Source organism: Actinosynnema sp. NPDC059797 (assembly GCF_042732085.1).
In the GTDB taxonomy this organism is placed as follows: domain Bacteria; phylum Actinomycetota; class Actinomycetes; order Mycobacteriales; family Pseudonocardiaceae; genus Actinosynnema.
In genome coordinates this window covers 1-54,846 of sequence record NZ_JBHWIE010000017.1, presented here as the reverse complement: position 1 = coordinate 54,846, position 54,846 = coordinate 1, and the positions used below count along the sequence as shown (strand labels likewise).

Below are 54,846 nucleotides of genomic sequence, written 5' to 3'. Positions count from 1 at the left end.
ACGTACGGATTGAGCGGAACATACGTACCTACCTGGCCGAAGTCACGCCTGAGATCGGCTTTATGGGCGAGGAGGAAGGATCTAGCAGCCAAGCTGTCGACAGCGAGCACTTCTGGGCGCTTGACCCGATCGATGGCACCTCGAACTTTGTGCACGGCGTGCCACTCTGCGGTGTGTCCCTCGGGCTCATGCAAGGTGACCGCGCGGTGGTGGCTGCGATCGTTCTCCCTTACCTGGATCTGCACTACTTCGCTGCTTACGGGCAAGGCGCGTACGTCAACGGGACGAAAATCCAAGCCAGCGAAACCGCCGAACTGTCGAAGGCCATGGTCGCCATCGGCGATTATGCAGTTGGCGAAGACGCAGAGCGTGAAAACGGTCAACGTATCGCGCTTACGGCAGCACTAGCCGCCAAGGTTGAACGCATCCGCATGTTTGGATCGGCAGCGCACGACTTGGTGTGGCTTGCGGAAGGCCGCATCGATGGTGTCCTAATTTTGTCCAATAAAACTTACGATATCGCTGCAGGCGTTTTGATTGCTCGCGAAGCAGGAGCTTCGGTAAGTGACAGCGATGGCAGTGAGCACACCTCAACCTCGTTGCACACAATCGCCGCTACGCCAAATATCGTCCAATCTCTGCTTGATGTTGTCCAGTCAAGCGTTAAGTAATCCACACGTCTAAATACAGAATGAGACATGTATGCAGGTGCACACTAGTGGAGAACAACGCTAATCTGCCCTATAAAAAGAGTCGATAGTTCTCCTTACTTTGTGCTGGCTCGCCTGGAGCGCAATTAGCCGAGCATTCTCTTCCCTTAATGCCTCGTCGATCTCGACTAGGGTGTTCAACTCGGCAGCCCCACCAACTCTTTGCGCCTTCTTTTTTTCAGATGACAACTCGAGGAGTCGCACTTCTTCCCGCTTTAGTCTCCTTTCGAGATCTCTGATATCCGCGATTACAGCGCTTGCCGAACCTGCTTCACGTTTAGCACCCAATCGCTCGTGAGCAGACTTCAGTTTCGTTACCAATACGTCACGGAGAGCTTTAGAGCGATCATATTCGTCAACAAGCTCTTCTTCGTCGGAGAAAACGTTAGAATTTTGCGCCGCTTTGTATGTGAGCTGATCGATGCGGTTTACAGTGATGGCAATCTCACGCTGAATATCGCGTTCGGCATCTTCAAGATTAATTATCCTCTCCAAAACGTCGTCGTTCGACAAGTCCGAACGCTCATTAACATCTTTACTGGTCTCGCGCACTTCATCGACGACTTCTGACGAGAGAGTGCCCTCTGTGAGGGAGGATAGCTTTTCCAGAAAGTTCTCAGGAGAATACATGTAGAACAGCCTTTGAGTTTCCTTATAAAACTCTTCTCTGAGCTCTGGACGGGGACCCAACGTCTGTCGTCCTACTGCCTCATTTCTAACAATCCACCACCAGTCCTCTTTGGCGTCATCTGTAATAAAAAGGACATCGGAGTTGCCCTTCTTTGAATAATCGATAATCTGACGCCAGATCAAGTAGTCGCCATACTTGCGATCCCCCTCCTTGTTGCGGTCCATGTAACCGGGTGGTGTATTAGAATCGTATCTTCCATCAGCCATGGAGCGTATTTCTTGCATTTCGGTGTCCGAGTAAGGACTGCCAACATTGTTGCCGTACAGAATGGCCAGACGTTCTACGATAGGGTCTTGCCGAACGGTGATACCGTAGGATTGCGCGCGCTTCTCGCGTTGCGCTCGTAGTTCATCGCGAGCTTGGCCCACAGCTTTCGTCAATTTACTCTCAAGATCCTCTACAGAGATAAAGGCATTTCTTCGAAGTGGCCCCAACTTTCCTTTGATAGAGTTTGTAATATCGTCAAGGATTTTCTCTATAGAATCTTCCACTCCAAGCTGTTCAGATATCCTTTCCACTCGGTTGGCATGAAACTCTACGCCAACCCTGTGAGGCATCCACAATCTATCTTTAACTTGTTCGAGTGCGCCAAAAAATTCCTCCCGCGCTTTAGGGGAGTATCGATACAAATTCAATAATGCATTCGTGTCGAGTATTACAATGCCTTCAGCCCAAAGTCGGTCTAGCTCGCTGTCGGTCAGACGATAGTGGCCGTAGAAGGCGTCTCTCATCATGCGATCTTATGCCGAACTTCGCTCTAAAGCATCAAGGCGCGCCGCCTGCGGCGTCGCGCGGCAAGGGTCCAATGCACGTTGGCACCGACTCCCCCGCATCACGGCACGCCGGGCTCCCGCTTCGCTCCGCCCGTCGGCCGTGCGCGGAGTCGGTGCACGTGGCCGGAGGGCGGCGCACCAGCACGAGGGCCAGAACCGTAAGCAGCTCGGGAGCGACACCGGTCGGGACGATCGCGCGGTCACGCGGCTCGGTCGGGCTGGGTACGGCGATCGACTGCCGCGACGGCTGCGCCGTCTTGCCATCGAGAAGGTCAACCGGCGACAAGCACCAGGCCCGAGACGCACGACGGGCGCTGTCCTTGACGCGTCATCCGCATCAAGGGTAGCGCCCGTGTAGTGATCAATTTTCAGGCCGTCACCAGGCCGTACAACGTCGGGCGATCACGAGAACCGCCGAGAACTAACGAGAGAGTTCGCGCTGGTCAGGGACGTATGACGTCCGAAGAGGATTGGTCAGCCAGAACAGCACTCAGAAGATCTCGTTCTGGTAGGCGGCGAACTGACCGGTCATCTCGTACCCCATCCTCGCTCGGGCCGTCCACGTCGTCGGTCTGCGGGTCATGCTCGTGCCCCTCCGCGCCGCCCGCAAGTAATCGGTTGCCCCGCGCCCCGCCCCGGTTAGGCTCCGGCCGATGGCCGAGAACGCGCTGACCGCGATGGGACAAGCCTGGGAAGACCAGGCGCGGAACTGGATCGACTGGGTGCGCAGGCCCGGGTTCGACTCGTACTGGCGCTACCGCGACGCGTTCTTCGAGCTGGTGCCGGACGCCGGGCGGGCGACGCTCGACCTCGGCTGCGGCGAGGGCCGCGTGTCCCGCGACCTGGTCGGGCGGGGGCACCTGGTCACCGGCATCGACGCCTCGCCCACGCTCCTGGAGGCGGCGCGACAGGCCCACCCCGAGGGGCGGTACCTGGCGGCCGACTCGGCGGACCTCCCCTTCCCCGACCACAGCTTCGACCTGGTCATCGCCTACAACGTGCTGATGGACGTCGACGACCTGCCGGGCACCGTCGCCGAGGTCGGCCGGGTGCTCGAACCGGGCGGCCGGCTCTGCCTGTCGATCACCCACCCGATCACGAACACCGGCAGCCGCCGGGACGGGGTGTTCGTCCTCGACCGGCCGTACTTCGGGCGCCACCGCTTCGAGGAGGAGGTGGAGCGGGACGGGATGCGGATGCGGTTCTCGGGGTGGAACCACCCGCTGAGCGCCTACACCGGGGCCATGGAGGACGCCGGTCTGCTCGTCGAGGCCCTCCGGGAGCCCCGGGTCGGCGAGGACCCCGTCCCGTGGCACCTGTGGATCAGGGCGGTGCGCCCGCGTTCGTGACGGCTCGCGGAGGGGGCACGCGGAGGGGGCACGCGCCGGCGACGCGTGCCCCCGCGCTCACTTCCGCTCCTGCAGCACGATCGCCACCGGCGCCGCCGTCAGCACCGTCGACGCCGTGCCGGCCACCAGGCCGATCAGCAGCGCCGTGGCGAAGTCGGCCAGCGAGCCGTCGCCCAGGAACAGCAGGGCGGCCAGCACGAACAGCACGCCGATGCCCGTGTTGACGGTCCGCGGCAGGGTCTGGAGCACCGCCGAGCTCATCACCTCGGTGAACCGCCCGCCGGCGCGGCGCAGCTCGCGCACCCGGTCGAACACCACCACCGAGTCGTTGACCGAGTAGCCGATGACGGTCAGCAGGGCGGCCAGGAACACCGCGTCCGCCGTCTTCCCCAGCCACGCGAACGCGCCCACCAGCACGACCACGTCGGCCACCAGCGCGACCACCGTGGCCAGCCCGAGCCGCCAGTCGAAGCGGTAGGCCAGGTAGCCGAGCTGCGCCGCCACGGCGACGGCCAGGGCGACGAGCGCGTTGCGCCGCAGCTCGTCGCCCAGGCTGGGGCCGATCAGCTCGTTGCTGAGCTGCTCCGCGCCGCCGGTCGCCCGGTCGACCGCCTCGCCGACCCGCACCGCGGCGGCCGAGTCGATCGGGCCGGTGCGGACGGACAGGCCGTCGCCGGAGGTGACCACGACCGCGTCGCCGAAGCCGGCCGACGCGAGTTCCGCGCGCACGCGCCCCACGTCCGCCGACGCCGCGGTGAACTCCATCGCCCGGCCGCCGGTGAACTCGACGCCCAGCTCCAGGCCCCGGGCGACCAGGCCGGCCAGCGCCACCAGGAGCACCCCGGCGGCGGCGAACAGCCAGCGGCGGGGGTTCCGGTACAGCCGGAGGCCGCGCGCGGTCAGCCACGTGCGGACCCGGCCGAGCGAGTGCAGGCCGCTCCACCGCGGCTTCCGCTCCAGCAGCGGCATCGCCAGGTCCAGCAGCACGCGGGTCAGCACTAGGGCGCTGAACAGCGACGCCAGCACGCCGACGGACAGCGTGACGCCGAATCCCTTGACCGGGCCGGTGGCCAGCCAGAACAGCAGGCCGGCGGCGAGCAGGGTGGTGACGTTCGAGTCGGCCACCGCGCTCAGCGCGCCGCGGAAGCCCTGGTCCACCGACCGCGGCAGGCGCTTGCGCCGCGCGAACTCCTCCCGCGAGCGCTCGAACACCAGCACGTTGGCGTCCACCGCCATGCCGATCGCCAGCACGAAACCGGCCAGGCCGGGCAGGGTGAGCGTCGCGCCGATCGCCAGCAGCGCCGCGTACGACAGGGCCGCGTAGCCGACCAGTGCGAGCACCGCCACCAGGCCGGCCAGCCGGTAGGCGAACACCAGGAACAGGCCGGTCAGGGCGACGCCGATGACCGCCGCCCGCGCGCTGGCCTCGATCGCCTCCGCGCCGAGCGTCGGCCCGACGGTCCGCTGCTCGACGACCTCCACCGGCACCGGCAGCGCGCCGGACCTGATCACCAGGGCCAGCTCCTCGGCCTCGGCCTGGGAGAACTGGCCGGTGATCTGGGTGCTGCCGCCGATCATGCCGGTGCCGCACGGCACCGTTGCGTCGATCTGCGGCGCGGACACCACCTCGTCGTCGAGCACGAACGCGACCCGCCGCTTCGGGTCGCCGGGCGGCGAGCACGCCGCCTCGGCCGTGACGCGCTGCCAGGCGGACGGCGCGTCACCCCGGAAGTCGACGCCGACGACGTAGCCGACGCCCTGCGCGTTGGGCGTGGCGCGGGCGCCGTCGATGCCCTCGCCGGTGAGCACGACCTCGCCGAGGGCGACCGAGTCGCCGGCGGGCGTGGGCACGTCGCCCGGTCCCGTGACGGGCCGGACCTGGAGCTGGGCGGTGCGGCCGAGCACCTCGATGGCCTCGGTCGGGTCTTGGAGGCCGGGCAGTTCGACCACGATCCGGTGATCTCCGGAGCGGGCCAGGACGGGTTCGGTGACGCCGAGCTCGTCGACGCGGCGGCGCAGCACCTCCATCGCCCGGTCGGTGGCGTCGGAGGTGGCCTCGGCCGGTGTCTCCAACACGATCTGGGTCCCGCCGCGCAGGTCGAGGCCGAGGCGCGGTTGGACGGTGAGCAGGGTGAACGCGGACGCGGCGAGCACACCGAGGGACAGCAGCCCTCGGACGAGCAGTGCCCGCCGCGCGCTGGGGCGCGGCATGGGTGGGAGACCTCCGGGTGAGGTGAACGGGTGGGTTCAGCTACCGGGGGTCGTGGGCGGGGCGCGTTCGCCGAGGGGCGCCTGGCCGGTCCGCTCGGGACGGCGGTGGGTGGGGTCGACGACGTCGGCGCGCACGGCGGGCGCGGGCGTGGCGTGCACGGGCGGCTGGACGCCGTCCAGCGGCTGCCCGAGGTGGCCCGCCTGCTGCACCGGGTGCGTCGGGGTGCCGCGGGTGGTGGCGCCGGCGGGCTGGGTGCCCTCCACGGTGGAGGACACGGCGACCGCGTCGGAGACGGGCTGGGTGGGGTGGGCGACGACGACGAAGCCGGCGATCAACGCCAGCACCGCGAACAGCACGCGCCGGGTCATCCGCCCTCCTTCCCCGCGGCCCAGGCTACCGGCCGCCACCCAGGACGACGACGGCTCCGCCGACCAGCGCGCAGAGCCAGGCGAGCACCAGGGGCTGCGTCGTGCCCGCCCCGAGCAGGAGCGCGACCGACCACCCGGACAGCACCACCAGGGCCGGCCCGAACGCCGCCACCACGACGGCGACCAGCGGCCGGCTGCGGGGCAGCCGGAGCAGCGCGCGACGGGTCCCGCCGCGGGCGGCCAGCAGCGGCCGCGCCACCACGGCGAGGCAGGCCGCGACCAGCGCGGCGGAGAACCACCCGAGCGTCGGCGTCGGCCGGGGCAGCGCCGCGAGCATCAGCACCGGCCCGCCCGCGACCAGCAGCGCGGCCAGCCGGGACAGCGCGGGCCACGCCAGGGCGTGCGCGGCGACCAGGGCGTCGGCGGACGGCGCGGTCACGGGCGCGCCGCCGCGCTTGCGGCGCACCGTGGCGAGGTTGGCGCGCACGTCGTCGGCGTCGGGGTCGAGCCGCAGGGCGGTGCGGTAGGCGCGTTCGGCCGTGCCCCAGTCGCGCAGGCGCAGGGCGGCGTCGCCGAGCACCTGGTAGGCGCGAGCCTCGGTGGGCGCCAGCCTGGTCGCCTCGCGGGCCACCTCGACCGCCTCCCGGCCACCCCCGCCCGCGTCATCCCCGCCCGCGTCACGGCCGCCCGCGTCGGCGGCGAGGGCCTCGGCGAGCACGACCTGGCACCGCCAGTCGCCGGGCCGGCGGCGCACGCACTCACGCGCGGCGACCAGCGCCTCGGCGTGGCGGCCCAGCTCGGTCAGCGCCAGGGAGGTCAGCCGCTGCGCCCACGCCGGGTCGCCACCCAGCACCAGGGCGCGCTTCGCCGCGTCGAGCGCCGGGTCGGGTTCGCCCGCGTCGAGGTGCGCCGCGGCGAGCCGGCACCACGCCTCGGCGTGCAGCGGGTTCGCGGCGAGGGCCGGGCGGAGCAGCTCGATCGCCTGGTGCGGCAGGCCGCGCGCGGCGAGGTCGGCGGCCCGCAGGACGACCGCGGCGATCGACTCGGACATGGTCGAGAGTGTCGCAGCGTTCGACCGCCCTGCCTACGTGCGCCCGCGCCCTCCCGCGCGGGGGTGGCGGGCTCCCCCGTACCCGGCCCGCCACCCCCGCGGTGACGGGGCTGCCCCCTGCTCAGTCCCGTCACCAGGTCCACAAGTCCGATCGCACCATCGTCCTTGTCAAGAAGTTCTCGACTCAGAACATACGGTCAGTCCCGTTCCGAGTCAATACGTTCTTGTTCAAGAATATCTCGTGACCGGGCGTATGATCCCTGACATGGACCTCGTCGCCCAAGCCGCCTGCGCCAAGCAGGTCAGCCTGAACTGGCTGCTGCACCGCGCGGCGCAGAAGCTGGGCGCGGCCATGCGGGAGGCGGCCACCCGGCACGGCCTCACCGCGCGCGGGCAACTGGTGCTCACCGCGCTGTGCCAGGAGGACTTCCGGCGCACGCAGCTCGCCCTCGGCCAGGAGCTGGCCCTGGACAAGACCACGCTCACCGCCGAGCTGGACCGGCTGGAGCGGGCCGGCCTGGTCGTGCGCGAGCCCGACCCGCACGACCGGCGGGTGCGCGTGCCGGTGATCACCGACCGGGGCCGCGCCGTGCAGGGCGAGGTGGAACGGCTGCACCAGCAGGTCGAGCGCGAGTTCACCTCGGGGCTGGAACCGGCCCAGTGCCGCGACCTGCAGGTGATCCTGGAGCGCCTGATCGCCTCCTGCGAGGGCCCGGACAGCGGCTCCTGCCTCTAGCCCGGACCGTCACGCTCCGTGTCGGCGAGCTGTCAATTTCCACCTTCGAGTGACCCGGGCGACGGCCACGTGCGAGGCTATGACCGGCTCGGCAGGTTGCCGGCGGTTTTTCCGTCACGGCGCCAACCCCCACGCGTCCCCCTACCGCGGGCGCTCGGGTTGGTCCGAGCGCGCGTGTCGAGACAGCTGGAGGTCAGGGGCCCGTGGGCACACCCAAGGAGTGGCAGATCACCTGCCGGGACATCGCGTCCCGTCGTCGTGACATGACCGTTTTCGTCAGCCAGGGCCACGTGGTGGTGACCGTGCCGCCGGGCGAGGCCGCGGTGCTGACGCCACTGGAGGTTGGACGCCTGCGCGCGGCCCTGCGCGACGCCGTGGTGGACGCGTCCGGCGCGCCGGACAGCTGAACGCGCGCGTCCCGAATTTCCCCGGCCCTCTTCCTACTCGCGGGTAGGTAATGCCAGTATCGGGTCCGTGGGCACCTACTCCGTCACCCTGACCCCGTCCGCCCTCCCCGCCGTGCGAGCGGTCCGGTGAAGCGGGTCGTGGGCGCGCTGCGCGCGTTGGCGACGCTGGTGCGCACCGGCGTGGTGCGGCCGATGGCGCCGGGCCGGCTGCTCGGCGTGCTGGACGCCTACCTGCGCTGGGACCTCACCCTGGCGTTCGGCTACGCGACCGGCGCGGCCAGGCACCCCGACCGGCCCGCGATCGTGGACGACGCGGGCGAGCTGACCTTCGCGCAGGTCGACGAGCGCACCACCCGCCTCGCGCACGGCCTGCGCGACCTGGGCGTCGGCGCCGGCTCGAAGGTCGCCGTGCTGTGCCGCAACCACCGCGGGTTCGTGGAGACCGTGGTCGCCTGCGTGAAGGTCGGCGCGCACGCCGTGCTGCTGAACACCGGCCTGAGCGCGGGCCAGGTCGCGACCGTGCTGCGGGAGCAGGACGTGTCCGTGGTCGTCGCCGACACCGAGTTCCGCGACCTGCTGGCCCACGCGCCGCGCAAGGTCCGCCGGGTCATGGCCTGGGTCGAGGGCGCCACGAAGAGCCGCACGCTGGAGCAGCTGATCGCGGGCTCCCCCGCCACGCCACTGCCCTCCCGGCCGCCGCGCGGCAGGCTGGTCGTGCTGACCTCCGGCACCACCGGCGCGCCCAAGGGCGCCAAGCGGCCCGAGCCGGCGAGCCTCGTGCCCGCCGCCGCGCTGCTGTCGCGCATCCCGCTCAAGGCGGGCGACCGGTTCTGCGTGCCCGCGCCGCTGTTCCACACCTGGGGCCTGGCGGCGTTCCAGCTCGCCCTCGTGCTGGGCGCGACCCTGGTGCTGCGGCGCCGGTTCGACCCCGCGCTCGTGCTCGCCGACGCCCGCGACCACCGCTGCGACGCGCTGTTCGCCGTCCCCGTCATGCTCCAGCGCGCCCTGGAGGCGCCCGACCGGCCGCACCTGCCGGACCTGCGGGTCATCGCCTCCAGCGGCTCGGCGCTGCCGCCGCCGGTCGCCCGCCGCTGCCTGGCCGAGTTCGGCCCGGTCCTCTACAACCTCTACGGCTCCACCGAGGTGTCGTGGGTGAGCATCGCCCGGCCCGACGAGCTGGCCCGGCACCCCGACACGGCGGGCCGCCCGCCGCACGGCACCCGGCTGGCGATCCTCGACGAGCGGGGCGAACCCGTGCCGCCCGGCGCGACCGGCCGCATCTTCGTCGCCAACGACATGCTGTTCGACGGCTACACCGACGGCGGCGGCAAGGAGGTCCGCGACGGCCTGATGGCGACCGGCGACGTGGGCCGCCGCGACGCCGACGGCCTGCTGTTCGTGGCGGGCCGGGACGACGAGATGATCGTCTCCGGCGGCGAGAACGTCTACCCGCGCGAGGTCGAGGACCTGCTGGCCGCCCTGCCCGGCGTGCGCGAGGTGGCCGTGGTCGGCGTGCCGGACGAGCGGTTCGGCCAGCGGCTGGCCGCCTACGTGGTGCGCGAGGAGCCGGGCGCGCTGGACGAGGACGCGGTGCGCGACCACGTCCGCGACAACCTGGCGAAGTTCTCCGTGCCCCGCGAGGTGGTGTTCCTCGACGCGCTGCCGCGCAACGCCACCGGGAAGGTGCTCAAGCGCGAACTGGGGTGACGCGGCGGCCGGGGACCGCCGGACCTGACCGAGTCACCTCGGGACCGCCCGCTCGTTGTGCGACGGAGGTGGGGCGTCCGCGACGATCAAGGCGCCCGCTTCGCGGGTGTCGGCCGGTTGACGTGAGACGGAAGTGGGTGGTGACCAGCGTGACCCCGGTGTGCCATGCTCCGCTTGGACGCTTCCCCCGCGTTCACCGCGGACCTCGTCCGGCTGCCTACCCTGCCGACAAGCCGCTGCGATCGAACGGAGTTCGATGATGTTCGTGCACCCCCTGCGCAGAACCCTGGCCGCGCTGGCCGTGCTCGCCGGCCTCACCGCGTTCGTCGGTGCGCCCGCGGCGACCGCCGCCGAGGAAGGGACCTTCACGGCCCGCGTCTTCCAGGCGCCGTACGCGCCCCAGCCCTGACGCGCGCTCAAGGCCGGGCTCGCGCACGCGCGGGCCCGGCCTTGAGGCACAGTGGGTCAGGTGAGCAGCGAAGTCCTGCGCCTGCGCGCGCCGCGGCACCAGGTGAGCCGCAAGTCGATCACCCTGTGGACCCTGCACGCCCTCATCGGATGGGCGGTGCTGCTCGTGCCGCAGCTGGTCGTGCTGATCTTCGTCCGGTCGCCGTGGCAGCTGACCGCCGCGGTGGCGACCCTGGTGCTCGGCACCGCGCACACCGTGGTCATGCCGCGCTGGCGCTACCGGGTCCACCGCTGGGAGGCCACCCCCGACGCGGTCTACACGCTGGCCGGCTGGCTGAACCAGGAGTGGCGCATCGCGCCCGTCTCGCGCATCCAGACCGTGGACACCAAGCGCGGTCCGCTCCAGCAGCTGCTCGGCCTGTCCACGGTGACCGTCACCACCGCGTCGGCCGCGGGCCCGGTGCACATCGAGGGCCTGGACCACGCCGACGCCGTGCGGCTGGCCGACGAGCTGACCACGACCACCCAGGCCACGCCGGGTGATGCCACGTGACCCCGGCCGGGCTGCCCGCGGACCTGCCCGCCGCGCCCGAGTACGTCGAGCCGGTCGTCGACTGGCACCGGCTGGACGTGCGCATGATCGTCGTGCGGCCGCTCAACGAGCTGGTGGGCCTCGTGCCGGTGTTCGTCGGCCTGCTGGTGCTGGGCCGCGGCGAGGCGTGGCGGCTGGCGACCAGCGCCGGCGTGGTCGTGGCGATCGTGCTGTTCGGCCTGCTGCGCTGGGTCACCACGCGGTACCGGATCACCACCGAGCAGGTGGAGCTGCGCACCGGGCTGCTGGTGCGCAAGCACCTGGCGGTGCCGCGCGACCGCGTCCGCACCGTGGACCTCACCGCGAAGCTCGGGCACCGGCTGTTCGGCCTGTCCGCGATCCGGGTCGGCACCGGGCAGCGCGACCAGCCCGGTGAGGACGGCCTGACGCTGGACGCGGTGTCGTCGGCCGAGGCGGAGCGGCTGCGGGTGCTGCTGCTGACCACCGCGCGGTCCGACGCGCCCGCCGCGGGCGCGGACGCGGGCGCCGACGCGGACGAGCGGCCCGGCGAGGTGCTGTCCGAATGGGACACCCGCTGGCTGCGGTACGCGCCGCTGACGCTGTCGGGCCTGGTGGCAGCCGGCGCGCTGTTCGGCTTCGTGGTGAACTTCACGCGCGAGCTGGACCTGGAGGTGCTCGGCCCGCTGACCGACGCCGCGCACTGGGTGGTGGACCGGCCGCTGTGGCTGACCGCCGCGCTGTTCACCGGCGTGGTGCTGGTGGTCGCGGTGGTGGGCTCGGTGCTGGTGTACGTGGTGCAGTTCTGGGGCTACCGGCTGACCAGGGAGCCCGACGACACGGTCCGGGTCCGGCGCGGCCTGCTCACCACGCGCTCGGTTTCCGTTGCGGAGCAACGACTCCGCGGCGTCGAGCTGGTGGAGCCGCTGCTGCTGCGGGCGGGTCGGGGCGCGCACGCGAAGGCGGTGACGACCGGTCTGGGCCGCAAGGGCGAGAGCAACCTGCTGCTGCCCGCCGCGCCGGTGGCCGAGGCGCACCGGGTGGCCGCGGCGGTGCTGCGCCCGGGTCCCCCGCCGACGCTGGCGCCGCTGCGCCGCCACCCCGCGGCCGCGCTGCGCCGCCGGCTGGTGCGCGCCGTGGTGCCGCTGCTGGTGGTGGCGGCCGGGCTGGCGTGGTGGGCGCCGCCCTGGACGTGGCAGGTGGTGCTGGCGCTGGTGCCGTTCTCGGCGGCGCTGGGCTGGGACCGCTACCGCGCCCTGGGCCACGCGCTGACCGACCGCTACCTGGTGGCGCGTGGCGGCTCCGTGATCCGGGAGACCGCGGCGCTCCAGCGCACCGGCATCATCGGCTGGCGCGTGTCCCGCTCGTTCTTCCAGCGCCGCGCGGGCCTGGTCACCGTCACCGCCACGACCGCCGCCGGCGACGGCGCGTACTCCGTGGTGGACGTGGCCGAGGCCGACGGCCTGGCGCTGGCCGACGCGGCGGTGCCCGACCTGCTGCGGCCGTTCCTGGAGCGGTCCGATCAGACCGCCGAGCGGAACGTGGTGCGGTAGACGCTGGGCGGCACGCCGAGGGCCGCGCTCATCTGCTGCCGCAGCGCGGTGGCCGTGCCGAAGCCCGCGTGCCTGGCCACCAGGTCGACGGTCAGGTCCGTGGTCTCCAGCAGGTGGCGCGCCCGCTCGACGCGCTGCTGGTACAGCCACTTGACGGCGCTCATCCCGGTCTCCTCGTGGAACCGGCGGGTGAACGTGCGCACGCTCATCCGGGCGTGGTCGGCCAGCACCTTCAGGCTCAGCGGCTCGTCCAGGTGCTCCAGCGCCCACGCGCGGGTGGGCGCGGTGGAGGTGTCGCCCTGCTCGGGCACGGGGCGGACGATGTACTGGGACTGCCCGCCGGCCCGCCACGGCGGCACGACGCAGCGGCGCGCGGCCATGTTCGCGATGCGGCTGCCGTGGTCGTTGCGCACCACGTGCAGGCACAGGTCGATGCCCGCGCCGACGCCCGCCGAGGTCAGCACGTCGCCCTCGTCGACGAACAGCACGTCCGGGTCGAGGTCCACGGCCGGGAACAGGCGGCGGAAGTTCTCGGCGTGGCCCCAGTGCGTGGTGGCGCGGCGGCCGTCCAGCAGGCCCGCGGCGGCCAGCGCGAACGCGCCCGTGCAGATGGACACGATCCGCGCGCCCCGGGCCGCCGCCGCGCGCAGGGCGTCGCGCACGGGCGCTTCGAGGACGCCGCGCTCCAGCAGCTCGGGCTGGTGCACGCCGGCCACGACGACCGTGTCCGCCTCGGCCAGCACCTCCAGGCCGTGGTCCGGGGTGACGGTGAACCCGGCCGAGCTGCGGACCGGCCGGCCGCCGGGCGTGCACACCCGGACCCGGTAGAACCGCCGCTCGTCCTCGTCCCGCGCCGCGTTGAAGATCTGCGGCGGGGTGCCCAGGTCGAACCCCACGACTTCGTCCAGCGCCAGCACGGCGACCAGGTGGCGACGATCCATGGCCAGATCCTTGCACATATTGGCTATCGGGCCACTGTTCGATCTTCACCCCGCCCTGGAGGCTTCGTCGCGTGATGCGAAGCAAGCAGAACTGGGCATGGGTGGTCGCGGGCGTGGCGTTCACCGCGCTCGTCGGCGCGGCCGCGTTCCGGGCGGCGCCGGGCGCGCTGGTCGAACCCCTCCGGCGGGAGTTCGGCTGGTCCACCGGCACCATCGGGTTCGCCGTGTCGGTCAACCTCGTGCTGTACGGCCTGACCGCGCCGTTCGCCGCCGCCCTGATGGAGCGCTTCGGCGTGCGCCGCGTGGTGGCGGTCGCGCTGGCGCTGGTCTCCGTCGGCAGCGGCCTGACCGTCTTCATGACCACGACCTGGCAGCTCGTGCTGCTCTGGGGCGTGCTGGTGGGCCTGGGCACGGGCTCGATGGCGCTGTCGTTCGTCGCCGTCCTCACCGGCCGGTGGTTCGTCAAGCACCGCGGCCTGGTCACCGGCGTGCTCACGGCGGGCGGCGCGACCGGCCAACTGGTGTTCCTGCCCGCGGTGGCCGCGCTGGCGGAGTCCTCGGGCTGGCGCTCGGCGTCGGTGCTGGTGTCGGTCGCGGCGCTGGCCGTGGTGCCGCTGGTGCTGCTGTTCCTGCGCGAGCACCCCGCCGACGTGGGCACGACGCCGTACGGCGGCACCGCGGTGGCGCCCGCGCCGCCCGCCGCGCCCGGCAGCGCCCGCCGGGCCCTGGGCGCGCTGCGCGACGCCGCCCGCACCGGCCCGTTCTGGTACCTGGCCGCGGGTTTCGCCATCTGCGGCGCCACCACCAACGGCCTGGTCGGCACGCACTTCATCCCCGCCGCCCACGACCACGGCATGCCCACCACCACCGCCGCGGGGCTGCTCGCCCTGGTCGGGATCTTCGACATCGCCGGCACCGTGCTGTCCGGCTGGCTGACCGACCACGTCGACCCGCGGGTGCTGCTGGCCGTGTACTACGCGCTGCGCGGCGCGTCGCTGCTGGTGCTGCCGCAGCTGTTCCAGGACTCCGTGCACCCGTCGATGCTGGTGTTCATCATCTTCTACGGCCTCGATTGGGTGGCGACCGTGCCGCCGACGGTCGCCCTGTGCCGCGAGGTGTTCGGCCCGGCCGCCCCGATCGTGTTCGGCTGGGTCTTCGCCTCGCACCAGCTCGGCGCCGCCGTCGCCGCCACGGCGGCGGGCCTGGCCCGGGACCACTTCGGCGACTACGCGCCCGCCTGGTACGCCGCCGGGCTGCTCAGCGCCACCGCCGCGGTCCTGTCGACCAGGGTGCGGTCCCGGCGGCGTGATGAGATCGGTAACGACCTCGTGCCGGAGCCGGCGGGTGCGCGGGTGCCGGGCGACTAGGCTTGCGCTGGTGATGGATCGCCTGGTGTGGATCGACTGCGAGATGACCGGACTCGACCTCGGCAAGGACGCCCTGATCGAGATCGCGGCGCTGGTGACCGACGCGGAGCTGAACGTGCTCGGCGAGGGGGTCGACGTGGTGATCCACGCCGACGACACCGCGCTCGACTCGATGCCGGACGTCGTGGTGCAGATGCACGCCAGGTCGGGGCTCACCGAGGAGGTGCGCCGGTCCACCGTGACGCTGGCCGACGCCGAGGCGCGGGTGCTGGCCTACATCAAGGAGTGGGTGCCCGACCCGCGCACCGCGCCGCTCGCGGGCAACTCCATCGCCACCGACCGCGGGTTCATCGCCCGCGACATGCCGGAGCTGGACGCCCACCTGCACTACCGGATGGTCGACGTGTCGTCGATCAAGGAGCTGTGCCGGCGCTGGTACCCGCGCATCTACTACGCGCAGCCGGGGAAGGGCCTCGCGCACCGAGCGCTCGCCGACGTGCGCGAGTCGATCCGCGAGCTGGCGTACTACCGGCGCACCGCGTTCGTGCCGCAACCGGGCCCGACCTCGGAGCAGGCGCAGGCCGTCGCCGGTGAGCTGCTGGCCGCCGACCGCGTGGAATAGGGTCGATTTCAGACCCGGCGGCATGGCACTGTATGCTTCATGCCGCCGGGTCAACCGGTCTTGGTGGGTGTAGCTCAGCTGGCAGAGCACTGGGTTGTGATCCCAGGTGTCGCGGGTTCAAGTCCCGTCACTCACCCCAAGCGGAACGCCCCCCGACTCCGGTCGGGGGGCGTCTTCTTTTGCGCGTCCGCAGGCGTTTCTCCGGGGAGGTTGTCGTGAGCGCCACACTCGTGGCCAAGGGCCTGGCCGCCGGGCACGGCGACCGCGTGCTGTTCTCCGGGCTGGACCTCGTCGTCGCGCCCGGCGACGTGATCGGCCTGGTCGGGGTGAACGGCGCGGGGAAGTCGACGCTCCTCCGCACCCTGGCCGGGCTGCTGCCCGCCGAGGAGGGTGTGATCCGCCTCTCACCCACGACGGCGACCGTGGGGCACCTGCCGCAGGAACCCGAACGCCGCCCCGGCGAGACGGTGCGCGGGTTCCTGGCCCGACGCACGGGCGTGGCGGCCGCGCAGGCCGAGCTGGACCGGGCCACCGAGGCGCTGGCCGCCGGCGCCGACGAGGGCTACTCCGAGGCGCTGGAGCGGTGGCTCGCGCTCGGCGGCGCCGACCTGGACGAGCGGTCCGAGGAGGTGGCGGCCGACCTCGGCCTGGACGTGTCGCTGGACCAGCCGATGACCTCGCTGTCCGGCGGGCAGGCGGCGCGGGCGGGCATGGCGTCGCTGCTGCTGAGCCGGTACGACGTGTTCCTGCTCGACGAGCCGACCAACGACCTGGACCTGGACGGCCTGGAGCGGCTGGAGCGGTTCGTGTCCGGGCTGCGGGCGGGGACCGTGCTGGTGTCGCACGACCGGGAGTTCCTGGCGCGCACCGTGACCCGGGTCGTCGAGCTGGACCTGGCGCAGCAGCAGGTGCGCTCCTACGGCGGCGGCTACGAGTCGTACCTGGAGGAGCGGGAGATCGCCCGCCGGCACGCCCGCGAGGACTACGAGGAGTACGCCGGCACGCGCGCTTCGCTGGAGGAGCGCGCCCGGTCGCAGCGGGCGTGGATGGAGAAGGGCGTCAAGAACGCCCGGCGCAAGGCGTCCGACAACGACAAGATCGGCCGCAAGTTCCGCAGCGAGGCGACCGAGAAGCAGGCGGCCAAGGCCCGGCAGACGGAGCGGCTGATCGAGCGGCTGGAGGTCGTCGAGGAGCCCCGCAAGGAGTGGGAGCTGCGGATGGAGATCGCCGCGGCGCCGCGCTCGGGCGACGTGGTGGCCGTGCTGCGGTCGGCCGTGGTGCGGCGCGGCGGCTTCGCGCTGGGCCCGGTGGACCTCCAGGTGGACTGGGCCGACCGGGTCGCGATCACCGGGGCGAACGGCTCGGGCAAGTCGACGCTGCTGGCCGCGCTGCTCGGGCGGGTGCCGCTGGAGTCGGGGTCGTCCTCGCTCGGCTCGGGCGTGGTGGTCGGCGAGATCGACCAGGCGCGCGGCCTGTTCCTGGGCGGGGAGGCGCTGGCGGACGCGTTCGAGGCGGCCGTGCCGGCGATGACGCCCGCGGACGTGCGGACGCTGCTGGCCAAGTTCGGGCTGAAGGCGGCGCACGTGCTGCGGCCCGCCGCGTCGCTGTCACCCGGCGAGCGGACGCGGGCGGCGCTGGCGCTGCTCCAGGCGCGCGGCGTGAACCTGCTGGTGCTCGACGAGCCGACCAACCACCTCGACCTGCCCGCGATCGAGCAGCTGGAGTCGGCGCTGGAGACCTACACGGGGACGTTGCTGCTGGTCACCCACGACCGGCGGATGCTGGACGCGGTGCGCACGACCCGCCGCCTGGAGGTGGCGGCGGGTCGCGTGACCGATCGCTAGCGGTTGCCCTTCACCCACTGGTCCCACGGGATCTGCCAGTCGCCGAAGCCGTCCCACGGCTGGAGCACCGGGCCGCCGGAGTTGGTGACGATCACGATGTCACCCTGCTTGGAGTTGTCGAACACCCACTTGGCGTTCTCGGGCGAGAGGTTCAGGCAGCCGTGGCTGACGTTGCGGTGCCCCTGGTCGCCCACCGACCACGGCGCGCTGTGGAAGAAGATGCCGCTGTTGGACATGCGGAACGCCCAGTCCACCGGGGTGACGTAGCCGCCGGCCTCCAGCGACAGGCCGTAGGTGCGGGAGTCCATCACCATGTGGGCGTGCTTCTCGGTGAGCACGTAGGTGCCCGTGGGGGTGGGGTTCTGGGCGTCGCCCATGGAGGTCGGCATGGTGCGCACGACCTGGCCGTTGACCTTCGTGACGACCTGGTGCGAGGCGCCGTCGGCCTCGTGGACGACCGCGTCGCCGATGGTGGTGGTGACGTGGCGGTCCTCTTCGCCGTAGATGCCGCCGCCGACGTGCTTGCCGTAGATCTTCGCGTCGATGGTGACCTTCGTGCCGGGGGTCCAGTAGTTCTGCGGCCGCCAGTGCACGGTCTTCTCGTCGAACCAGTAGAAGGCGCCCTCGACCTTGGGCTCCGTGGTGATGGAGATCATCGCCTCGGCCGCGGCCTTGTCGGCGATCGGCTCGTCGAAGTAGAAGGCCAGCGGCTGGCCGACGCCCACCGTGGAGCCGTCCAGCGGGTTGATGGAGAGGTAGGTCAGGGTGCGCGGCTTGACGGTGGTGAACGACGAGGTCCTGGTGACCGACTGCCCGTCGGCGCCCACGCCCGTCACCGCGAGGGTGTAGGTCTTGTCGTAGCCGAGCGGCTCGCTGTTGGTCCACTGGAGACCGTCGGGCGACACCTGCCCGGCGACGGCCTTGCCCTCGGGGTTGGTCAGCGCGACCTCGGTGATCTTGCCGTCCGTCGCCGTCGCCACCACGGGGACGCCGGGCGGCACGTCCACGGCCGCGTCGGCGGGCCCGGTGCTCAACGTCACGGGCTTGGGCGGCGGCGTCGACGAGGTGGAGGTCTCCTTGGGCCCGGAGGCCCCCGACGAGGCCGACCCCGACGAACACCCTGTGACCAACGTCGCAACCAGCCCGATCGCGACGACTCCCCAGGCCCCCCGCTTGCGGTACATCCACACCCTCCGCTCATCCCCGGCAGCCACATCAGCCCGTAACAGCAGGACTTCGGCTTCCCCTGACAAGGTGACGCCTGGAGGGTTGACGGTGTTGCCCAGGATGCCGGATCGTTATCAGGGCGAAGTTCCCCCTGGACGAGGGCGCGCACACCTGCCCTGACCAGGCGATTGGGAGCCGCGCCGAGCGCTGTGCTAATGTTCTCCACGTCGGACGGAGCAAGACGGTCCGAGCGCCGCTAGCTCAACTGGCAGAGCAGCTGACTCTTAATCAGCGGGTTCGGGGTTCGAGTCCCTGGCGGCGCACAACACGCGAAGAGGGCCACCACTGGTGGCCCTCTTTATTTTGCGTCAGAGCACGCGTCGAGCAGAGCGGGCCTACTTCCCGGCGTGCTCAATCCCGCAAACGACTCGCTCGCGGTTCCCGTCGAGCGCGTTCGCAACTGCGGCTTCCGACCACGCGCTGCGAAGAAAGGGTGGACGGACCACCGACCGCCCCCAGAGAGGGCTGCGCACGTCCATACTCGGGTGCTGTCGACCGGCGAGAGGACGTGGACGGGATGGGTTCCGACGGTCCACGGCAGGACAACCGGTTCACCGCGGGAGCGCTCAACGAGGTGACGAGCGTCAACGGCAGCGTGGTGCAGACCGGATCGGTCACCGGCGGCGTTCATCTGCACCACGGGCGCGACGTCCGAATGCCGTCGACACCGCACCAGCTCCCGCCGCCGAACGGCCACTTCGTCGCCAGGGACGCCGAGTGCGCGAGGTTGGCGGACCTGGCCGCTCAGGCGTCGGTGGACGCACCGGTGCTCGTCGTGATCAGCGGCCCCAGCGGTGTCGGCAAGACCACGCTCGCGATAAACGCGCTGCAACGTCGCGGCGATATCTTCCCCAACGGGCAACTGTATGCGAATCTACGCCCATACGGCAATGACAAGGACGTAGACCCCGGCGAGGTGCTCGGACAGTTCTTGAGAGCACTCGGCATACCTCCCGAGAAAATTCCCGTTGAACTCAGCGAACAGCAATCGCTTTTTCGCACCGTCACCTCGCAGCGTTCGCTCCTCACCGTGCTCGACAACGCGTCCTCCGCCGGCCAGGTTCAGGCGCTGATGCCTTCCGGCGCCGGCATGACGGTGGCGACCAGCAGATCCCGCTTGGGCGCCCTGGCCGCGGCAGGCGGCCACTTCATCAACCTGGCTCCGCTCGATGAGGAGGGTTCGCTCGCCCTGCTCAGGAAGGCACTCGGCCCCGAACGGGTGGCCCGCGAGCCCCGGTCGGCGGCGGAACTGGCCGAACTCTGCCACGGCATGCCGCTCGCGCTGTGCGGCGCCTCGGCACGCCTCAGCAGCCGGCCCGAGCGTTCGATCGCCAAGGAGGTGTCCGAACTCCGCGACGAGCACCAGCGCCTGAGCAGGCTGTCGGTCGATCCCACGCTCTCGGTGCGGGCGTCTTTCGACCTTTCGTACCGCGAACAACCGCCGCCGGGAAGAAAGATCTACCGGTTGCTGAGCCTCCACCCCGGAACCCATTTCACTCCGGAGCTCGCGAGCGCCGCAGCCAGGTTCTCCCCCGAACAAACCGACAGGGCGCTCACATCACTGGTCAACGCGAACCTGCTCGAAAGCAGGGGTGACGACACGTACCGGTTCAACGACCTCATCAGGATCCACGCACGCGAGTGCTGTGAACGACGGATGAGAGAAGAGGACCGAACTGCCGCCTTCGAGCGCATCGTGGAGTGGTACGTGCACGCCGCCCGGGCCGCCGATCGCGCCATCACCCCTTACCGACCGACGACCCGCTACGCCGACCGTCACGATGTGGGCGCGCGCAGGACCTTCGACAGCCGGAAGGCCGCGCTGACCTGGCTGGACGAGGAACGCGGCAACCTGATGGCCGTCACGAGGAGTGCGCACTCCCGCGCCATGCCCGAAGCCACCTGGCACCTCTGCGACGCCCTGTGGTCGTTCTTCCTCTACCGCAGGCACTACCGCGATCGCCTGGAGATCGACTCGATGGGCGTCGAGAGCGCACGGGCATGGGGAAACCGCAGGGCGGAAGCGGACATGCTGAAACGCCGCGGCCGGCTCTTCGGCCTGATGGGCAGGTTCACCGGTGCTGTCGAGGACCTGGAGGAGGCGGTGTCGATCAACAGGTCGATCGGGAACCCCCGGGGCGAGGCCGACTCCCTAGCCGACCTCGGCCGGGTCCACCACGACCGGGGTCGGGCGGACGATGCCCGACGATGCCTGGAGCAGGCGCTCCGGCTCCACCTGGAGCGGGATCACTCCCGGGACGCAGCCGTCGTCCAGATCCACCTCGGTCTTGTGCTGCTCGACGACAACCGGCACGAGCGGGCGCTGGAAGAGCTGCGACAGGCGCACGCCACGATGCAGCGGCACTTCGACGCGGACCCGTACAACTACGCGAGGTCGTTGATCGCCCTCGGAAGGGTGTACGTCGGCACCGGCCTCTACGACGAGGCGCTCGACCACTTGACAGAAGGACTCCAGGTCATGCGGCAGTTCGGATCGGAGTACCGGCTCGCCGAGGTGTGGAGCTTGCTGGGGCAGGTCGCCGAGGCCAGGGGGCGGAGAACGGAGGCGGAAACGCACTACCGCGGAGCGCTGCAGATGTACCTGACGCTCGACGCGCGTGAGGCGCGTAGCGTGGAACAACGTCTTCACCGCCTCAGGGAGCTGGGAGGAACGACCGGTTGATCCCCGAAGGATGGCTTCGCGTCCCCATCGGACGTGATGCCCAGCGCTGGGTCACCCGCCGCCAGGAACGCACCGCCTTGGTCGTCGCGCATTCGGTCACCGCCCTGCAACGGCTGTTGGACGTGACCGCGCTGTTCGCCTCCGACCAGCGGGTGCAAACCGTGTTCACGCAAGCTCCCGCCGTGTTCACCGCAGGGGTGCGGCCGCTGCTGGAAAGCTTGCGGGTGGTCGTCATCCCCTGGCAGCAGGCGGTCGAGACGCGGTTCGACGTCGCGCTCGCATCCGGGTACACGGGCCTGGCCGACCTCCAAGCCCCGATCGTGACGCTGCCGCACGGAGCGGGCTACAACAAGTACGTGACCCGCGCATCGCGCGAAACCCGGTCCGCCCCCCTCGCGGTGTACGGCTTGAGCGAGCAGCACCTGGTCCGAGACGGACGCGTGGTCCCGAACACCCTGGTGCTGTCCCACGAGGCCGAGATCGACATGCTGAAGGAGCACTGCCCAGTGGCCCTGCCCACAGCGGTCGTAGCGGGTGACCCCTGTTTCGACCGCCTCGCACCGGGTGTCGCGCAGCGCGTCGAGTACCGACGCCGACTCGGTGTCGAAGACGGGCAGGAACTCCTGGTGGTGAGTTCGACCTGGGGTCCCGACTCGCTCTACGGCGCTTCGGGGCACGTGCTCGACCTGGCCGTGCGGGAGGCTTCGGCCAACGGCACCGCCGTCGTGCTGCTGCTGCACCCGAACGTCTGGTTCGGACACAGCCCTTGGCAGGTCGAGGCATGGTGCAGGCCATACCGCGAGGCGGGGTTGCACCTGGTGCCGCCGTTCGCGGATTGGCGTTCCCACCTGCTCTGCGCCGACCGGTTCATCGGTGACCACGGCTCGGTCTCGCTGTACGCCGCGGCTCTGGGGATCCCGCAGCTCCGCACCGAGTTCCCGCCGGAGGCGTTGGCGCCCGGTTCCGCGATGGAGATCCTGCACCGCACGGTTCCCGTCGTGCGGCCGGACGACCCGTTGAGCGAGCAATTCGCCGAGGTCGTCCGGGAGCGGTCGCCCCGGACGTCCGCCGTCGAGTTCATCACATCACGGCCCGGGGCGTCGGCGGCGGTGCTCCGAACGGTCATCTACGGGCACATGGCGCTCGACGAGCCGGACGGGCCGGCCCGGTTCGACCCTGTTCCCGCGCCGGCCGGCTGCTTCGCCCGCTGAACCGCCGCCATGCGGAACTCGTGTGCTGGGAAGCGGAAGCCACAAGCCGGTCGACCGGGGGCCTGGTACGAGGCTCGGCGCGTGGTGCGCAGGCGGTCGTCCGGGCGCGGGTGACCTCCCTACCGGGGCGGTCGGCCGCGCTGCTGCTCCGGATCTCGTACGAGCTGCCCGGACCCGCCCGCCCCGGTGCCGCGTCGTGCCGCCGGTGGCGGAGCCGCGCTGTCAGCCGAACGCCAGCGCGATCCGGCGGCGGGCCAGCAGCCTGGTCCGCCGCACGTCGCCGCCCACGTCCACGGCGCTGCGGTCCAGCCGGTCGTAGGACTTGGCCAGCAGCCAGTGGGCTGCGTCCGCGGCGATCAGGGTCAGCGGGGCGTGGCGGGCCAGCCGGTCGCGCGCCGTGGTCACGTCGCGCGTGACGAACGCCTTGCGCACCACCCCGCCGGCCAGCTCGTCGATCAGGAACACCATCGCGTGCGCGTTCTCCGCGAACCGGTACGCGCAGGTCAGGATCAGGTACCCGGCGTCGATCGAGCGGTCGCAGACCCACGCGTCGCCGACCTCCAGGGCCGGCCCGACGGGCGGCACGGCGTTGGCCGCCCACTCGCGCGGGCGCCCGGTCAGCACGGCGGCGAGCACGCGCAGCAGGGCGTGGTTGCGCCGGCTGGGCAGGGACACGGCGTGCTCGATCAGGCCCGCCCAGAACTCCTCGTCCGGCCTCGCGTCGGCGACCGCGCGGCTGACCACCAGCTCCAGCTCCAGCGGGTCGTCCAGGTCGGGGAGCGCGCGGCAGCGGCGCAGGACCGCCCGCTGCACCGGGGTCGGCCGCGTCCCCTGTGGACGGTGCACGACCGTCGCCTTCCTGCTCACGGCGCGAGGCTGGCACGACCGGGGCACTCGGGCGAGCAACGCGCACCGCGTGCGGCGACACCACACCCGAAAGGGGACAATCTGCGGTCGTGGACGACCTGCGCGGAGCGCTGTGGCGGGCCGCGACCAACCGTCGCGCCCGGTTGCCGCGCACCTCCTCCCTGCCCGCGACCGAGGTGGACGAGGCGGTGCGGGCGGTGCTCGGGCGCGCCTTCGAGCACCTGTGGGAGCACGGGTGGCTGCCTTACGACGTGTACGAGGTGGTCCGGCGGGAGGTGGACGAGCGCGCGCTGTCGTTCCTCGTCGACTCGCTCGCGCTGGAGGCCGCGCGGTACCCGGTGCTGCACCCGACGTGGCGGGAGCAGCTCGCGGAGATCGGCGCGGAGGTCTGGTGGGACGCCGGTGCGCCGCTGGTGGACGAGTGGGCGCGCAGGCACATCGAGCTGCGCGACGACGCCGTGGCCGCCGCCGTGGCGGTGCTGGGCGTGCTGGTGGGGCTGCCGGCCCTGCCGGTGATCGTGCCGAGGCCGGGCACGCCGCTGGCCGACCTCGACCACCACAACGTGGACCCCAAGGTGCTCAACCGGGTGCGCGGGCTGCTGGCCAAGGCCGAGTCGACGCCGTTCCCCGAGGAGGCCGAGGCGCTGTCGGCCAAGGCCCAGGAGCTGGTCACGCGGCACGCGCTGGAGCGGATGCCGGTCGAGGCGCCCACCACGACCTCGCGCAGGCTGTGGCTGGACAAGCGGTACTTCGACGGGAAGGCGCAGGTCGTGCACGTGGTGGCGGAGGCCAACCGGTGCCGCGCCGTGGTGTACGACCTGGGGTTCGTGGCGCTGGTCGGCGAGGAGCTGGACCTGGAGATCGTCGAGCTGCTGTCGGCGTCGCTGCTGGTGCAGGCGACGCGGGCGATGGTGGCCGCCGGCGAGCGGGCGGGCAAGGCGTCGGAGGAGCGGTCCCTGGCGTTCCGCAAGTCGTTCCTGCTGTCTTACGCGCACCGGATCGGGGAGCGGCTGCGCGCGGCCAACGAGGTGCCCGACGACGATCGGCTGCTGCCCGTGCTGGCGGAGCGGAAGAAGGCGGTGGACGAGTACTTCGGCGCGATGTTCACCCGCACCGTGGCGAAGACCACGTCCGTGCGCAGCGCCGCGGGCTGGGACGCGGGCCGCTCGGCCGCCGACCGGGCGAACCTGTCGCTGGGCTGATCCCCCGGCCTGCCCGAGCTGCGGTTCCCCGGGACTGTCGGTGCCCGTCCCTACCCTCTGCGTCATGACGACGGCACTGGACGTGCGCAGGGTGTTCAACGTGACGCAGGAGACGAGGTTGCGCTTCAACGGCTGGTACCGCGGGCGGGGCCGGGTGGTGGAGCAGGTGATGGCGCACGAGTCCGCCGCGGTCCTGCGGGTGACCGCCGACGAGGTCGAGGCCGCCTGCCGCAGCGCGCCCGCGCCCGGCGCCGCGGACTCGCCGGGCGTCCGGGACTGGCGGCCGGACTTCCCTTTCACCGTCGTGGCCCACCACGTCGTCGAGGCGCTGGGCCGATTACCCGACTGGCCGGCGTTCCGCGGTTTCTGCGAGGCGGACGAGCGGGCGCGGGCGATGCTGTGGACACCGGCGCGGGAGGTCATCGCCGAGGTGGGCGCCGAGGCGCGGGCCGCGCTGCGCGACCGCGTCGTGCGCGACTACCTGGCGTTCCTGCGCGACGCCTACGTGCTGGCGGTGCTGCGCGGGCACGGGCTGGACGTGCGCGTGCACCCGTTGGCGGCGGTCGTGTTCGAGGTCGACGCCTGGGTGGACCGGCTGGTGCTCAACCCGCGCGGCGGCCCGCAGCGGTCGGCCGACCTGCTGGCGCGCGCGATGCCGCCGTTCTTCTTCGCCGACCTCCGGATCACCCGGTCCGCCGACGTGGGCCCGGTGTCCCTGCCGGCGCGCGACCAGCTCGACCGGGCGGCGCGGAGGCTGCGGGACGGGTCGGGCCCGGGGTGAGCCATCATGGCCGGGTGCCGAAGCTGGAGACGACGGACGACGTCCGCGCCCGGATGAGCAAGCAGCGCTCGCGCGACACGGAGATCGAGGTGGCGCTGCGGCGCGAGCTGCACCGGCTCGGCCTGCGGTACCGGGTGCACCGGCGGCCGGTGCGCGCGGTGCGGCGCGAGGCCGACGTGGTGTTCGGGCCGGCCAAGGTCGCGGTGTTCGTCGACGGCTGCTTCTGGCACGGGTGCCCGGAGCACGGCACGTGGCCCAAGCGCAACGGCGAGTTCTGGCGCGCCAAGATCGAGGGCAACCGGGCCCGGGACGCCAACACCGACCGCGTGCTGGACGAGGCGGGCTGGCTCGCGGTGCGGGTGTGGGAGCACGAGGACCCGGTCGTGGCGGCGAGTCGGGTGCGGGACGCGGTGCTGGGCCGGCGGCGTCGGCTAGCCTGAGCCCCGTGCTGTCCATGATCGACCTGTTCGCCGGCTGTGGTGGCATGACCTCCGGCTTCGCGGCGGCGGGCGGCTACGCGCCGGTCATGGCGGTCGAGTGGGACCTGCACGCGGCGGCGACGTACGCGGCGAACTTCGGCGAGGACCACATCCGCTGGACCGACATCGCGTCCGTGCCGGACGGCGCGATCCCCCGGGCCGACGTGATCGTGGGCGGGCCGCCGTGCCAGGGGTTCTCCAACCTGGGCTCCCGGGACGTCAACGACCCGCGCAACTCGCTGTGGCGCGAGTACCTGCGGTTCGTGCGGCGGGCCGAGCCCTCGGTGTTCGTGATCGAGAACGTCGACCGGTTCCTGTCCTCCACCGAGTTCGCGCTGCTCCAGGCCGAGACCGAGGGCTACGAGCTGAGCGCGGGCATCCTGCTGGCCGCGGACTTCGGCGTGCCCCAGCGCCGCCGCCGGGCCATCGTGATCGGCTCGCGGATCGGGCGGATCCCGCTGCCCGAGCCGACCCACCCGCGACACCGCTGGCACACCGTGCGCGACGTGCTGAGCGGCCTGCCCGAGAAGCCGCTCACCACGGCGCTGCCGAGGTGCGAGGTCGAGTTCTTCGGCCGCACCCTGCCCGGCCGCTTCAAGAGCCCGGACCTGCACATCGGCCGCAACCCCACGCCGCTGTCGGTGCTGCGCTACCGCCTGGTCCCACCCGGCGGGGGGCGGTTCGACCTGCCGCCGGAGCTGCTGCCGCGGTGCTGGCGGGAGAAGAAGACCGGCACCACCGACGTGATGGGCCGGATGCGGTGGGACGAGCCGTCGCTGACCATCCGCACCGAGTTCTACAAGCCGGAGAAGGGCCGCTACCTGCACCCGCAGTGGGAGCCGGGCGAGGACGGCCACCGCGTGGACCGGCCGATCACCCACCTGGAAGCGGCCCGGCTCCAGTCCTTCCCGGACCACTTCGAGTGGTGCGGCTCCAAGATCGAGGTGGCCAGGCAGATCGGCAACGCCGTGCCCCCGCTGCTGGCGAGGGCCATCGCCGAGCACCTCAAGCCGTACCTGACCGGCGCCCCGGCGGCGGCCCCGACCTGTCCCCTGTGCCCCTGACCTGCCAGGACGCCCGCACTTCCACAAATTGTCAGACCCCCGGTCTACCGTCATCACCATGACGACGACCACGTACGAGAACACCACCCGCATCGGTTCGACGACCTACCGCCTGGCGGCCACCGCAGACCCGGAGCTGGTGGTGGAGCTGACCGGCACCGACACCTCCGGCGCGCTGGTGGCCGAGGGCTCCCTGCGCCTGCCCGCCGACGCCGGGACCAGGCTGGGCAGGCTCCTGGGCCAGGTCCTGGACGCGCTGGGCAGGCTGAGCGCCCCACCGCCCAGCTCACCGGGCCACCGCCCGGCCAACGCCAACCAACCGTGGACCGCGGAACTGGACGACGCCCTGCGCGCCGAGTGGCTGGCCGCCGAGGAGGGCAGCCCGAGCACCGACCTGATCCGGGCCGTGGCCCGCCGCCTGGAGCGTTCGCCCACCTCGATCAGGTCGCGCCTGGCCAGGGTCGGCTGCGACCCGGACGTGCCCGGTCGCGCCCTCTCCGGAGGGGGCGCCGAGGTGTTCGGGGTTCAGGGTCCGGATCAGGGGCGGGTCAGGGGCAAACCCGATTCGGGAGGGGAGGGGGTGGGGTGATGCTCGAGGTGAACGCGTAGGCGGGGGAAAGGACCTCTCGTGGAGATCACCGGGCTCATCTCGGCACTGGTCATCGGCCTGATCGTCGGTGGCCTCGGCAGGCTGGTCGTGCCGGGCAAGCAGCACCTCTCGATGTTGATGACGCTCCTGGTCGGCGTGGCGGCGGCCCTGCTGGGCACCTTCGCCGCGTCGGTGCTCGGGGTGGCGGACACCTCGGGCCCCGACTGGCTGGAACTGGCGCTCCAGGTGGGCCTGGCCGGTGTCGGCGTGACGACCCTGGCACGGTCGAAGTCCCGCCAGTACCACTGATCACTGACCGACTCCCGACCGCACCGCCGGCACCACCGGTGTCACCGGCACCGCCGGCACCACCGGTCTTCCCGGTCCGATCCCGGGCAGACCGGCGATGTCGGTGACGCCGCATAGAGTCGGCCCTCGTGTTGGTGCTGCACAGCCTGGGTGCTGTCGACGGTCGGGTGGCCCTGTGGGCCGAGGACTCGCGGCTGCCCGCCCGGGTCACGGGGCGGCTGCCACGAGCGGCGGTCCCACACCCGTTCGCCATCGGCGGCGCGGAACTGCGCGCGCTGCTCGGCGGCACCGACGACCCTGGTGCCAACGGCCCCAGTTCCAGCGCCGGTACCTGGACCTGGTCCGGCCCCGAACCAGCACCGAGAACCGCAGTCGGGACCAGGGCTGGGGTCGAGGCCGCAGCCGAGGCCGGGACTGGGACCGGGGCCGCAGCCGAGGCCAGGGCTGGGGCTGGGACCGGGGCCGCAGCCGGGACTGGGGTCGGAGCCGGGGCCGGGGCCGGGGCAACGGTCGCGGTGGAGTCCGAGGCCGCGGTGGGAACCGCGGTCGAGGACGGGTTCGGGGTCGGGAGTGGCGGGACCGAAGCCGGAGAGGTGGGTGAGCTGCGGGTCTGGTTGCCTTCCTCGGCTTCCGGCCCGGTGCCCTCACCCGAGTTGGCACGGGAGCAACCGCCCCGACGCGGCGCCCTCCGGTGGCGGGAGTGGGTGGTCCCGGTCCTCTGGTGGGACGGGGCCGTGCCGGGTCGGCCGGCGGACTGCCGGCTCGCGGCCTCCGCCAAGTTCCTGACCGAGGCGGTGGATTTCGGCCTGGACCTGGTGCGGCGCGGACGAGTGCTGCCGGTGCTCGACGACGACCGGTCCGCTCGGTGGCGGGCGGCCCTGTCCGGGGTCGACTCGTTGCGCCACGCCGAACTCCGGGCGACCATGCCCGCCTCGTTCCGCGCCGCCGCGGGCGGAGTCGTGGCCGGGAACGGTGTCGAGGGCGACGGCGGGTTGCTGACCCTCGTGCTCGACCGGCTCGTCGACCGAGAGGTTCGGCGTTTGCTCGCCAACCCCACCACCAACCCCGCTGCCGGCACCGCCACCGACCACACCACCGCACCCACCAACGGCCTCACCACCGACGGCACCGCCAGCCCCACCAGCCACACCGCCGACCGCACCACCAGCCACACCGCCGCCCCTACCCCCAGCCTCACCACCGCCCCCACCGTCAACCCGCGCGAGGACGGCGTGGTCGGGCGATGGCTGGCCGCGTTGGCGGGTGATCCCCGGGTCGAGGGGGCTGCCGGTGAGGTGGCCGGGTTGCGCCGACTGCTGGACACCTGGGCCGCGCGCGGGTTGCGGGAGAGTCCGGTTCGGACCTGCTTCCGGCTCGTCTCGCCCGACCAGGGCGGGTTCCTCACCGAGCAGTGGCGGGTCGAGTTCGTGCTCCAGGCCGTTGACGAGCCGAGCGTCCAGGTGTCGGCCCAGCAGTTGTGGCGCCGGGGTGACGCGGCGTTGAGGAGGTGGGTCGATCGGCCGGACGAGGTGCTGCTCGGTGATCTCGGCCGGGCCAGTCGGCTCTACCCCGCGCTGGACCGCGCCCTGGCGGCCAAGCGGCCCGTCGAGCTGGAGCTGGACGTCGAGGGCGCCTACGACTTCCTGACGCACGCGGGGTTGTTGGCGCAGGCCGGGTTCGGGGTGCTGCTGCCCTCCTGGTGGCGGCAGCCGAGCCGGCTCGGGCTCACCCTCGAGGTGACCAGCCGCGGCACGGCGGGGACCGTCGCCAAGGAGAGCGAACTCGGGCTGAAGGTGCTCGTCGACTACCGGTGGGAGCTGTCGCTCGGCGACGAGCGGTTGACCGAGGCCGAGTTGACCGCGCTCGCCAAGGCCAAGGTGCCGCTGGTCCGGGTGCGCGGCCAGTGGGTGCACGTCGACCGCAAGCGGCTCGCCGCGGGCCTCGCGTTCCTCGGGCGCGGCGGCGGGCGGATGACGGCCGCCCAGGTGCTGCTGCACTCCGGCCTGCACCCGGACGACGCGGCGCTGCCGTTGCCGCTCAACGGGGTCAGGGCCACCGGCTGGCTCGGCGACCTGCTGTCCGGCGAGGCGGAGCAGCGGCTGGAACCGGTGGAGCACCCGCCGGGGCTGGTCGGGGAGCTGCGGCCGTACCAGCGGCGCGGGTTGGCGTGGCTCGCGTTCCTGGACCGGCTGGGGCTCGGGGCGTGCCTGGCCGACGACATGGGGCTGGGCAAGACCGTGCAGCTGCTGGCGCTGGAGGCGCACAACCGCCGGCACGGCGACCGCCCGCCGACGCTGCTGGTGTGCCCGATGTCGGTGGTCGGCAACTGGCAGCGGGAGGCCGCGCGGTTCACCCCCGGCCTGCGGGTCCGCGTCCACCACGGCGCGGGGCGGGCGCTCGACACCGACTGCGACCTGGTGGTCACCACCTACGCGGTCGTCGCGCGGGACGCGGACCAACTCGCCCGCGTGGAGTGGGACCGGGTGGTGCTCGACGAGGCGCAGAACATCAAGAACAGCGCGACGCGGCAGTCCAGGGCGGTGCGGGCGCTGCCCGCGCGGCACCGCGTGGCGCTGACCGGCACGCCGGTGGAGAACCGGCTGGCGGAGCTGTGGTCGATCATGGACTTCGCCAACCCCGGCGTGCTGGGCTCGCTCAGCACGTTCCGCGCCCGCTTCGCCGTGCCCGTCGAGCGGCACCACGACGAGGACGCGGCGCTGCGGCTGCGCCGGATCACCGGCCCGTTCGTGCTGCGCCGGCTCAAGACCGACCCGCGGGTCATCACCGACCTGCCGGACAAGATCGAGGTCACGCAGCTGTGCACGCTGACCGCCGAGCAGGCGTCGCTGTACCAGGCGGTGGTGGACGACATGTTCGCGCGGATCGCCGAGGTGCGCGGCATCCAGCGCCGCGGCGTGGTGCTGGGCACGATGTCCAAGCTCAAGCAGGTCTGCAACCACCCCGCCCAGCTGCTCGGCGACTCCTCGCGCGTCGCGGGCCGCTCGGGGAAGCTGGCGCGCCTGGAGGAGGTCCTGGAGGAGGCGCTGGCGGACGGCGACAAGGCGCTGTGCTTCACCCAGTTCACCGAGTTCGGCGCCCTCGTCGCGCCGCACCTGGCCGCGCGGTTCGACACCGAGGTGCTGTTCCTGCACGGCGGCACCCCGAAGAAGGCGCGGGACGAGATGGTCCGGCGGTTCCAGGAGGAGGGCGGGCCGTCGGTGTTCGTGCTGTCGCTGAAGGCCGGCGGCACGGGGCTGAACCTCACCGCCGCCAACCACGTCATCCACCTGGACCGCTGGTGGAACCCCGCCGTGGAGGACCAGGCCACCGACCGGGCGTTCCGCATCGGGCAGCGCAACCACGTGCAGGTGCGCAAGTTCGTGTGCGTCGGCACGCTGGAGGAGCGGATCGACCGGATGATCGAGGAGAAGCGGGGCCTGGCGCAGCTCGTGGTCGGCGCGGGCGAGGACTGGCTGACCGAGTTGTCGACCGGCGAGCTGCGCGAGCTGCTCGCCCTGTCCGGGGAGGCCGTCGGTGGTTGACCGCACGATCTACTGGCACGGCGAGCGCCCGCCGTCGCGGCCCATCCGGGTCGAGGGCGGGCTGACGCTGCGCAGCAAGCGCGGCGAGGTGGCGCGCACCTGGTGGTCGCGCCGGTTCGTGGAGGTGCTGGAGTCGTTCGGCATGGGCGGGCGGCTCGTCCGGGGGCGCGCCTACGCGCGGACCGGGCAGGTGATGAGCCTGTCGCTGTCGACGAGCCTGGTCGTGGCGCTGGTGATGGGGTCGCGCGCGGAGCCGTACCGGGCGCGGATCGGGGTGCGGAAGTTCGACGAGGACGAGTGGGCGCGCATCGAGCACCGCCTGGCGGACCGGGCCGTCTTCGCGGCGAAGCTGCTCGCGGGCGAGATGCCGGCCGAGATCGAGGACGTGTTCGCCGAACTCGGCCTGTCGTTGTTCCCGGACACCCTGCGCGAGCTGTCGATGGACTGCACGTGCCCGGACTGGGAGGTGCCGTGCAAGCACCTCGCCGCGGCCTGCTACCTGCTGGCCGAGTCGTTCGACCGCGACCCGTTCGAGATCCTGGCCTGGCGCGGCCGGTCGCGGGAGGATCTGCTCGACCGGCTGCGCGAGCTGCGGGCCCCCATGCGCCCCGACGCGCACGACGACCACGACCACGGCACCGGACGCGAACCGGGTGAGGCAGGTGCTCCAGGCGGGTCGGGAGAGGACGCCGCGCCCCCGTCCCGGGAGGACCCGTTCGAGTCGTTCTGGACCCGGCCGAAACCGCACGCGGCGGTGCCGGACATCCCCGAGCCGATGCCCGGACGGCCGGACGCGCTGCTCGACCAGCTCGACCCCCTGGTGATGGCGGGCCGGTCGGTCACGGACGAGCTGCGCCCGCTCTACCGGTCGATCGCCAAGCCGTAGCGAACGTCAAGCCGTAGCGAACACCGGGCGCCAGCCAACACCGGACCGCTGCCGACCCACCGCCCGCGCACGACCGGCGGGTTCACCGTGCCGGACCGGACGACACGCGATGCCCGAGTGGACGACACGCGATGCCGGAGTGGAGGACACGCGGTGTCCGGGTGGAGGACACGCGGTCAGCCGCCGGCTACCGAGGGGAGGATGTGGACCTCGGCGCCGGGGGCCAGCTCGGTGTCCGGGCCGGCCAGGCGGCGGCACTCCTCGCCGTCCACGAAGAAGTTCACGTAGCGGCGCAGGGCCGACCGCTCGTCGCGCAGGCGGCGGTCCAGCAGCGGGTACCGGGCCGCCAGGTGGTCGAGCAGGCCGCCCAGGGTGGCGGGCTCGGCCAGGTCGACCTCCAACCTGGACTCGTCGCCCGCCACCTGGCGCAGCTGGCCGGGGATGAGGACCACCACCCGCACGGCCTCACACCTCCGCCGCGCGCACGCACACCACGTCCGGCAGGTGCGCGGCGACCTGCCGCCACGTGTCGCCCTCGTCGGTGCTGGCGTACACCTCGCCCGACCGCGACCCGAAGTAGACGCCGGCGGGCGTGGCGGTGTCGGTGCACATGGCGTCGCGCATCACCCCCGTCCAGAACCCGTCCGGCAGCCCGGTGCGCAGCGCCTCCCAGGACGCGCCCGCGTCGACCGAGCGGTACACCGCGCACCGGCCGCCGGGCGGGAAGCGGTCGCCGTCGGCGGCCAGCGGGAAGTTGTAGACGACCTCGGGCCGGTGCGGGTGGACCGCCATCGCGAACCCGAAGTCCGACGGCAGCCCGTCCGCGATGGACGTCCACGTCCCGCCCTCGTCGTCCGACCGGTAGACGCCGTGGTGGTTCTGGAGGAACAGCCGGTCCGGCACGTCCGGGTGCCGCACGACCTTGTGCACGCACTGGCCGAACTCGGGGTACGGGTCGGGCAGGAAGTACGCCTTGATGCCGGTGTTGCCGGCCTGCCACGAGCGGCCGCCGTCGGACGTCCGGTACACGCCGCCGGTCGACATGGCCACGGTCAGCCGTCGCGGGTCGCTGGGGTGCGGCAGGACCGTGTGGACCGCCTGCCCGCCGAAGCCCGCGTCCCACCGCGGCCGGTGCGGGTGCTCCCAGAGGCCCTCGACCAGCGAGTAGGTCCGGCCGCCGTCCTCGGAGCGGAACAGCGCCGACGGCTGCGTGCCCGCGTAGACGACCTCCGGGTCGGGCGTCAGGGCGAGCTGCCACACGCGCTCCAGCGACGCCTCGGCCGGGAACGCGATGGGCGCCCGGTCCGGCTCCTGCCAGGACGCGCCCAGGTCGTCGCTGGTGACCACGGTGGGCCCGAAGTGGGAGCTGCTCGTGCCCGCGATCAGGCGCCGCCGACGCGGGTCGACGGCCACCGCGTACACCTCGGTCATCGGGTGGTGCGGGCCGTCCAGCGCCCACGTGACCCTGTCCTCGCTGGTCGCGAGCCACAGTCCTTTCCGGGTGCCGATCGCGAGCAGGTGCATGGCGTCCCTCCTGGTTGTGACGTGGGGCACGCTACGCCGGGGGTGTGACAATTTCGCGCGGACGCGGAATGGGCACCCGAGCACTTCTCGCGGACGACACCGATTGTCGTCCAGCGTCTTGACTGGTGGTGCGCGCTCGGTGTTTCGTCGCTCACCAGGCGACAACACCGGAGGAGAACCGCGCATGACCGCGTCCAAGGCACTGCGGGCCCTGCGCGAGGCGCTCGTGCTGGAACACCTGGAATCGGAGAACGAGCACGAGTTCGACAGCGCGATCGGGGCGTTCGACCACCCGCGCTGCGAGATCGTGTCGACGGGCCAGGTCTTCGAAGGCAGGGAGGAGTTCGCCGGGTATTACGCGCACGTCCGGACGGCCCTCCCCGACCGGCGCAGCAGGCTGGTGGAGCTGCACCACGCCGACGGCGCCGTGATCGTGGAACTGGAGCTGGAGGGCACCCACGTGGGCAGCCTGGGTGGCGAGGAGCCGACCGGCCTGCCGTTCCGGGTGCGGGCCACCGCGTTCTTCGTCTTCGACGGCGCGCGGTTGGTGGGCAAGCGGGTCTACGGCGACCAGCTCGGCCCCGCGCCCGCGCTGGCGGGCTGAACCGGCGGGTAACCGGAGCCGAGGACCTGGGGCCGGCGAGCCCGGAGCCGCAGGCCCGGAGGTCGGCGGGTGCCCAGGGCCGGAGACCCGGAGGCCGGCGGGGCCCGGAGCCGGCGGCCACCGGCCCGGCGGGACGAGACGGGCCGCCACCCCCGGCGAGGGGGGTGACGGCCCGCGGAAAGCCCCGGATCAGGTGATCCGGTCAGGTCAGACCGGTCGAACCGCCTGCGCCTGCGGGCCCTTCTGGCCCTGCCCGATCTCGAACTCCACCCGCTGGTTCTCTTCCAGGGTGCGGTAGCCGGTGCTCTGGATCTCCGAGTAGTGCACGAACACGTCGGCGCCACCGTTGTCCGGGGAGATGAAGCCGAAGCCCTTCTCCGCGTTGAACCACTTGACGGTGCCCTGAACTGCCATCTTGCTACTTCTCCTCTAACAGGTGCCGGATCGCGCTTGCGACCACCGGGTCCGCTGGGGCCCCGGCCCCTCCTGGCGAGGAGTGTTCGGCGCCCGCAACTCCGTTCCGCGAGCGTGGTGGATCACGAACACAGAAAGGTACGACCGCTGACAGTCAACCACGGGATACCGCCGGCAGTCGAGCGCCAGAACGCGGCGAGTCGCACTGCTACCGTGAAACGAGACGGTGACCACAGGGGGTCTTGACATGCCGGAACCGGTTCTGCTGTCCATCGCCGCGCTGCTGGCCACGCGGGCCGTCTCGGGGCTGTACGAGCTGGTCCGGGCCAGGTTCGCGGACGACCAGGTGGCGACCGCGGCCCTCACCGCGGCCGAGGGGGCGGCCGAGGACTCGCCGCAGGTCCGCGCCCTGGGCGACGTGCTGGAACGCGCGGTGGTCGCCGACCCGGGCTTCGGCGACGAGCTGCGGCGCGCGCACGCGGAGGCGGTCCGGGAGGGCCGGGTCAACCAGACCGGCCGGGTGACCAACTCCATCTCCGGCACCGTCCACGGCAACGTGCTCCAGGCCGGCGACATCCAGGGCGGCGTCAGCTTCAAGTAGCCCCGGCGGGTGAAGATGGGGTGATGTACTCGCTCCACCTGCCCCAGGCCCGGCTGCTGTTCTTCTTCCTCGGACTGGTGCTGACGTTCGTCTTCATCCGGATCAGCGTGCGCATGATCCGGGCGGGCGTGCGGTGGTGGCCGGGCAACGTCACCCCTGGTGGGACGCACATCCACCACGTCGTGTTCGGCGCGGTGTTCATGATGCTCGGCGGCGTGACCGGCCTGGCCGCGGCCGACGACCAGTACGGGGTGCGCGCGGGCGCGGCGGCGCTGCTGGGCGTCGGCACGGCGCTGGTGCTCGACGAGTTCGCGCTGATCCTGCACCTGCGCGACGTGTACTGGACCAAGGACGGCAGGCTGTCGGTCGACGCGGTGTTCCTGGCGATCGGCATGACGGGCCTGCTGCTGCTCGGCGCCCGCCCGCTGGGCTACGAGGAGTTCTACGGCGACGGCCTGGCGGTGCGGGTGGTCCTCATCCTGGTCAACCTGGGGTTCGCGGTCGTGGCGCTGCTCAAGGGCAAGGTGTGGACCGGCCTGCTCGGGCTGCTGGTGCCGGTGCTGCCGGAGATCGGCGCGGTGCGCCTGGCGCGGCCGGGTTCGCCGTGGGCGCGCTGGCGGTACACCGAGGGCTCCCGCAAGCTGCGCCGCGCCTACCAGCGGGAGGCCCGGATCCGCCAGCCGCTGATCCGCGCCAAGATCCGCGTGCAGGAGTTCATCTCCGGGCGGCACGACCTCGACGCCTGAGGCCGTCCGGAGCACCGACTTCGGGGGTCCGCAACGTACGACTCGCCGGTCCCGGGCGTACGACTCGCGCGGTCCAGTAGGTCTTTTGAGAAAACTCTCGGCGATAGGGTGGGTGCCATGCAGCGGACGCGGTTCGGCGACATGGTCTGTTCGATCGCGCGCACCATGGACGTCATCGGCGAGCCGTGGTCACCGCTGGTCCTGCGCGACGTCTACCTGGGCGTCACGCGCTTCGACCAGCTCCAGGCCGGCCTGGGCATCTCCCGCAAGGTGCTCGCCGAGCGGTTGCGCTGGCTGGTCGAGCAGGGGGTGCTGGAGCGGCGGCCGTACTCGACCAAGCCGCCGCGGCACGAGTACGGGCTCACGCCCAAGGGCGTCGAGCTGGTCGAGCTGCTGATGGTGATGGTCCGCTGGGGCGACCGCTGGGCGGCGGGCGAGGCGGGCCCGCCCGTGCTGTACCGCCACCGCGCGTGCCGGCGCGTCGCGCACGTGGAGCTGCGCTGCTCGGAGTGCGGCGAGCCGATGGGCCCGGCCGACGTGGACGTGCTGCCGGGCCCCGGCCGCCGCCGGCCGGACCTCAGTTGACCAGGATGCCCAGTTCGGCGCAGTCGGCGGCGGTGTCGCCCTCGCACAGGTCCCCCGGCTTGACCGCGCTCTGCGCCACCAGTGCGCGCACGTTGTCCCTGGTGATCAGGTCCGCGCCCAGCAGCACCGACTTCACGTCCCGCCGCGAGACCAGGTCGCGCGTGTTGCCGGTGGCCAGGTCGTCCGCGCCGCTGTGGTCGCCCTTCGCCACGGCGATGGCCAGCCGCGCGGCGGCCTCGGCCTCGTCGCGGATCGGCTTGTAGACCGTCATGCACTGCTCGCCGCGCAGGATGGCGCGCAGGCCCTCCAGGGTGGCGTCCTGCCCGGTCACCGGCACCTGCCCGGCCAGGCCCCTGGCCCTGAGCACCTCGATGACCGCGCCGGCCAGGCCGTCGTTGGCCGCGACCACGCCGTCCACGCGCCCGGCGTTGCCGTTGAGCATCTGCTCGAACTTGGCCTTGCCGATCAGCGGGTCCCACTTGTCGATGGCCTCGCTGCCCACCAGCCGCAGCTCGCGGCTGTCGTAGAGCGGGCCGAGCAGGCGGCGCTGGCCGTCGGCGAACAGGGTCGCGTTGTTGTCCTGCGGCGCGCCCTGGAGTTCGATGACCTGCGCGCCCGGCTTGTCGCCCAGGCACTTCAGCAGGCCCTCGGCCTGCAGCTCGCCCACGTTGAGGTTGTCGAACGAGACGTAGTACTCGGCGTGGCCGCCCAGGCTGATCCGGTCGTAGTTGATGACCGGGATGCCCGCCTCCTTGGCCTTGCGCTCGACCTCCGCGCCGCCCTCCGGCGTCAGCGGGGTCGTCATCAGCACCTTCACCCCGCGCGCGATCATCGAGTCGGCGATGCTCGCGAACCTGGCCTCGTCGCCCTCGGCGTTCTCGATGACGCCCTCGATGCCCGCGAAGTTGAACGCCCGGCTGAGCAGCGGCGCGTCCTGCGTCTCCCAGCGGTCCGACGACGTGCGGTCGGGCAGGATGACCCCGACGACCGGTTTGTCCTCCTCGCCGCCCGCGCTCGGGGCCAGCGGGTCCGGCCCGCTCCCGCAGGAGGCCGCGGTCAGGATCAGCAGACCGGTGGACACGGCTCTGGCCAACCTTTGCATTCGCCAACCCCTTGTCCGGCCACGTCGACGCCGACGGACCGAAGAAAGTCAATGTTGCGGAATTCCATCCCCCCGGTGGCGGGTTCGTCAAGACGTAGCAACCGACCGGCTCCGAATGGGCCGCGCCAATGGGGCGGTTGACCTTGGAACCTGGTCACAACGGCTGCTCAACCGGTTGCTTCGGCCGTAACTATCACGCTCCGCACCTGATTGGTCACGGAGCCGGAACGTGCGAAAGGGGGCTCGTCTTTCGGCAATTTCTGTGCGAAAGTGTCGCCTGCCGAACCCTGGCCGGGTGTGTGAGGAGAAGACAGCGTGAGAATCATCCCCGCAGCGCTGGTGGCCGCGACCGCCGCGGTTCTGCTCGCCTTGGGCGCCGGGCCGGCCGCCGCACAGGTAAAGCCGGACCAGACCGTCGCCGAAGTCTCGAAGTCGCTCACCTACCTCTCGACGAGCGCCGTTCAGGACAACCGCGACATGTAGTTCCCGTGAAAGATCCCCGCTCACCGCGAACGGCGAGCGGGGATTTCGGCACGTCCGCGGCTCAGCCCAGGGCGGTGCCCAGCGCCTGCCAGTCCAGGACCGGCGCGGCCAGGTCGCGGATCGCGGCCAGCAGCCCGAGCCGCGCCCGCCGGACCTCCGGGTCCTCGGCCATCACCAGCACGTCGTCGAAGAACGTGTTGACCGGCGCGGTCAGCACGGTCGCCGCGGCCGCGAACGCCGCCAGGCCGGTCACCCCGGCCGGCACCCCGCCCAGGGCCTCGTGCAGCGCCACCTCGGCGGGCTCGGCCAGCACCCGCGGGTCGTACTCGCCGACGGTGTCCGCGGGCACGATCCGCCGCACCCGCTGGAGCGCGGCGACCAGCGCGGCGAAGTCCGGGTCGCCGGCCAGGTCGGTCAGCTCGGCCAGCGTCGCGTCGGCCACGGCGGGCGCGTCGGCCAGCGGCAGCACCGCGTTGACGAACCGGTGGTCGTGGCCCGCGTCCAGCAACTGCTGCTCGTAGCGGCGCACCGCGAACTCGCGCGCCACCTCCAGCGCCTCCGCGGACACCTCCAGCTCCTGCGCGGCCAGCGACAGCGCCCTGGTGAGGGTGATGTCCTTGAGGTCCGGGAACGCCCGCAGCACGCTCACCGCGCCCAGCGCCGCCCGCCGCAGCCCGAACGGGTCCGAGCTGCCCGTGGGGTTCGCGCCGATCCCGAACAGGCCCGCCAGCAGGTCGAACCGGTCCGCCAGGGACAGCAGCGCGCCCGGCCTGGACCCCGGCAGCGCGTCGCCCGCGGAGCGCGGCAGCTCCATCTCGAACAGCGCCCGCGCGACCTCGGGGGTCTCCCCCGCCCGCTCGGCGTACTCGCGGGCCATCACGCCCGCCAGGCTCGACAGCTCGATCACCATCTGCGAGCCGAGGTCGAACTTGGCCAGCTCGCCCGCGCGCGCCAGCGTGTCGTCGTCCGCGCCGACCACCTCGGCCAGCCGCCGGGCCAGCACCGCGATCCGGCCCGCCCGGTCGGCCATGGAGCCCAGCTTGTCCGCGAACGTGAGCTTGTCCAAACCGGACTTCATGTCCTCCAGCGGCGTGCGCAGGTCGGCGCGCCAGAAGAACGCGGCGTCCTCGTAGCGGGCGCGCAGCACCGCCTCGTTGCCGGCGCGGACCAGGTCTTCGTCCACGTCGCCGTTGGCCACGGCCACGAAGTGCGGCAGCAGCGAGCCGTCCCGGCCGCGCACCGGCAGGTAGCGCTGGTGCTTGCGCATGACCGTGGTGAGGATCTGCGCGGGCAGCTCCAGGTAGCGCTCCTCGAACGAGCCGAGGATCGGCGTGGGCCGCTCGACCAGGTTGGTCACCTCGTCCAGCACGCCGTCGAGGTCCACCACGCCGCCGACGGACGCGGCCAGCCGCTCCGCCTCGGCCACGATCGCGGCCCGGCGGTCCTCGGCGGACACGACGATCCCGTGACCGGCCAGGAACTCCCGGTAACCGTCCGCGGTGGACACCTCCACCACCGGCTGGTCGGCGGTGCGGTGCACGCGGGTCCTCGGCTCGGCCCGGAGGGACGACACGGCGACCGGCACGGGCGTGGCGCCCAGCAGCGCCAGCAGCCACCGGATCGGGCGGGTGAACGACAGCTTCGGGTCGTTCCACTTCATGTTCTTCTCGGCGCGCAGCTCGGCCACCACCTCGCCGAGCAGGCCGCTGAGCACCTCGACCGCGCCGCGGCCGGGGTCGGTGCGCACCACGGCGACGTGCTCGACGCCGTTCTCGGTGACGCGGCCGAGCTCCTCGACGGCCACGCCCTGGCCGCGGGCGAAGCCCTGCGCCGCCTTGGTCGGGTTGCCGTCGGCGTCGAACGCGGCCGACACGCGGGGGCCGCGCGCGGTCTTCTCGGCGTCCGGCTCGCGCGGCGCGACGTCGGCGACGAGCACCACGACTCGGCGCGGCGTGCCGTGGACCTCGATCGCGCTGTGCGCGAGGCGGGTGGCGGCGAGCTTGTCGGCGACCGCGGCGCGCACGGCGTCCACCGTGCGCGTGACCTCGGCGGGCGGCAGCTCCTCGGTGCCGATCTCGAACAGCAGCGCGGCGGGCTCGGAGACCTCGGGGAAGGTGTCGGGCGGGGTCGCCGGCGCCGGGGCCTCGGCCAGGCCGAGCGGGTGGCCCAGCTCCTCCCGGCGGGCCGCCCACAGCTGGGCGACCTCGCGGGCCAGGCCCCGCATCCGCCCGAACGCGCGGGCGCGCTCGGTGGTGCTGATCGCGCCCCGGGCGTCGAGCACGTTGAACGCGTGCGAGCACTTCAGCACGTAGTTGTGCGCGGGCACGGGCAGGCGCGCGTCGAGCATCCGGCGCGCCTCGGCCGCGTACTCCTCGAACAGCCGCTTGTTCGCCTCCACGTCGGCGTCGTCGAGGTAGTAGCGGCTCATCTCGTACTCGGACTGGCCGAACGCCTCGCCGTAGGACACGCCGGGCGCGTACGCGATGTCCTTGAAGTGGTCGACGCCCTGGAGCGCCATCATGATCCGCTCGATGCCGTAGGTGATCTCCACGGACACCGGGTCCAGCGACATGCCGCCGGCCTGCTGGAAGTAGGTGAACTGGGTGATCTCCAGGCCGTCGAGCCAGACCTCCCAGCCCAGGCCCCAGGCGCCCAGCGCGGGCGAGGCCCAGTTGTCCTCGACGAACCGGACGTCGTGCGCGCGGACGTCGATGCCCAGCGCCTCCAGGCTGCCCAGGTACAGCTCCTGGGGGTTGCCGGGGTCGGGCTTGAGGATGACCTGGAACTGGGTGTGGGTCTGGAGCCGGTTCGGGTTCTCGCCGTACCGCGCGTCGTCGGGCCGCACGCTGGGCTCGACGTAGGACACGCGCCACGGCTCGGGACCCAGCACCCGCAGCACGGTGGCCGGGTTCAACGTACCGGCGCCGACCTCGGTGTTGTACGGCTGCACGACGATGCAGCCCCGGTCGGTCCAGTACTTGGTCAGCGCGAGCAGCGCATCCTGCATGGTGAGCACGGGGTCAGAGTCTACGAACGCCGTGAAGTCGACCTCACAATCGGGTTACCGCGCTGGTCAGGACGGGTCGGGACCCGGTATCACGGCGTCACCGGGAAGCCCTGTGCGAGGCTTGTCCGCAACCCGGGCGCGGGTTGACGCGTCCCTGGGGGCGTACCCGGGTATTCGGAGGGAGTGGGAGTGGACAACCGGCCGCCGGGGCCAGGCGAACCTGACGGGTTCCGCGGGCGACCCGTTCCTCCTCGCACCCCTCCGACGGGCAGGCGCGGGGCGCCCGAGCCGCCGTCCGGGAGGCCGGGCGCCGAACGCGCGCCCGGTGACCGGCCGCGACGTGCCGTCCCGCCCGCGCCCGACCAGGACCGCCCCGGACCGCGTCCCCGTCCGGCCACCCCGCCCCGACCCGCGGACGCGCCCCGGCCCGTGCGCGGGCAGGCCGACCCGAGGGCGGCCGGCGACGGCGTCGAACGGGGTGGGCGGGCCGCCGGACCGCGCGGTGACGCGGCGGGCGCGGGCGGTCGCGCCGCACCGCGCCGGGTGAACCCGGCCGCGCGCGCCGCCGCGCCGAGGGCCCGGACCGAGTCCGAGAGCACGGCCAGGATCGACGGCGACGCGGCCGAACGGGCCGAGTCGGCCGGGCGGGCGCCCGCGCCGGCCAACGCGGGCCGCGTCGTGGCCAGGTCCGGCGGGGTCGCCGCGCCCAAGGCCCGCGCCGAGGAGATCCGCCGCGCCAGGGCGGCGGCCGCCGCCGAGCCCGAGGAGCGCCCGAGGCCCGCGCCCGTGCGCACCGGGCCGCCGCGCGGGCGACCGCCGCAGCGCGCCCGGAACGGGTCGCTGGTCGGCCGCACGGTCCTCGCGTTCTTCTCGACGGTCGTGCTGCTCGGCACCGGCTACGGCTGGGCCAACTACCAGCAGCTGAGCAAGAACCTGTCCACCACCGACGTGATCAGCGACGGGGGCGGCGGCGAGAAGCCCGCCGACGGCTCGATCGACATCCTCATGGTCGGCATGGACAGCCGCACCGACGCCAAGGGCAACCCGCTGCCCCAGGAGGTCCTCAACGAGCTGCAGGCCGGCGACGAGACGGCGGGCGGCCTGAACACCGACACGATCATCCTCATGCACGTGCCGAACGACGGCGGCAAGGCGGTCGCGGTGTCGTTCCCCCGCGACTCCTACGTGAAGATCGCGGGCGGGTACGGGCGGCACAAGATCAACTCGGCGTACGGCTACGGCAAGAACGAGGGCCTGGAGGAGCTCCGGAAGGAGGGCGTCACCGACCCCGCCCAGCTGGAGACGGGCTCCCGCCAGTACGGCGCCAAGACCCTCATCGGCACCGTCGAGGACCTCACCGGCATCACCGTCGACCACTACGCCGAGGTCAACCTGGTCGGCTTCTACGAGATCACCAAGGCCATCGGCGGCGTCGAGGTGTGCCTGAACCAGGCGACCCGGGACGAGTTCTCCGGCGCGGACTTCCCGGCGGGGCAGCAGCGGATCCAGGGCCGCGACGCGCTGGCGTTCGTCCGGCAGCGGCACGGCCTGCTGCGCGGCGACCTCGACCGGATCGTGCGGCAGCAGGTGTTCATGGCGGGCCTGGCCAAGCAGGTGCTGTCCGCGGGCACGCTGTCCGACCCGGGCAGGCTCGGCGACCTGATCGACGCGCTGACCAAGTCCATCGTGCTGGACGAGGGCTGGGACGTGCTCCAGTTCGCCAACCAGATGAGGAACCTGACCGGCGGCAACCTGCGGTTCGAGACCATCCCGACCGGCAGCCTGGAGCTGGAGACGCCCGAGGACGGCCTCGCCGTCGAGGTGAAGGAGCGCGAGGTCGCGAAGTTCTTCGAGGGCCTCGGTGGCGGCGCGGTCACGCCCGCCGACACCACGACGAGCGTCGACCCGGCCACCGTGGTCGTGGAGGTCTACAACGCCTCGGGCGTCGGCGGGCTGGCCGGGCGCGTGCTCCAGTCGCTGGTGACCGAGGGCTTCGTGGACGGCGGCACCGGCAACGCCCCGTTCGAGGAGGTCTCGGCGGTCCGCTACGGCGAGGGCGGCGAGGCGGCGGCGGAGGCCGTCGCGGACGCGCTGGGCATCGACGTGGAGCAGGACGACGAGGTGCCGGCCGGCCGCACCCGCGTGGTCGTGGGCAGCGACTACACCGGTCCGGGCGCGCAGAACTTCGCGGGCGGGCCGCTGGTCGGCCTGGACGGCGCGCGGCGGCAGCCCACCACGACGGACACGACGACCGAGCAGCCCATCACCGCGGACGGTGTGCGCTGCGTCAACTGATCCCGGGGGGCGGTTCATGGGGGACTTCGGCAGGCGGGCGCGCGACCGCGCGGCCCGGTTCGCCCGCGCGCTGACGTGGCGGCGGGCGCTCGCCGCGGCCGTGGCGCTCGCGGCGCTGGCGGTCACGCCGTGGGCGTGGGTGCAGCTGAGCAGCGCGCCCTACCGGCACACCGCGGCCGACGTGCCGGAGGCGCCGGTGGCGCTGGTCCTCGGCGCGGGCCTGACCAGGTCGGGCACGCCCACGTCGTTCCTGGCGGGCCGGCTGGACGTGGCGGCCGAGCTGTACCGGACCGGCAAGGTGCGGGTGCTGCTGGTCAGCGGTGACAACAGCACCACCGACTACGACGAGCCGGGCGCGATGCGGGACTACCTGGTCGCGCGCGGCGTCCCCGGGCAGGTGGTCGTGGCCGACTACGCGGGCTTCGACACGTGGGACTCGTGCACGCGCGCCAAGCGCGTCTTCGGCGTGTCGGCGCTGACCGTGGTGACCCAGTCGTTCCACCTGCCGCGGGCGGTGGCGCTGTGCCGGGCGGCGGGGCTGGAGGCCAACGGCGTGGGGCACGACACCTCGCGCGGGTGGGCGGCCACGACGGCCTACGGGCACTTCCGCGAGGTCTTCGCGGCGGTCAAGGCGATGTGGGACGGCCTGGTGGCCAGGCCCGACCCCACTTTCCTCGGTCCACTGGAGAGTGGCGTGACCAGCGCTTTGCGGCTTTAAACACTACTCTCAGTACTACTGGGTTAGCCCGATCGGGCGATAAACCGGACAAGGTGCGTAAGCAACCGACGAGTAATGCCTTCCATCTGCGTGGGTCCACCGGGACCCGGGGTGGACATGGAGGACTCGACGGTGCAGATCGACACAGCGGCGTACCAGCGCGTGCTCGGTGATGAGCTCCGCAGCCTTCGCAAGCAGCGGGGGTGGACCCGCAAGGAGCTCAACCGCCGGCTGCAGAGCGACATCTCGCTCCAGACGCTGGCCACCTACGAGCTGGGCACCCGCCAGTGCTCGGTGGTCCGGCTGGTGGAGATCTGCACCGCGCTGGGCGTGCCGGCGCACCAGGTGCTCGCCCGCGTGCACGAGCGGGTGTTCGGCGACGCGCCGGCCGGGCACCTGCCCGTCGACCTCACCTCGGTCGTCACCGACGGCAGGCCCCAGCTGCTGCCGCTGCGGCGCTGGGCGCAGGGCCGGCTCGCGCAGCTCGTGCCCGGCCAGTCGACCGAGGTCCACCTGGACCTGCCGGCGCTGGAGTACATGGCCCAGTTGTGCCAGCTCAGCACGGTGGAGCTGATCAGGACCCTGCGGGAGCTGGACCACCACGGCCACCGGTAGCATCGGGGGGACTCCCCTCCCACCCACCGATGCAGGACGTCGCTTGCCGAACACTCCAGGTGCAGACCCAGCCCGCCTGCCGCTGCGCACCGCGGCCGCCGTGCGACTGGGCAACATGAGCTCGAAGCTGTCGCAGAAGATGGGCCTCGGCGCCGGCGGCATGATCGGCGGCCGGGTCGCGCTGAGGCTCGACCCGCAGGCCCTGGCGAACCTGACCCAGGGCCGCACCGTGGCCCTGGTGACCGGGACCAACGGCAAGACCACCAGCACGATGATGCTCAGCCGCGCCGTGGGCGCGCTGGGCGAGGTCGCCACCAACCACGGCGGCGCCAACATGCCCGACGGGCACGTGACCGCGCTGTCCAAGCAGCCCGACGCGCCGTACGCGGTGCTGGAGGTCGACGAGGGGTACTTCCCCGAGGTCGCGCGGGCCGCCGGGCCCGACGTGGCGGTGCTGCTGAACCTGTCCCGCGACCAGCTCGACCGGGTCGGCGAGGTCCGCACCATCGAGAAGTCGCTGCGCACCGCGCTGACCGGCGTGCCCGGCGTCGTGGTGGCCAACTGCGACGACGTCATGGTGACCTCGGCGGCGCGCGACGCGAAGTCGGTGGTGTGGGTGGCCACCGGCACGGGGTGGCACAACGACGCGGCCTCGTGCCCGCGGTGCGGCGACCCGATCCACTGGCGGGGCGAGCACTGGGCGTGCACCGGGTGCGACCTGGCGCGGCCGCGGCCGCACTGGGTCACCGGCGACGGGTTCCTGGTGGCGCCCAACGGCGCGAAGGTCGAGCTGTCGCTGCGCCTGCCCGGCAAGTTCAACCAGGCCAACGCGGTGATGGCGACGGCGGCGGCGCACGTGCTCGGCGTGCCGGTCGAGGAGGCCGTGCAGCGGTTGCGCGCGGTGTCCAACGTGGCCGGTCGGTACCGGACCGTCCAGCGGTCCGGGCACAAGGCGCGGCTGCTGCTGTCGAAGAACCCCGCCGGGTGGAGCGAGACGCTGACCGTGGTGCGCGAGGCCGACCACCCCGCCGTGCTGGTGATCAACGCGCACGAGGCCGACGGGCGCGACCTGTCGTGGCTGTGGGACGTGCCGTTCGAGAAGCTGCGCGGCCGGCGGGTCATCGCGTCCGGCGAGCGGGCGACGGACCTGGCCGTCCGGCTGACCTACGCCGAGGTCGAGCACACGATCGTGCCCGACCCGCTGAAGGCGATCGACGCCATGCCGCCGGGCGCGGTCGAGGTGATCGCCAACTACACCGCTTTCCGCGACCTGAACGCGAGGGCCGCCCAGTGACCACCAGCAAGGTCTCCATCGCCCTGGTCCTGCCGGACCTGCTCGGCACCTACGGCGACTTCGGCAACGCGGTGGTGCTGGAGAAGCGGATGACGTGGCGCGGCATCCCGGCCGAGATCGTCACGGTGCGGTTCGGCGAGCCCGTGCCGGACTCGTGCGACATCTACGTCGTGGGCGGCGGCGAGGACACGGCGCAGACGCTGGCCGTGCGGCACCTGCGGGAGCACCCGGGCATGCAGCGGGCGGCCGCGCGCGGCGCGGTGGTCCTCGGGGTGTGCGCGGGCATCCAGATCTTCGGCGAGTCGTTCACCCGGGCCGACCAGGTGACGCACGCGGGCCTGGGCCTGATCGACTCGACGTCGCACGCGGGCGGCAGCCGGGCCATCGGCGAGGTCATCGCCACGCCGGCGAACGGCCTGTTCGAGGGCATCCTCACCGGCTTCGAGAACCACCAGGGCCGCACCGTGCTCGGCCCGTCGGCGCAGCCGCTGGCGCACGTGAAGGTCGGCACCGGCAACGACGGGTCGGTCGAGGGCGCGGTGCAGGGCCGCATCCTGTGCACCTACCTGCACGGCCCGGTCCTGCCGCGCAACCCGCAGATCGCCGACCTGCTGATCGAGTGGGCCACCGGCACCCGCCCGGCCCCCCTCGACCTGCCCGACGTGACCCGCCTGCGCACCGAACGAGCCAAAGCAGCCGGCGTCTCCGCCTGAAACCCCCGCGTGTCCTCCACTCGGACATCGCGTGTCCTCCGCTCAGGCACCGTGAACCGACCGCTCGGGCACCGCGCCCCGGCCGGTTCCCGGTGTCCGAGTGGAGGTTTCGCGGTGTCCGAGTGGAGGACACGCGATACCGGGGTGGAGGACACGCGGGGTTAGGCCGGGAGTTTGGTTCGGCGGGCCCTGGTCAGGGTGTAGTCGGACGGGTTGAGGGTCTTGGTGCGCATCCAGTAGCGCCAGGTGAAGCCCGGCCAGACGGTGCGGTTGACGCCCTGCGCGTCGAGGTACCAGCTCTTGCAGCCGCCCTCGGTCCAGACGCCCCTGGTGAGCTTGCGCTGGAGCTGCCGGTTGAAGCGGGCCTGCACCTCCGGCCGCACGTCCAGCTCGTCGGCGTGGTGGCGGTCGAGCAGCTCCAGGCACTGGCGCACGTAGCGGATCTGCGACTCGATCATGAACACCACCGAGTTGTGGCCCAGTCCGGTGTTCGGGCCCAGCAGGAAGAACAGGTTGGGGAAGCCCGAGACCGTGATGCCGTAGTAGGTCTCGATGCCCTTCTCCCGCCACTGCTTGGCCAGGTCCACGCCGCCCTTGCCGGTGATGTTCAGGTAGTCGAACGCGTCGACGACGTGGAAGCCCGTGCCGTAGATGATCACGTCGACCTCGTGCTCCACGCCCGCCCGGTCGACGATCGAGCGCTCCCGCACCTCCGCGATGCCGTCGGTCACCACGTCCACGTTGTCCCGGTTCAGCGCCGGGTAGTAGTCGTTGCTGATCAGCACCCGCTTGCAGCCCATGGTGTAGTCGGGCGTCAGCTTGGCGCGGAGGGCCTCGTCGGCGACCTGCGAGCGCATGTGCCGCTTCGCGATGTTCTGCGCGAACTCCATGATCTTCGGGTGCACGGCGAACCCGAGCGCGGTCGACTCCCGCGTCCAGTACACGAAGTCCCGGTACAGGCGCTGGGCGAGCGGCAGCGCGCGGAACAGCCCCTGCTCCCACGTGGTGATGGACCGGTCCATCTTCGGCATCACCCACGGCGGGGTGCGCTGGAACAGCGTCAGCCGCTCGACGTCGCCCGCGATGCGCGGCACGAACTGGATGGCGCTCGCGCCCGTGCCCACCACGGCGACCTTCTTGCCGCGCAGGTCGTAGTCGTGGTCCCACCGCGCCGAGTGGAACGCCCTGCCCTCGAACGCCTCGATGCCGGGCAGCTCCGGGACGTTCGGGAGGTGCAGCGCGCCGACGCCCGCGACCAGGGCCTTGGCGGTGTAGGTGTCGCCGTTGGCGACGGTGACGTGCCAGACCTTGGCGTCCTCGTCCCACCGGGCGCCGCTGACCTCGCTGCCGAACCGGATGTGCGGGCGCAGCCGGTACTTGTCGGCGACCTCCTTGAGGTAGGCCCAGATCTCCGGCTGCCGGGCGAACATCCGCGACCAGCGCGGGTTCAGCTCGAACGAGAACGAGTACATGTGGGACGGCACGTCGCACGCGCAGCCGGGGTAGGAGTTGTCCCGCCACGTGCCGCCGAGGTCGCCGGCCTTCTCCAGCACGACGAAGTCGTGCTGCCCGGTGCGCTTCAGCTCGATCGCCATGCCCAGGCCGGAGAAACCCGTGCCGACGACCAGGACCTTGACCTCTCGGTGCATGCCCGTCCTCCCAGTCCAGCGACTACTCCCCAGTAGGTTACTTGAAGTAAGTTACCTCCGGTAGTCTCGACTTCGTGACCACCGCGGAGCCGCGTCGCCGCCGGATGCCCAAGGCGCAGCGCAAGGCGCAGATGCTCGACGTCGCCGAGGCCGTGTTCGCCGAGCGCGGCTACCTGGCCGCGTCGATGGACGAGATCGCCGAACGGGTCGGCGTGTCCAAGCCGATGCTCTACGAGTACTACGGCTCCAAGGAGGGCCTGCTCATCGGCTGCATCCACCGCGCGCGCACGGAGCTGCTCGACCGCACGCAGCAGGCCATCGCGGGCGCGGAGGGACCCGAGGAGGTGCTGCGCCGCGGCCTCCTGGCGTTCTTCGAGTTCATCGGCGACCACAAGCAGTCGTGGGCGCTGCTGCGCCAGGAGGCGGCCATCACCGTGCCGTCGGCGGTGGAGGAGGTCGAGGGCATCCGCCGCCAGCAGACCGACCTGATCGGGGCGGTCATCACGGGCCTCGTGCCGGGGATCGACCCGGTCGAGGCCGAGGCCTTCGCGGAGATCGTGGTCGGCTCGACCGAGCGGCTGGCGCTGTGGTGCGAACGCCGGCCCGGGATCGGGCCCGCGCGCGCGACCGACTACGTGGTGGACGTGGTGTGGCGGGGCATGGCCGCCCGCGTCACGCCCGCCGGCGGCTGAACAGCACCAGCAGCGCGCCCGCGAGCACCCCGCCCAGCCCGAGCAGGGTCGGCCACAGGGCGCCCGGCCCGGTGTTCGCCAGCACGCGGGTGGAGCCCGGCGCGGCGTTCGGCGCGGACTGGCGGGTGGTGACCACGACCGCGGCGACGGACGGGGCGGTCGTGGTCACCCGGGCGCCGGAGTTCGCCACGCTCGTGGCCGGCGCGGTCGACGTGGCCGACGCCGCCGACGTGGCCGGGGTGGTCGTCGCGGCCGACGTGCCGGACACGAGCGCGGTGGTCGTGGTGGTGCTCGTCGCCGAGGTCCCCGAGAGGTCCACGGTGGTCGTGGGCGCGGTGGTCGTGGCGTGGCACGGCGGTTCGCCCCGTTCCCAGCACCCCCCGGCCGACGCCACCCCGGGCGCCGCCAGGAGCCCGAAACCCAAGCACGCCACAACGGCCAAACGTCGCCTCATTACATCTCCTGGATCAGTGGACTACTACGAACGGCCTATCGGCGGGTGGAAACTACTCGTTACCGGTCGGGCACGCGCTGTACGCGCCGCAGAGCCGCACAACTCCCGTCTCGCTCACTCGTTAGAGGGACAGAAGGCATGTTCGGCCCGATTCGCCGGTCATATGGGAGGACGATCGACGGAAGGCCGAGCCATGCCCACACCCCCCATCACCGCGAACTACCGGCGCGTCGGCGACGACTGGGCGATCACCGTCCGCGCCGGTGACGCGGAACTCGCCGCGACGGCGCCCGGGCTCATAGCGGCGCGCGTCGCGGTCGACCAGCTCGTGGCCGAGCTCGCCGGCGGGCGCCGCCACCCCGCCGTGGTCCACCTGCTGGACGGGGACGCGTTCGCCTTCTCGGTGGCGTACCTGCACACCCGTGCGGGTCTCGCGCCGCCACGGGCGGGCGAAACCGAACCGAACGGCACTCACGGGCAGGTCATGGAGGGCTGAGGCGGCCCGCTCCGGCCTAGGATGACCGCCCAAAGGCGACGGGAGCGCAGACATGGCGACACCGGTTTACAGCGGAGCACGGACGGCGCAACGGGGCAGACCCAGGGACGCCAGTCGGGACGACGCGTTGCGGCGGGCCGCGCTGGAGGTGATGGCCGAGGTCGGCTACCGGGCGCTGACCATGGACGCCGTCGCGGCGCGGGCCCGCGCGGGCAAGGCGACCATCTACCGGCGCTGGGAGTCCAAGCTGGACCTGGTGATCGACACGTGCACGCAGCTCGCGCACCGGAACCTGCCCGAGCCGGACACCGGTTCGCTGACGGGCGACCTGCGGGAGTTCCTGAGCGGGTTCGCCGCGTTCCTGTCCGGCCCGATCGGCAAGGCGGCGCAGGCGCTGGTGGGCGAGCTGCCGCACGAGCCGGAGCTGGCCGCGGCGTTCCGCGAGACGTTCCTGACCGCCCAGCGCGACGTGCTGCGGCGCATCCTGGAGCGCGCCGACGAGCGGGGCGAGCTGCGCCCCGAGGCGCCCCGCGGCATGGCGGTCGAGCTGGCCGGCGCGGCCCTGATCTACCGGTTGATGCTGACCGGCGACCCGCTGGACGTGCCGTTCGTCGACCGCGTGGTGGAGCAGGTGCTGGTGCCCCTCGTCGCCAAGGGGCCCCAACTCACGGGGGTGCAGCTCACGGGGGCGGAGCTCACCTGAACAGCTTGCGCAGCAACGCGAACGCGACGACCGCGCCCACGGCGATCAAGGCGAACTTGACCTTGGGCTCGTCGAGCTTCGCGCGCACGCTCTCCTTGCCCGACTCGACGAAGCGCTGGGGGTTCGCCCTGTCCCCCAGCTCGTCCAGCGTCGCGGCCAGCGCGTCGCGGGCCTGCTCGATCTCACGCTGGATGGTGTCCGGGTCGCGCGCCACTTGTCCTCCCTCGCCACGGTTGCCCGCCAACCGTAGTTCAGGCGCGGGCGCGATGGTGACCTGACCGGTCCCACCGGCGTTTCACGACGCCGTTCCCGGCCGGCCGGGGTTCCGCGCGCGGCGCGTGGCGATAGGCTGAGCGTGACGGGCTCGTAGCCCAATTGGCAGAGGCACACGGTTTAGGTCCGTGCGAGTGAGAGTTCGAGTCTCTCCGAGCCCACCAGGCGCCCCCGGTCGTCGGCCGGGGGCCGCTCACCCCAGGTGGCGCAGCACCTCCAGCATGGACTGCGGGTCCACCGAGGCCGGGTCGTCCTCCGCGCACGCGGCCAGCTCCGCGCGGACCGCGGCGGTGTCCAGGCCCGTGCCGATCAGCACCAGCTCGGTTCGGCGCGGCCCGTCCCACGCCGAGCGCTCGAACCGCAGGAACGCGCCCACGGTGTGCAGGGAGAACCGCTGCCGGTGACCGGGCACGTCGAACAGCACGAACCCCTTGATCCGGTACAGGCCCTTGGGCCGGCGGTCCAGGAAGGCCGTGAACCGCGATGGGTTCATGGCGCCCCCGGTGAAGTCCACGCTCTCGTAGCGCACGTGGTCGTGCTCGTGCCCGTCCTCTTCGAGGAGGTCCTCGAACGAGAGCTGGCCGTACCGGGCGCGGGGCCGCGGGTCGAACAGCAGCGCCGGGTCCACCCGCCCGAACTCCGCCCGCACCACCGGCACGCCGGGCTTGAGCCGGTCGACCTCCGCCTCCAGGGCGGCCGGGTCGGCGGCGCGGTCGACCTTGTTCAGCACCACCAGGTCGGCCACCCGCAGGTGCCGCGCGAGGTCGTCGGGGAACTCGGCCGCGTCGACCAGCAGCACCAGGCCGCCGTAGGACAGCCGCGGGTTCTCGCTCGCCAGCACCATCCGCGCCATGGCCTGCGGCTCGGCCAGCCCGCTGGCCTCGATCACGATGACGTCCACCCGCGGTTCGAGCCTGGCCAGCATCTCGTCCAGCTCGGAGACGTCGATGGCGCAGCACAGGCAGCCGTTGCCCAGCGACACCGCCGAGTCGACCTGCCCGGCCACGCTCATCGCGTCGATGCCGATGGCGCCGAAGTCGTTGACCACCACGCCGACGCGGGTGCCCCTGGCACGGGCGAGCAGGTGGTTGAGCAGCGTGGTCTTGCCGGCGCCGAGGAAACCGGCCACGACCACCACCGGGGTGCGCCTCACGCGACGCGATCCTAGCCGGCCCCGCCCCGGGGGCCGTAGGCGGCGGCGATGTACTGCTCCATGGCCGCGGTCACGCCGTCGAGGTCGTCGGTGGCGACGAGGTCGAGCAGCAGGCCGCGCGCCACGGCCAGCCCCAGCCGGGCGCGGGCCTCGGCCACCTCCGGCGCGAACCCGCGGGCGCGCTCCAGGGCGGCGATGGGGTCGACCCACCGGGAGACGATCCCGTCCAGCAGCGCGGTCGTGCCCGGACGGCCCTGCGCGGCCTGCCCGTACAGCTCGAAGAACAGCCGTTCGTGGGCGCGCAGCGCCGGGTCGGCGAGCACCCGCCAGAACTCCCGCGCCGCCTCCGCCGGGTCGTCGGTGCTCAGCGAGGCCAGCACCGCCCGCTGGTTCTCCTCGACCGCCTTCACCACCTCGACCAGCAGGCCCTCCTTGGAGCCGAAGTGGTAGATGAGCATCCGGTGGCTGGTGCCGACGGCCGCCGCCAGCGAGCGCAGGCTCACCTCGCCCAGGCCGTGCGCGGCCAGGTGGTCCACCACGGCCGACAGCAACCGCCCGCGGGCCCCTTGTCCTCTCATGTACCAAATGGTACATGTACCGCATGGTACAGAGAGTGGACGTCACGGTGCGCAGCGAGGCGCCGCCCGAGGCCGTGTACCGGCTGGCCGCGGACAGCTCCACCTGGCCGGACTGGTCCCCGATCGTGTCCTACGAGCGGGAGCGGGCGGGTGACGCGCGTGGAGTCGGCGAGATCCGGGTATTCAAGAACAAAGGTCGCAAGGCGCTCACGAGGGAGGAGGTCGTCGAACTGACGCCGAACCGGCGGGTGGGCTACGTCCTGCTGTCGGGCCTCGCGATACGCGACTACCGGGCCTCCATCGACCTCACGCCGGACGGCGGGGGCACGGTGGTCCGCTGGCACTCGTCGTTCGAGCCCGGCGTGCGGGGCACGGGGTGGCTCTACCGCCTGGTGCTCCAGGCCGTGATCTCCCGCTGTGCCGAGGGGTTGGCCGCGCACGCCACGCGGTCGAGCTGAGGCGTCGCCTCGCCGGGACCGGGGTCTCCCCCGGACCCGCACTGGGGTTTTCCACACCCGGCTGTGAGGACGGCTTCATGGTGACCACGTCGGCCGGTTCGTAACTTGGGATCATGGATGTCGTCTCGTGGGTCACCGACCTGATGGAGAAGCTGGGCGCGCCGGGCGCCGGGCTCGCGATCGCGCTGGAGAACCTGTTCCCGCCGCTCCCGAGCGAGGTCTTCCTGCCGCTGGCCGGGTTCACCGCGAGCCAGGGCAAGATGAACCTGGTGGCCGCGATCCTGTGGACCACCGCGGGCTCCGTGATCGGCGCGCTGCTGCTGTACTACCTGGGCGTCGCGCTCGGGCGTGAGCGGATCCGCCGCATCACCGAGCGGATGCCGCTGATGAAGGTGTCCGACGTCGACCGCGCCGAGCAGTGGTTCAACCGGCACGGCAAGAGCACCGTCTTCTTCGGCCGGATGGTGCCGGTCTTCCGCAGCCTCATCTCGATCCCGGCCGGCGTCGAGCGGATGCCGGTGCCGCTGTTCACCCTGCTGACGGCGGCGGGCAGCCTGATCTGGAACACCGCGCTGATCCTGGCGGGCTACTTCCTGGGCGCCAACTACCACGTGGTGGACCAGTACCTGGGGGTCGTGTCGAAGGTCGTGCTGGGCCTGGCGGTCGTGGGCGTAGTGTGGTTCGTGGTGTCGCGGGTGCGGCAGCGCAGGCGGGAGGAGGCCCAGGAGGAGGAGCCCTCCGCGCGGGGCTAGCGCGGCACCCGGCGAGGCCGGTGGTGAGGAGCCGTCGGCGGCTCCGCTCGTCCCGGGTGACCTAGGCTGCGCCCCATGACGGAGATCACTCCCTTGTTGATGTTCCAGGGCCGGGCGGAGGAGGCGATGACGTTCTACACGTCGCTGTTCCCGGGCTCCGAGGTCCTCACGCTCACCCGTTACGGCCCCGAGGGCCCGGGCGCGGTGGGCTCGGTCGTGCACGCGACGTTCACGTTGGCCGGGCAGCGGTACGCCTGCATCGACAGCTCCCAGCCGCACGACTTCACCTTCACCCCCTCCGTCTCGCTCTACGTGAACTGCGAGGACGAGGAGGACCTGGACCGGTTGTACGCGGCGCTGTCCGAGGGCGGTGAAGCGCTCATGCCGCTCGGCGACTACGGCTTCAGCCGCAAGTTCGGCTGGGTCAACGACCGGTTCGGCGTCTCCTGGCAGCTCAACCTGCCTTCGTGACCCCCGACGGGCCTCACGCGCGCAGGTAGCGCAGGATCGCCAGCACGCGCCGGCTGTAGCCGTCCACACCGGACAGACCCAGCTTGTCGAAGATCGAGTTCACGTGCTTCTCGACCGCGCTGCGCGAGACGTGCAGCAGCGCCGCGATCGCGTTGTTCGTGTGCCCCTCGGCCATGCGGGCCAGCACCTCCCGCTCCCGCCCGGTGAGCACGTCCAGCGGGTGGCTCGTGCGGGCCAGCAGCCGGCGCACCACCTCGGGGTCGAACGCGACCCCGCCGGAGCCGACGCGGCGCAGCGCGTCCAGGAACTCCCCCACCTGGACCACCCGGTCCTTGAG

General features: G+C 72.2%; 55 protein-coding genes and 3 tRNA genes (1 of these 58 only partly in view). 40 read left to right on the top strand and 18 right to left on the bottom strand.

Going from position 1 to position 54,846, the window contains the following annotated elements:
* Positions 1-671 carry the 3' portion of an inositol monophosphatase family protein gene (locus ACFV4N_RS08150; protein ID WP_499671779.1) on the top strand. The gene continues 127 nt to the left of window position 1, outside the view, so only the last 671 of its 798 coding nucleotides appear in the window; its start codon lies off the left edge, out of view; its stop codon occupies positions 669-671.
* Positions 672-731: 60 nt separating this feature from the next.
* On the opposite strand, the gene ACFV4N_RS08145 is transcribed toward ACFV4N_RS08150, so the two are convergent.
* Positions 732-2,132, bottom strand: a complete 1,401-nt coding sequence (locus ACFV4N_RS08145) for a PIN domain-containing protein (protein ID WP_499671761.1) — start codon at positions 2,130-2,132, stop codon at positions 732-734.
* A 695-nt stretch (positions 2,133-2,827) separates the two neighbouring features.
* Here ACFV4N_RS08145 and ACFV4N_RS08140 point away from each other — a divergent pair.
* Entirely contained in the window at positions 2,828-3,523 is a 696-nt protein-coding gene (locus tag ACFV4N_RS08140) for a class I SAM-dependent methyltransferase (RefSeq protein WP_499671760.1), read from the top strand.
* A 57-nt stretch (positions 3,524-3,580) separates the two neighbouring features.
* Here ACFV4N_RS08140 and secD read toward each other — a convergent pair whose 3' ends face one another.
* From secD to ACFV4N_RS08125, 3 genes are read right to left on the bottom strand one after another with little or no spacing between them, the layout of a single operon-like run.
* On the bottom strand, positions 3,581-5,734 hold the full coding sequence (gene secD, locus ACFV4N_RS08135; protein ID WP_499671759.1) for a protein translocase subunit SecD: 2,154 nt from the start codon (positions 5,732-5,734) through the stop codon (positions 3,581-3,583).
* 36 nt (positions 5,735-5,770) lie between these two features.
* On the bottom strand, positions 5,771-6,103 hold the full coding sequence (locus ACFV4N_RS08130; RefSeq protein WP_499671758.1) for a hypothetical protein: 333 nt from the start codon (positions 6,101-6,103) through the stop codon (positions 5,771-5,773).
* Between the two features lie 25 nt (positions 6,104-6,128).
* Positions 6,129-7,154: a tetratricopeptide repeat protein gene (locus ACFV4N_RS08125; RefSeq protein ID WP_499671757.1), complete on the bottom strand. Its 1,026-nt coding sequence runs from the start codon at positions 7,152-7,154 to the stop codon at positions 6,129-6,131.
* A gap of 265 nt (positions 7,155-7,419) precedes the next feature.
* On the opposite strand from ACFV4N_RS08125, the gene ACFV4N_RS08120 reads away from it, so the two are divergent.
* The 6 genes from ACFV4N_RS08120 to ACFV4N_RS08095 all read left to right on the top strand — a co-directional run bounded on the left by ACFV4N_RS08120 (position 7,420) and on the right by ACFV4N_RS08095 (position 12,515).
* Entirely contained in the window at positions 7,420-7,890 is a 471-nt protein-coding gene (locus tag ACFV4N_RS08120; protein ID WP_499671756.1) for a MarR family winged helix-turn-helix transcriptional regulator, read from the top strand.
* A gap of 203 nt (positions 7,891-8,093) precedes the next feature.
* Positions 8,094-8,297 carry a hypothetical protein gene (locus tag ACFV4N_RS08115; protein WP_499671755.1) on the top strand — a complete coding sequence of 68 codons (204 nt, stop codon included), beginning with the start codon at positions 8,094-8,096 and terminating at the stop codon, positions 8,295-8,297.
* 126 nt (positions 8,298-8,423) lie between these two features.
* Positions 8,424-10,004 carry an AMP-binding protein gene (locus ACFV4N_RS08110; RefSeq protein WP_499671754.1) on the top strand — a complete coding sequence of 527 codons (1,581 nt, stop codon included), beginning with the start codon at positions 8,424-8,426 and terminating at the stop codon, positions 10,002-10,004.
* 259 nt (positions 10,005-10,263) lie between these two features.
* A complete protein-coding gene (locus ACFV4N_RS08105; RefSeq protein ID WP_499671753.1) occupies positions 10,264-10,413 on the top strand; it encodes a hypothetical protein in 150 nt (49 codons plus the stop codon).
* Between the two features lie 60 nt (positions 10,414-10,473).
* On the top strand, positions 10,474-10,965 hold the full coding sequence (locus ACFV4N_RS08100; RefSeq protein ID WP_499671752.1) for a PH domain-containing protein: 492 nt from the start codon (positions 10,474-10,476) through the stop codon (positions 10,963-10,965).
* Between the two features lie 83 nt (positions 10,966-11,048).
* The gene (locus ACFV4N_RS08095) at positions 11,049-12,515 is read left to right on the top strand and encodes a PH domain-containing protein (RefSeq protein WP_499671778.1); all 1,467 of its coding nucleotides are present in this window, start codon (positions 11,049-11,051) and stop codon (positions 12,513-12,515) included.
* Here the strand turns inward: ACFV4N_RS08095 and ACFV4N_RS08090 are convergent.
* The gene (locus tag ACFV4N_RS08090; RefSeq protein WP_499671751.1) at positions 12,485-13,456 is read right to left on the bottom strand and encodes a GlxA family transcriptional regulator; all 972 of its coding nucleotides are present in this window, start codon (positions 13,454-13,456) and stop codon (positions 12,485-12,487) included. The two genes, ACFV4N_RS08095 and ACFV4N_RS08090, sit on opposite strands and share 31 nt — an antisense overlap.
* 74 nt (positions 13,457-13,530) lie before the next feature.
* Here ACFV4N_RS08090 and ACFV4N_RS08085 point away from each other — a divergent pair, with 74 nt between their 5' ends.
* From ACFV4N_RS08085 to ACFV4N_RS08070, 4 genes are all read left to right on the top strand, one after another.
* Positions 13,531-14,823 carry an MFS transporter gene (locus ACFV4N_RS08085; protein ID WP_499671777.1) on the top strand — a complete coding sequence of 431 codons (1,293 nt, stop codon included), beginning with the start codon at positions 13,531-13,533 and terminating at the stop codon, positions 14,821-14,823.
* 10 nt (positions 14,824-14,833) lie between these two features.
* Entirely contained in the window at positions 14,834-15,445 is a 612-nt protein-coding gene (gene orn, locus ACFV4N_RS08080) for an oligoribonuclease (RefSeq protein WP_499671750.1), read from the top strand.
* 63 nt (positions 15,446-15,508) lie between these two features.
* A tRNA-His gene (locus ACFV4N_RS08075) sits at positions 15,509-15,584 on the top strand.
* A 76-nt stretch (positions 15,585-15,660) separates the two neighbouring features.
* The gene (locus ACFV4N_RS08070; protein WP_499671749.1) at positions 15,661-17,289 is read left to right on the top strand and encodes an ABC-F family ATP-binding cassette domain-containing protein; all 1,629 of its coding nucleotides are present in this window, start codon (positions 15,661-15,663) and stop codon (positions 17,287-17,289) included.
* On the opposite strand, the gene ACFV4N_RS08065 is transcribed toward ACFV4N_RS08070, so the two are convergent.
* Complete coding sequence (locus ACFV4N_RS08065) at positions 17,286-18,329, bottom strand: L,D-transpeptidase (protein WP_499671748.1); 1,044 nt, start codon at positions 18,327-18,329, stop codon at positions 17,286-17,288. The genes ACFV4N_RS08070 and ACFV4N_RS08065 overlap by 4 nt on opposite strands.
* 377 nt (positions 18,330-18,706) lie before the next feature.
* On the opposite strand from ACFV4N_RS08065, the gene ACFV4N_RS08060 reads away from it, so the two are divergent.
* The 3 genes from ACFV4N_RS08060 to ACFV4N_RS08050 all read left to right on the top strand — a co-directional run bounded on the left by ACFV4N_RS08060 (position 18,707) and on the right by ACFV4N_RS08050 (position 22,410).
* Positions 18,707-18,779 (top strand) — tRNA-Lys (locus ACFV4N_RS08060).
* Between the two features lie 254 nt (positions 18,780-19,033).
* A complete protein-coding gene (locus ACFV4N_RS08055; protein WP_499671747.1) occupies positions 19,034-21,199 on the top strand; it encodes an ATP-binding protein in 2,166 nt (721 codons plus the stop codon).
* Between the two features lie 77 nt (positions 21,200-21,276).
* Positions 21,277-22,410, top strand: a complete 1,134-nt coding sequence (locus tag ACFV4N_RS08050; protein WP_499671746.1) for a hypothetical protein — start codon at positions 21,277-21,279, stop codon at positions 22,408-22,410.
* A gap of 222 nt (positions 22,411-22,632) precedes the next feature.
* On the opposite strand, the gene ACFV4N_RS08045 is transcribed toward ACFV4N_RS08050, so the two are convergent.
* Positions 22,633-23,277, bottom strand: coding sequence for a hypothetical protein (locus tag ACFV4N_RS08045; protein ID WP_499671745.1), 645 nt, complete (start codon positions 23,275-23,277; stop codon positions 22,633-22,635).
* A gap of 89 nt (positions 23,278-23,366) precedes the next feature.
* Here ACFV4N_RS08045 and ACFV4N_RS08040 point away from each other — a divergent pair, with 89 nt between their 5' ends.
* From ACFV4N_RS08040 to ACFV4N_RS08005, 8 genes are all read left to right on the top strand, one after another.
* Entirely contained in the window at positions 23,367-24,479 is a 1,113-nt protein-coding gene (locus ACFV4N_RS08040; RefSeq protein WP_499671744.1) for a DUF2786 domain-containing protein, read from the top strand.
* A gap of 64 nt (positions 24,480-24,543) precedes the next feature.
* Positions 24,544-25,260, top strand: a complete 717-nt coding sequence (locus ACFV4N_RS08035; RefSeq protein ID WP_499671743.1) for a hypothetical protein — start codon at positions 24,544-24,546, stop codon at positions 25,258-25,260.
* 53 nt (positions 25,261-25,313) lie between these two features.
* A complete protein-coding gene (locus ACFV4N_RS08030; RefSeq protein WP_499671776.1) occupies positions 25,314-25,700 on the top strand; it encodes a very short patch repair endonuclease in 387 nt (128 codons plus the stop codon).
* 14 nt (positions 25,701-25,714) lie between these two features.
* Positions 25,715-26,803, top strand: coding sequence for a DNA cytosine methyltransferase (locus ACFV4N_RS08025; RefSeq protein ID WP_499671775.1), 1,089 nt, complete (start codon positions 25,715-25,717; stop codon positions 26,801-26,803).
* 58 nt (positions 26,804-26,861) lie between these two features.
* Positions 26,862-27,392: a hypothetical protein gene (locus tag ACFV4N_RS08020; RefSeq protein WP_499671742.1), complete on the top strand. Its 531-nt coding sequence runs from the start codon at positions 26,862-26,864 to the stop codon at positions 27,390-27,392.
* A 39-nt stretch (positions 27,393-27,431) separates the two neighbouring features.
* Positions 27,432-27,701 (top strand): GlsB/YeaQ/YmgE family stress response membrane protein, encoded by a 270-nt coding sequence (locus ACFV4N_RS08015; RefSeq protein WP_499671741.1) that lies wholly within the window; start codon positions 27,432-27,434, stop codon positions 27,699-27,701.
* A gap of 704 nt (positions 27,702-28,405) precedes the next feature.
* Positions 28,406-31,243, top strand: a complete 2,838-nt coding sequence (locus tag ACFV4N_RS08010; protein ID WP_499671740.1) for a DEAD/DEAH box helicase — start codon at positions 28,406-28,408, stop codon at positions 31,241-31,243.
* The gene (locus ACFV4N_RS08005; RefSeq protein ID WP_499671739.1) at positions 31,236-32,129 is read left to right on the top strand and encodes an SWIM zinc finger family protein; all 894 of its coding nucleotides are present in this window, start codon (positions 31,236-31,238) and stop codon (positions 32,127-32,129) included. The genes ACFV4N_RS08010 and ACFV4N_RS08005 overlap by 8 nt, the downstream gene beginning before the upstream one ends.
* A gap of 176 nt (positions 32,130-32,305) precedes the next feature.
* Here the strand turns inward: ACFV4N_RS08005 and ACFV4N_RS08000 are convergent, their stop codons facing one another.
* Both ACFV4N_RS08000 and ACFV4N_RS07995 read right to left on the bottom strand, forming a co-directional pair.
* Positions 32,306-32,590, bottom strand: a complete 285-nt coding sequence (locus ACFV4N_RS08000) for a MoaD/ThiS family protein (protein ID WP_499671738.1) — start codon at positions 32,588-32,590, stop codon at positions 32,306-32,308.
* A 4-nt stretch (positions 32,591-32,594) separates the two neighbouring features.
* Entirely contained in the window at positions 32,595-33,653 is a 1,059-nt protein-coding gene (locus tag ACFV4N_RS07995; protein ID WP_499671737.1) for a WD40/YVTN/BNR-like repeat-containing protein, read from the bottom strand.
* 184 nt (positions 33,654-33,837) lie between these two features.
* On the opposite strand from ACFV4N_RS07995, the gene ACFV4N_RS07990 reads away from it, so the two are divergent.
* Positions 33,838-34,257, top strand: a complete 420-nt coding sequence (locus ACFV4N_RS07990) for an ester cyclase (RefSeq protein WP_499671736.1) — start codon at positions 33,838-33,840, stop codon at positions 34,255-34,257.
* Positions 34,258-34,464: 207 nt separating this feature from the next.
* On the opposite strand, the gene ACFV4N_RS07985 is transcribed toward ACFV4N_RS07990, so the two are convergent.
* Positions 34,465-34,671: a cold-shock protein gene (locus ACFV4N_RS07985; RefSeq protein ID WP_343937724.1), complete on the bottom strand. Its 207-nt coding sequence runs from the start codon at positions 34,669-34,671 to the stop codon at positions 34,465-34,467.
* 247 nt (positions 34,672-34,918) lie between these two features.
* On the opposite strand from ACFV4N_RS07985, the gene ACFV4N_RS07980 reads away from it, so the two are divergent.
* The 3 genes from ACFV4N_RS07980 (at position 34,919) to ACFV4N_RS07970 (ending at position 36,603) form a co-directional block, all read left to right on the top strand.
* Positions 34,919-35,272 (top strand): hypothetical protein, encoded by a 354-nt coding sequence (locus tag ACFV4N_RS07980; RefSeq protein ID WP_499671735.1) that lies wholly within the window; start codon positions 34,919-34,921, stop codon positions 35,270-35,272.
* A gap of 23 nt (positions 35,273-35,295) precedes the next feature.
* The gene (locus ACFV4N_RS07975; protein WP_499671734.1) at positions 35,296-36,018 is read left to right on the top strand and encodes a hypothetical protein; all 723 of its coding nucleotides are present in this window, start codon (positions 35,296-35,298) and stop codon (positions 36,016-36,018) included.
* A 117-nt stretch (positions 36,019-36,135) separates the two neighbouring features.
* The gene (locus ACFV4N_RS07970; RefSeq protein WP_499671733.1) at positions 36,136-36,603 is read left to right on the top strand and encodes a winged helix-turn-helix transcriptional regulator; all 468 of its coding nucleotides are present in this window, start codon (positions 36,136-36,138) and stop codon (positions 36,601-36,603) included.
* On the opposite strand, the gene ACFV4N_RS07965 is transcribed toward ACFV4N_RS07970, so the two are convergent.
* Entirely contained in the window at positions 36,596-37,705 is a 1,110-nt protein-coding gene (locus tag ACFV4N_RS07965; RefSeq protein WP_499671732.1) for a sugar ABC transporter substrate-binding protein, read from the bottom strand. The genes ACFV4N_RS07970 and ACFV4N_RS07965 overlap by 8 nt on opposite strands.
* 315 nt (positions 37,706-38,020) lie before the next feature.
* On the opposite strand from ACFV4N_RS07965, the gene ACFV4N_RS07960 reads away from it, so the two are divergent.
* Positions 38,021-38,188, top strand: coding sequence for a hypothetical protein (locus ACFV4N_RS07960; RefSeq protein WP_499671731.1), 168 nt, complete (start codon positions 38,021-38,023; stop codon positions 38,186-38,188).
* A 61-nt stretch (positions 38,189-38,249) separates the two neighbouring features.
* Here the strand turns inward: ACFV4N_RS07960 and ACFV4N_RS07955 are convergent, their stop codons facing one another.
* The gene (locus ACFV4N_RS07955; RefSeq protein ID WP_499671774.1) at positions 38,250-41,195 is read right to left on the bottom strand and encodes a glycine--tRNA ligase; all 2,946 of its coding nucleotides are present in this window, start codon (positions 41,193-41,195) and stop codon (positions 38,250-38,252) included.
* 429 nt (positions 41,196-41,624) lie between these two features.
* Between ACFV4N_RS07955 and ACFV4N_RS07950 the strand changes: the two genes are divergently transcribed.
* The 5 genes from ACFV4N_RS07950 (at position 41,625) to ACFV4N_RS07930 (ending at position 46,830) form a co-directional block, all read left to right on the top strand.
* On the top strand, positions 41,625-43,490 hold the full coding sequence (locus tag ACFV4N_RS07950; protein ID WP_499671730.1) for an LCP family protein: 1,866 nt from the start codon (positions 41,625-41,627) through the stop codon (positions 43,488-43,490).
* A 16-nt stretch (positions 43,491-43,506) separates the two neighbouring features.
* On the top strand, positions 43,507-44,208 hold the full coding sequence (locus ACFV4N_RS07945; RefSeq protein ID WP_499671729.1) for a SanA/YdcF family protein: 702 nt from the start codon (positions 43,507-43,509) through the stop codon (positions 44,206-44,208).
* A 132-nt stretch (positions 44,209-44,340) separates the two neighbouring features.
* Positions 44,341-44,823 (top strand): helix-turn-helix domain-containing protein, encoded by a 483-nt coding sequence (locus tag ACFV4N_RS07940; protein WP_499671728.1) that lies wholly within the window; start codon positions 44,341-44,343, stop codon positions 44,821-44,823.
* A 115-nt stretch (positions 44,824-44,938) separates the two neighbouring features.
* Positions 44,939-46,117 carry a Mur ligase family protein gene (locus ACFV4N_RS07935; RefSeq protein ID WP_499671727.1) on the top strand — a complete coding sequence of 393 codons (1,179 nt, stop codon included), beginning with the start codon at positions 44,939-44,941 and terminating at the stop codon, positions 46,115-46,117.
* On the top strand, positions 46,114-46,830 hold the full coding sequence (locus tag ACFV4N_RS07930; RefSeq protein ID WP_499671726.1) for a type 1 glutamine amidotransferase: 717 nt from the start codon (positions 46,114-46,116) through the stop codon (positions 46,828-46,830). Before ACFV4N_RS07935 ends, ACFV4N_RS07930 begins: the two co-directional genes overlap by 4 nt.
* A gap of 161 nt (positions 46,831-46,991) precedes the next feature.
* On the opposite strand, the gene ACFV4N_RS07925 is transcribed toward ACFV4N_RS07930, so the two are convergent.
* On the bottom strand, positions 46,992-48,479 hold the full coding sequence (locus ACFV4N_RS07925; protein WP_499671725.1) for a flavin-containing monooxygenase: 1,488 nt from the start codon (positions 48,477-48,479) through the stop codon (positions 46,992-46,994).
* Between the two features lie 74 nt (positions 48,480-48,553).
* Between ACFV4N_RS07925 and ACFV4N_RS07920 the strand changes: the two genes are divergently transcribed.
* The gene (locus ACFV4N_RS07920; RefSeq protein ID WP_499671724.1) at positions 48,554-49,171 is read left to right on the top strand and encodes a TetR/AcrR family transcriptional regulator; all 618 of its coding nucleotides are present in this window, start codon (positions 48,554-48,556) and stop codon (positions 49,169-49,171) included.
* Here ACFV4N_RS07920 and ACFV4N_RS07915 read toward each other — a convergent pair.
* On the bottom strand, positions 49,152-49,595 hold the full coding sequence (locus tag ACFV4N_RS07915) for an LPXTG cell wall anchor domain-containing protein (RefSeq protein WP_499671723.1): 444 nt from the start codon (positions 49,593-49,595) through the stop codon (positions 49,152-49,154). The two genes, ACFV4N_RS07920 and ACFV4N_RS07915, sit on opposite strands and share 20 nt — an antisense overlap.
* 223 nt (positions 49,596-49,818) lie before the next feature.
* On the opposite strand from ACFV4N_RS07915, the gene ACFV4N_RS07910 reads away from it, so the two are divergent.
* Together ACFV4N_RS07910 and ACFV4N_RS07905 are read left to right on the top strand one after the other, a co-directional pair.
* Positions 49,819-50,121: a hypothetical protein gene (locus ACFV4N_RS07910; RefSeq protein WP_499671722.1), complete on the top strand. Its 303-nt coding sequence runs from the start codon at positions 49,819-49,821 to the stop codon at positions 50,119-50,121.
* Positions 50,122-50,173: 52 nt separating this feature from the next.
* Positions 50,174-50,824 (top strand): TetR/AcrR family transcriptional regulator, encoded by a 651-nt coding sequence (locus ACFV4N_RS07905; RefSeq protein ID WP_499671721.1) that lies wholly within the window; start codon positions 50,174-50,176, stop codon positions 50,822-50,824.
* Here ACFV4N_RS07905 and ACFV4N_RS07900 read toward each other — a convergent pair.
* Positions 50,817-51,038, bottom strand: coding sequence for a DUF3618 domain-containing protein (locus tag ACFV4N_RS07900; protein WP_499671720.1), 222 nt, complete (start codon positions 51,036-51,038; stop codon positions 50,817-50,819). The two genes, ACFV4N_RS07905 and ACFV4N_RS07900, sit on opposite strands and share 8 nt — an antisense overlap.
* A 146-nt stretch (positions 51,039-51,184) precedes the next feature.
* Here ACFV4N_RS07900 and ACFV4N_RS07895 point away from each other — a divergent pair.
* Positions 51,185-51,261: transfer RNA gene (locus ACFV4N_RS07895), tRNA-Leu, on the top strand.
* A 29-nt stretch (positions 51,262-51,290) separates the two neighbouring features.
* Here ACFV4N_RS07895 and ACFV4N_RS07890 read toward each other — a convergent pair.
* Both ACFV4N_RS07890 and ACFV4N_RS07885 read right to left on the bottom strand, forming a co-directional pair.
* On the bottom strand, positions 51,291-52,250 hold the full coding sequence (locus ACFV4N_RS07890) for a CobW family GTP-binding protein (protein WP_499671719.1): 960 nt from the start codon (positions 52,248-52,250) through the stop codon (positions 51,291-51,293).
* An 11-nt stretch (positions 52,251-52,261) separates the two neighbouring features.
* Entirely contained in the window at positions 52,262-52,828 is a 567-nt protein-coding gene (locus ACFV4N_RS07885) for a TetR/AcrR family transcriptional regulator (protein ID WP_499671718.1), read from the bottom strand.
* A 35-nt stretch (positions 52,829-52,863) separates the two neighbouring features.
* Between ACFV4N_RS07885 and ACFV4N_RS07880 the strand changes: the two genes are divergently transcribed.
* The 3 genes from ACFV4N_RS07880 to ACFV4N_RS07870 all read left to right on the top strand — a co-directional run bounded on the left by ACFV4N_RS07880 (position 52,864) and on the right by ACFV4N_RS07870 (position 54,509).
* Positions 52,864-53,286: an SRPBCC family protein gene (locus ACFV4N_RS07880; RefSeq protein ID WP_499671717.1), complete on the top strand. Its 423-nt coding sequence runs from the start codon at positions 52,864-52,866 to the stop codon at positions 53,284-53,286.
* Positions 53,287-53,399: 113 nt separating this feature from the next.
* Positions 53,400-54,038 carry a DedA family protein gene (locus ACFV4N_RS07875; protein ID WP_499671716.1) on the top strand — a complete coding sequence of 213 codons (639 nt, stop codon included), beginning with the start codon at positions 53,400-53,402 and terminating at the stop codon, positions 54,036-54,038.
* A gap of 75 nt (positions 54,039-54,113) precedes the next feature.
* The gene (locus ACFV4N_RS07870; RefSeq protein WP_499671715.1) at positions 54,114-54,509 is read left to right on the top strand and encodes a VOC family protein; all 396 of its coding nucleotides are present in this window, start codon (positions 54,114-54,116) and stop codon (positions 54,507-54,509) included.
* Positions 54,510-54,522: 13 nt separating this feature from the next.
* On the opposite strand, the gene ACFV4N_RS07865 is transcribed toward ACFV4N_RS07870, so the two are convergent.
* Positions 54,523-54,846 (bottom strand): response regulator transcription factor (locus ACFV4N_RS07865; protein WP_499671714.1); only part of this gene is annotated, 324 nt, incomplete at its 5' end.

Excerpts from the sequence above, each read along its gene's own strand:
- ACFV4N_RS07885 (WP_499671718.1), bottom strand. The coding sequence starts at position 52,828 with ATGAGAGGACAAGGGGCCCGCGGGCGGTTGCTGTCGGCCGTGGTGGAC.
- ACFV4N_RS08120 (WP_499671756.1), top strand. The coding sequence starts at position 7,420 with ATGGACCTCGTCGCCCAAGCCGCCTGCGCCAAGCAGGTCAGCCTGAAC.
- ACFV4N_RS08105 (WP_499671753.1), top strand. The coding sequence starts at position 10,264 with ATGTTCGTGCACCCCCTGCGCAGAACCCTGGCCGCGCTGGCCGTGCTC.
- ACFV4N_RS07945 (WP_499671729.1), top strand. The coding sequence starts at position 43,507 with ATGGGGGACTTCGGCAGGCGGGCGCGCGACCGCGCGGCCCGGTTCGCC.
- ACFV4N_RS07995 (WP_499671737.1), bottom strand. The coding sequence starts at position 33,653 with ATGCACCTGCTCGCGATCGGCACCCGGAAAGGACTGTGGCTCGCGACC.
- ACFV4N_RS08140 (WP_499671760.1), top strand. The coding sequence starts at position 2,828 with ATGGCCGAGAACGCGCTGACCGCGATGGGACAAGCCTGGGAAGACCAG.
- ACFV4N_RS08035 (WP_499671743.1), top strand. The coding sequence starts at position 24,544 with ATGACGACGGCACTGGACGTGCGCAGGGTGTTCAACGTGACGCAGGAG.
- ACFV4N_RS08130 (WP_499671758.1), bottom strand. The coding sequence starts at position 6,103 with ATGACCCGGCGCGTGCTGTTCGCGGTGCTGGCGTTGATCGCCGGCTTC.
- ACFV4N_RS08145 (WP_499671761.1), bottom strand. The coding sequence starts at position 2,132 with ATGAGAGACGCCTTCTACGGCCACTATCGTCTGACCGACAGCGAGCTA.
- ACFV4N_RS08090 (WP_499671751.1), bottom strand. The coding sequence starts at position 13,456 with ATGGATCGTCGCCACCTGGTCGCCGTGCTGGCGCTGGACGAAGTCGTG.
- ACFV4N_RS07985 (WP_343937724.1), bottom strand. The coding sequence starts at position 34,671 with ATGGCAGTTCAGGGCACCGTCAAGTGGTTCAACGCGGAGAAGGGCTTC.
- ACFV4N_RS07955 (WP_499671774.1), bottom strand. The coding sequence starts at position 41,195 with ATGCAGGATGCGCTGCTCGCGCTGACCAAGTACTGGACCGACCGGGGC.
- ACFV4N_RS07935 (WP_499671727.1), top strand. The coding sequence starts at position 44,939 with ATGAGCTCGAAGCTGTCGCAGAAGATGGGCCTCGGCGCCGGCGGCATG.
- ACFV4N_RS08125 (WP_499671757.1), bottom strand. The coding sequence starts at position 7,154 with ATGTCCGAGTCGATCGCCGCGGTCGTCCTGCGGGCCGCCGACCTCGCC.
- ACFV4N_RS07925 (WP_499671725.1), bottom strand. The coding sequence starts at position 48,479 with ATGCACCGAGAGGTCAAGGTCCTGGTCGTCGGCACGGGTTTCTCCGGC.
- ACFV4N_RS08095 (WP_499671778.1), top strand. The coding sequence starts at position 11,049 with ATGATCGTCGTGCGGCCGCTCAACGAGCTGGTGGGCCTCGTGCCGGTG.
- ACFV4N_RS08085 (WP_499671777.1), top strand. The coding sequence starts at position 13,531 with ATGCGAAGCAAGCAGAACTGGGCATGGGTGGTCGCGGGCGTGGCGTTC.
- ACFV4N_RS07875 (WP_499671716.1), top strand. The coding sequence starts at position 53,400 with ATGGATGTCGTCTCGTGGGTCACCGACCTGATGGAGAAGCTGGGCGCG.
- ACFV4N_RS07990 (WP_499671736.1), top strand. The coding sequence starts at position 33,838 with ATGACCGCGTCCAAGGCACTGCGGGCCCTGCGCGAGGCGCTCGTGCTG.
- ACFV4N_RS08030 (WP_499671776.1), top strand. The coding sequence starts at position 25,314 with ATGAGCAAGCAGCGCTCGCGCGACACGGAGATCGAGGTGGCGCTGCGG.
- ACFV4N_RS07870 (WP_499671715.1), top strand. The coding sequence starts at position 54,114 with ATGACGGAGATCACTCCCTTGTTGATGTTCCAGGGCCGGGCGGAGGAG.
- ACFV4N_RS08020 (WP_499671742.1), top strand. The coding sequence starts at position 26,862 with ATGACGACGACCACGTACGAGAACACCACCCGCATCGGTTCGACGACC.
- ACFV4N_RS07965 (WP_499671732.1), bottom strand. The coding sequence starts at position 37,705 with ATGCAAAGGTTGGCCAGAGCCGTGTCCACCGGTCTGCTGATCCTGACC.
- ACFV4N_RS07970 (WP_499671733.1), top strand. The coding sequence starts at position 36,136 with ATGCAGCGGACGCGGTTCGGCGACATGGTCTGTTCGATCGCGCGCACC.
- ACFV4N_RS07910 (WP_499671722.1), top strand. The coding sequence starts at position 49,819 with ATGCCCACACCCCCCATCACCGCGAACTACCGGCGCGTCGGCGACGAC.
- secD (WP_499671759.1), bottom strand. The coding sequence starts at position 5,734 with ATGCCGCGCCCCAGCGCGCGGCGGGCACTGCTCGTCCGAGGGCTGCTG.
- ACFV4N_RS08025 (WP_499671775.1), top strand. The coding sequence starts at position 25,715 with ATGATCGACCTGTTCGCCGGCTGTGGTGGCATGACCTCCGGCTTCGCG.
- ACFV4N_RS08055 (WP_499671747.1), top strand. The coding sequence starts at position 19,034 with ATGGGTTCCGACGGTCCACGGCAGGACAACCGGTTCACCGCGGGAGCG.
- ACFV4N_RS07980 (WP_499671735.1), top strand. The coding sequence starts at position 34,919 with ATGCCGGAACCGGTTCTGCTGTCCATCGCCGCGCTGCTGGCCACGCGG.
- ACFV4N_RS07975 (WP_499671734.1), top strand. The coding sequence starts at position 35,296 with ATGTACTCGCTCCACCTGCCCCAGGCCCGGCTGCTGTTCTTCTTCCTC.
- ACFV4N_RS07905 (WP_499671721.1), top strand. The coding sequence starts at position 50,174 with ATGGCGACACCGGTTTACAGCGGAGCACGGACGGCGCAACGGGGCAGA.